A 56,830-nucleotide genomic window follows, 5' to 3' on the forward strand; every position below is an offset into this window, starting at 1 on the left:
GGTAACGCCACTGTCGCAGACGCTCTAATGGATCGGCTGGTACACAATAGTCATCGAATAGAACTAGGAGGTGAGTCGATGAGAAAACTGGCGCAATCCGATCACTTAGAGTAAAAATAGGAAGAGAGAAAAACGGCAGGATCAAGTGATCGGAATAAACCGAAACGAGCGATCGCAATCACCGAAATACGCACTAAATCTAGGGGGTGTATTAAGTTTGTCGCATTACAATAAATTAGGCAAAGATGATATCGTAAAAATGTTAGGAAAAGCTGCGCTGAATTGAAATGGGGCAGATCTGAGCCAGCTGGCACTTTTTGAGAAAAGTGCCACGAGTAAAACTTCAGGCCTATGAAACCTCTGGACAGAACCTTGCCAGTTACATTACTAAATTAGGATATAACGGATTAGTTGAAGTATAGGAAGTTAACGCCGCAAACAACAGCGCTTAGGTTTGGCGGTGTTTTTGCTGCCTTTTTTTAGCAAAAACAATGACAAGCCGTAATGCGTCTGATTGATTTGCCTTGTTATGTGTCAAGGGCAGCGAACAGCCCATCGCTGACTAGCGGACAAAACTCCTGAGGTAGTACCACAATTCGCCAGTTTATCGTCACATGCTTTCTCAAAAGGTTGAATCGTATCTGAATGATGGAAAAGTGCGCAATTGTATACAATGTTTCTAGTGTTCCCTGAAAATACGGTTTTTGACTCCGCGTAAGATGCTATACATTCAGGGTCATTTTCGCAAAGGTCCAAGCAGCTATTACTGGGGTTCCCTATATCGGCACCAAGCTCGTCCTCAAGAGCTATGACGGTTGCGCTAGCGACAAAGCCTCCTTCCAACTTCCAGTAATAAACCTGATCCAATTGATTTTTTTCGAGAGTCAACAGTCCGTTGTTCGGGGGGAAACCACAACTAAATGCAGTGTTTCCACTACCATCATCCAACATGAACGAAATCTGTCTGAAGTCTCCTGTTGCATTGGGGGTTATGTGCGTTACTGACGGGCAGCCTTGCGGATATTGGCCCAGGTTCGCTAATGCCTCGCATATGTGTTGATGATTCAAATCGACAGAAAGATTCTGACTAACGCTGGTTGCAGCAACAGAAGCGCAGTCATTCACATCCCATAAGCCATCAGCGTTTATGTCCTCATTGGCGTCATCCACCCGGTTTTCATTGGTATCCCAACAATTTATTCCATCTAAGCCTGTTGCGCCTTGTGGTCCAGTCGCTCCTATTGAGCCCTGTTCTCCAGTCGCTCCATCGATTGGACAGCCAGTTAACATCATGCTACCTAAGATCACCCCCCTAGTTTTATTAGTGTGTTTTGATAATTCATACTCATACTCCTTTCAATTAGCCCCAGATCTAAACTTAGTAAAGTTTCTACTAAACGTGGGGGATTCTGGTCACATAACGAGGCTGTAGAATTTCTCCTCGCCCGTCTCAATTCTGATCCTACCGCCATTTCATCATGATATGAACTTGAACGCACTAATTCCTTGTGATCTAATCTAAATTATTCGCCACGAGACACGGTTATGCCCAACTTCAAAACCGATTACTCGAACCAAAACATGTTCGTCCCTATCATCATCGATGAACAACTCATCCCCGGAACTATCGAGTATGCGATTTCTCACATTGTCGATAACCACCTCGACCTCTCGCCCTTTGATGTGCACTACCACAACGACAAAAACGGGGCGGCGGCTTACCCACCTTCCATCATGCTTAAGGTTATTTTTTACGCCTATTCCCTCGGCATGTTATCTAGCCGTAGCATAGAAAGGGCTTGCATCAACAACGTCACCTTCATGTGCTTATCGGGCGATGAACGACCGCACTTTACCACGATCGCGGCTTTCATCGCACAAATGAAGGACACCATCGAGCCACTGTTCACTCAGGTTCTCATGATATGCGATGAACAAGGCCTAATTGGCCGTAACATGTTTGCTATTGATGGCTGTAAAATTTCATCCAATGCCAGTAAGGAGTGGAGTGGCACACACGAAGAGCTTCGCCGTAAAAAAGAAAAACTACAGATAAGGCAAACGTACAGTCTAAGATTTTGAGTAGATATTCGCGCTGAGAAGGAATGGGGCAGAATTTTCTTAGCTCTTTCGCATCATAGTTTGTGATCACCAAGCGATTCTGTCGTATTTTGAATGAGTTCATAGGCGTTTTTTGCAAAATATGTTGGCCTCTATGGTTGCAATGCATGAAATATCTCCGATACTAAAACTTAGAAACTCTAAGTTTTAGGTGGCATGTGAATACAGACATTCAACTTTATTCTGACGAATCGCTTGAAAGCTTCTTGTTGCGTTTATCGCAAGAGCAAGGTTACGAGCGATTTTCTCATTTCGCCGAAGACATCTGGTTCGACACCATGGATCAGCATGAAGCGATGGCTGGTTCTTTCCCCTTAGAGCTCGAACGAGTTAATATCTACCACGCTCAAACCACAAGCCAAATGCGAGTGCGGGTTCTCATTCATCTTGAGAACCAACTAAAGCTCAATAACTTTGGTGTACTGCGCCTAGCGCTATCACATTCAAAAGCTCAATTCTCTCCGCAATACAAAGCTGTACATAGATTCGGGGTTGATTACCCTTATGCTTTTCTTCGCAAACGCTTCACGCCTATTTGCCCGCTGTGTATTGACGAAGCTCCCTACATTCGCCAGCAGTGGCAATTTATCTCTCACCAAGCTTGTGAACATCATGGCTGTAAGCTGATTCATCACTGCCCTGAGTGTAAGTCGAGGCTTGAATACCAAAGTACCGAGATTATTAGCCAATGTGAATGTGGTTTCGAACTCCGAAATTCGCCAGTAGAAGATGCGCCAGAGGTGGAGGTATTAGTTGCTCAATGGTTGTCAGGGAATGATTCAAAATCCTTGGGATTACTAAAAGGAGAAATGACGTTATCTGAGCGCTATGGCTTTTTACTTTGGTATGTAAATCGTTATGGCGATATCGATGACCTCAGTTTTGAGTCATTCATTGAATATTGTGGCTCTTGGCCAACGGCATTGTGGCAAGACCTCGATGCCTTGAAAGAGAAGGCAGAACTTGTGCGAGTAAAAGATTGGAAGAAGATGTTTTTCAATGAAGCTTTTGGTGCTCTGCTTAAAGATTGCCGTCAGTTACCCAGTCGGCAGTTGAGTCACAATATAGTGCTTGCACAGATGTTAGCTTACTTTACAAAGCTAATGGCAACAGTGCCCTCAAGCGGCAAAGGAAATATCGGTGATGTACTGCTCAGCCCCTTAGAAGCTTCTACATTGCTTTCTTGCACCACCGATGAAGTGTATCGGCTGTATGAGTTTGGTGAGATTAAAGCCGCGATCAGGCCGCGAATGCATACAAAGATAGCGAGTCATGAGTCGGCGTTTACTTTAAGAAGTGTCATCGAAACAAAGCTGACTCGAATGAGCTCTGAAAGTGATGGTTTAAGTGTATATCTACCTGAGTGGTAATTATGACGAAATTAAGTGGCTTATTAGCAATTGAAGACGAGGCAGTAAAGCAGTCTGCTTTAAAGAAGATGTTCATGCCCTATACGGAAGATGTCTGTGTTGATGGGTGTGAAAAAGAAGCGCTAACGATCTTACTCAATCTCAGTTCAAGCCATCAATCAGATAGATGCTTGGATTGGTTGGATATTGCCCGCGCTAAAAGGCATTTAAAAGCCGCAGAGAACCTAGAGGCATCCCTTGATGAGATCAAATGGTTCCACACTCATAATCTCAAGTTTCCAGACTGCCGAGTTAAAAATCAGCGGATAGTTGCACAGGCTCTTACGACAACCGAGTCGTTTATTTCAAGCTCAGTACTAGAGCAACGATTGGGATGGTCGCATAGCCCTGCGCAGTATCGTCATGTATTGTGGTTACTAAGCTCATTCAGTTGGCAATCAGAGCCTGTGTGTATTATTTCTCTAATTAAGCAAGAAAACTCAGTTTGGCTAGAGCTGCTTAAAGAGTTCGGATTGGAGGCTGAGTCACTTTCTCGATTACAACTTACGCTGGCAAAAGACCTTCCTGATAGCTCCTTTCCCAACAGTGTTAGTACTTACAGTAAGCAACTACAATTTCCATGGAATGGTGATTACGTTTCGGTCACACCTGTGGTTAGTCATACCACTCAATGTGAGTTAGAAATAAAAGCGAGAAGTCGTGAAAGTAAACTCAAATTTGTGTCTTCTTCACAGCCAAATCCACAAAATAATGGGAATCTGTGTGGCAGTTTAGGTGGGCATATGAAAGTCCTAAACTATCCGCTAGACGTTAAACCAGCGCAGGGTGGGACGTTACCTGAAAGTCGCAAAAAGAGTGGCCACTACTTTGATGACTATCAGGTAACTAACGCTAAAATCTGTCAGGTGTTAAATCATCTAATTGGTTCAGAGCCATCAAAAACACAGAAGCAAAGGGAGAGCGCTCGTAAGGTTAGAAGTAAGATATTGCGAAAGCAGATAGCCTTGTGGATGCTTCCATTAATTGAGTTAAGAGATATCGTTGATGCTGACCCCAACCAACAGCAATTGGAACATGATGACACTTTAGCTCAAGCCTTTTTGACCCAACCAGAATCGGATCTGGGCTCTTTAGCTAGTGAGTTTAACCGTTGCTTACATCTCGCGTTTCAGAATAACAAGTATGCCGCCAAGTTTGCCTATCATCCTAAGCTAATGCAGGTCGTCAAAGCCCAAATTGTATGGGTACTTGAACAACTTAGTAAACCAAATAGCAATGAAGATAAGGTAGCGGGTGAGCAGTATATCTATTTGTCATCAATGAGAGTGCAAGACGCGGTCGCAATGAGTAGCCCATATCTGTGTGGTGCTCCTTCTTTGGCGGCTATTTGGGGGTTCATGCACCATTACCAAAGAGAGTTTAATAAGCTAGTTAATTGTGATTCCCCGTTTGAGTTTTCGAGTTTCTCTTTTTATGTTCGAAGTGAGAACATTCAACCGACGGCCAAGCTTACCGAACCCAACTCAGTCGCTAAAGCACGAACGGTTTCTAACGCGAAGCGACCAACTATTCGTAGTGAACGATTGGCAGACCTAGAAATAGACCTAGTTATCAGAGTCCATAGTGACAGCCGAATTTCAGATTTTAAGTCCGCACTTAAAACGGCACTTCCCGTCGCTTTCGCCGGAGGGGCATTATACCAACCACAGCTCTCGACGCAGGTTGAGTGGCTTAAGACGTTTACCAGCAGGAGTGAGCTTTTCCATGTCATAAAAGGGTTACCAGCATACGGGCAATGGTTGTACCCAAGAGAAAATCAGCCGAGTGATTTTGATGAGCTAGAACGTTTAATTACTAAAGACGCTGATAACTTGCCAGTTTCCATCGGCTACCATTTGTTAGAACGTCCAACTAAACGGGGCAACTCAATCACCAGTTGTCACGCTTATGCAGAGAACGCGATAGGGCTTGCTCAGCGAGTCAACCCGATAGAAGTGCGTTTTAGTGGAAGAGATCACTTTTTAAACCACGCCTTTTGGTCGATAGAATGCAGTAGCGAAACTATTCTTATAAAAAATTATAGGGATTAATTGCTTATGGAACTTTGCACTCAGCTGAATTACGTTCGATCACTCTCTGCTGGCAAAGCATATTTCTACCATCTTTCTAAAAGTGGTGAGATGTGTCCCCTTGAAGTTGATAGAACTAGGTTGCGCGCACCAAAAGGGGGTTATGCAGAAGCCTATAAAGGGGGCAAGTTTGTAAAAAAGAATGTTGCTCCACAAGACTTAGCTTACTCCAATCCTCAGTTCATTGAAGAGTGTTACGTAAAGCCGGGTGTAGATGATATCTACTGTGCATTCCCCCTTCGAATTCGAGCAAATTCTCTAACCCCTGATATCTGTAGTGACGGTGAAGTACGCGGTAAACTTTCATTACTGGCTAAAACTTACAAAGAGCTCAATGGGTATCAGGAGCTAGCTCATCGATACGCAAAGAACATCCTGCTTGGCACTTGGCTTTGGAGAAACAGAGAGTGTCGACAATTGTCGATAGAAGTGACCACCAGTGATTCACAAACCTTGATTATAGAAAACGCAACAAGGCTTTCTTGGTATGGTCATTGGGACGAAGATTCAGCAGGATGTCTAGAAAAGCTCACAGCCTATTTGATGCGAGCCCTGTCTGACCCGACCGAATATTTCTATATGGATGTCAAAGCTAAAATTGGAGTTGGTTGGGGAGATGAGGTTTACCCAAGCCAAGAGTTTTTAGAGAGCCGAGAAGATGGTGTTCCTACTAAGCAGTTAGCTACTGTCGAACTATTGGACGGAAAAGAAACCGTTGCTTTTCATGGTCAGAAAATTGGTGCAGCGTTGCAATCGATTGACGATTGGTGGCATGAAGATGCAGATAAGCCATTAAGAGTGAATGAATACGGGGCAGACCGAGAATACGTGATAGCAAGGCGACATGTGTCCCATGGAAATGATTTTTACCAATTAGTCAGAAATACAGAGAATTGGATTGAGACAATGACAGCTTCTCAGACCATCCCAAATGACGTGCACTTTATTATGTCGGTCTTGATCAAGGGTGGTCTCTTCAATTGTTCCAAAGCGAAGTAAGGATGACTATGACGAAGCGTTACTACTTCTTAATACGTTACATACCTGCACAAGCCGACCATGAATTATTGGCAGGCCGGTGTATATTCCAAATGCACTTGTTTATGGTCAATAACCGACAAGCCATGAATAAAATAGGTGTGAGTTTTCCGGACTGGAACGAATCTACAGTTGGCCAAACCATTGCCTTTGTTGCTGAAGATAAAGAGATGATGATTGGACTCGCTTTTCAGCCCTATTTCTCTGTGATGGTAAATGAAGGTTTATTTGAGATCTCCAGTGTTTGTGAGGTGCCTGACATTGCGGTTGAGGTGAGGTTTACCCGTAATCAAACGATTGGGAAAAGTTTTCTGGGCTCCAAGAAACGTCGAATCAAACGTAGCATGGCGAGAGCCGATTTCTCTGGTGATGGACAATCATTACCAGCCACTAATGAAGAGCGAATCATCGATAGTTTTCATCGAATCCCAATCTCCAGCGGTTCATCTGGGGAAGATTATATTTTGTTTGTACAAAAGGAGCTTGTTAGTGAGCGCGATGCAGCAAACTTTAATAGTTATGGTTTAGCCACCAATCAAGAGAGAAAAGGCACGGTTCCAGAGTTACGTGTTTGACCCTTTTTTGACAGCCCGTTTTTAGAGATTTAAAAACAAGGACTTACAGAAGTAAGAAGAAAAAGGGTATTTTATGGATTTGCGATGTAAAACCCGTGGAATTAACAGCTTAGCGACTATAGTTAACAGTGTCCTGCCGCATAGGCAGCTAAGAAAATGTCGCGCACATAAGGTTGAAACCCGGTTAAGTGTCCTGCCGCATAGGCAGCTAAGAATAGGCCAGGAAGAAAGCAACCAGCCTGCTGAGCAAGCAGTTAAGAATCAAAACCATCATGTTTAGGCTTGATGGTTTTTTATTAGTTGGTCGATTTTATCCGAGGTGTTTTTTAACACGGAAGTTTCCAGAATCTTCATAGGTTGAATTAGCCAGGCTTATCATTTTACCAACATATCCCTATAATACTTTTGAGGTTGTAGTAAACAAGAGACACGGTATGAGTAAAATTATCAAGGCAGCTTTTGATGGCAGTGCTAATGATAGTATAAGCGATATCATTGCTAAAGTTATGGCACTTCGTCTGGAAGAATCAGAGTATAAAAATGACGAATTTTATCTATCAGATGAAAACTATGAATTAGCGAATATTATTATTGGTCAACTAGATGATCAAGCCCAAAAGCTAAGGGAGGCTTATCGCGAGATAGAACGATCAGCGCATGTTGAGAGCTACTTTGACAGCTTAACTATTGATGAGCTGCTTGTTGCTAATAGTTGTATCCGAGAGTTTGAAATGATTCTCAATGCAAAGTATTACACCATGAGTGGTTGCGTTATCGTTTCAGGGGCGTCAGTGATGCAAATAATGAAACAGATTCGTATGTCAGCAGCTAAGTTACGTAGAGTTATTGGTGATCTGATGTCTGTCGAGCGCCAACTTCGAGTTGCTTCAACGAACAAATATGACAGTAGCTTTGAGATGACTAGTGATAAAATCACAAAGCTCAAATTAGCAACAGAAGCAGCGATCACCAGTCATAGCTGAGGTAGGTTTTAGTTGGAAAGCCTCTATTAATTATAATTTACGGCTTGTTGTTAGCTTTTCTCATAGTAATGATCTTGTTTGGGGAGCACAAAAGGACTATCTGATCCGCCCCACTATCATTGGATATCAGTTAGGCCACTCCATACCTAAAGCTATCCGAGGTTTTATAATTTGGCACAAAACTAAACTCGATTTTGTCCACAAGCTTCTCTGGTTGAATTTTTACCCGTGGCACTTTCTAACTCGAAAGTGCCCCATTCCAATTCGGGATGCATGTCTGTCACACTTCAAGGCTAGCCATTTGGTCTACATTTTCTAACCAGTGCAGTGTCTAGTGAAGTGCGGGCTAACCAAATGGCTCTTTCCTTAGTTGTTCACTACCAGATCATTGGTTTGGGTCACCCGCAGCCCTATAGAGTCTCTAGTTTTACTAGATCACACTTTGTTATATATCTCTAAGCTCGCACCTTCAATGGAATAGCCTGACTCGACCCCTATGTCATCAGAAATTACTGTTTCTGTTTTCAAGGTTCCTGTGATGTAAACGATATCCCAAAGGTCTTTAGTTGGAGTCCCTTCTTCAAACTTGACGTAAATAATCTGGTTTGGAGGTGGTGGTGGAACGTGAATACACGCACCATAAAAGGGAACCAAAAGAAACTCAGAGATTGACTCTGAGTCCCCTTCTAATGGAATCACGAAACCCGGTATTTTGACGTTGCTGCCATTCAGTTCTGGACGAACACTTCCCACTAGAGCCTGCTGAGCAACATTCGCACTATGGTCAAGGGCAGCAAGGGTTTCATCGCTGACGCGTGCACGTTCGCTTTCTGGGATCAGATCAAGCCACTCAATTTCTACCGTATTTTCATCGCGCACTTGGTTTGCTGCAAAAGAGGCAGAGCTGAATGTCACCATGATCAAAGAAGCGATGAACAATATGTGTTTCATATATTAACCTTTGTATTGTACATAACCCTTGTGCTGCACAGATTTGCGCGTCGATGGAAATTGCCACCGGTTTAAGGGGGATTAAGCCGATGGCGAGGGACAAAGCGAGCTAGGGCTTATTTCACTTGGTACTTGCTGTTAGTACGGATGTAGATTGTTGCCTCAGAGTCCCCCGTGTTGGTGATGTTATGAGAGAACTTGCCCTCAGATTCCACGTAGCTTCCCGGGTTTAAAGTAAGATTGCTGCTTTGTTCTTTTGAGTTGTACTCAATCGAGCCTGCAATCACAACGGCGCGGAACTCACTTGCGTCCGTGGTGATTTTTCCTTCAAAGCCGGCAGGCAGTTTGATCATTGAACCACCCATGTCAGAAGTGCTACCCCAAACATACGTTGATTGAACACCGTCTACTTTGATATCGTGAAGATCACTGCTGTTTAGCCACACGATATTGTCTTTATGCAAGTTTAGAGGACGTTCGCCATTATCGAACTTCTCTTCAGATGGTTGAACTAGATATGGACCCGCATCAATCTCAAGGTAGATTAGGTTTGTTTCACCGTTTGCGGCAGTGGTGTGGTCTTCACCTGCTGGTTGCGTCCAGAACGAGCCTGTTGGCATCCACATCTTTTCTGATGTTGGATCGTCATTATGCATTTGACCTTCAATGACCACACCGCGGTACGTGATGTTATGAATGTGCGGTGGTGACTCAAAACCCTTGTTAAAGCGTACCAACATACCTGTTGCGGTATCCGTTGTACGGTCACCCCAAAGGTCCGCAGCTCCCGGGCTAAGTACGCCGCGCAAAGGGTTTAGATAACCCCACTCAATATCGTTTACCGCGACAACTTTTGAAGAACCTTCATCGGCAAAAGAAGGTGTAGTAAGTAGCGTTGCGGCTAGTGCTAATGTCGATGCTTTAAATAATGATTTCATAGTAATGTCTCTGCTGTATTTGCTTGAGATTAATAATATTCAAAATTATTCATTCGATAAACGGGCTAATCTTTAATACACTTTCCTTAAATCGTGGATAATAAAACTGACCATTCGAGTAGTGAAGAGTATAGTGATGAAAATTTCAGATTTACAGGTTTTGTTGAAAGTTGCTGAGCTTCAATCGATTACAGCCGCGGCGAATCAACTTGATATGAGCTCTTCTGCTGCAAGTGTGTCATTAAAACGGATAGAGCAAGAGTTAGGAGCCGAGTTATTTGTTCGAACGACGCGAAAGATGCGCATGACCCCAGAGGGTGAGCGGTATCTACCTTTGTGCCAACAAGCATTGGATTTGTTGCAACAAGGGCAGGTGTTGGTCAATGAAGAGCAGCAATCCATCAGTGGGGAAGTTCGTATCGCGGTGTCTTCTGAGATGGGGCGCAACCTGATGCGCGTTTTGCTTAATGATGTAATGGACAAGCATCAAGACCTGTCATTGAGGCTCCATGTGAGTGATAGCCGAACCGATTTTTACCGCGATGGGGTCGATGTGGCGTTACGAGCTATGACTAAAGGTGCCGCGCAAGAATCCAACTTGTATGGATTTAAGATCTGCGATATCCCTCATGTTCTATGCGCTTCTCCTGATTATATTGAAAATCATGGTCGACCTTTGGTTCCTGATGATTTATATCAACATAAAGCCTTGCTCTACAAACTGTACGAAGTCGTGCACGACGGTTGGGATCTTTATCATGGTGATCAAAAATACAGAATAAAAATGAACAGTGATCGAGCTGTGAATGATGGTGATATTGTTCGTCGGTGGTGTATTGATGGGGTGGGGATAGCGAAGAAATCCGCTATTGATGTCGGTGAAGATTTACTCGCGGGCCGATTAGAGAGGATATTAGTTAATAGCGATATACCACTGACCGAAATGTGGCTGATATTACCGAGTCGTCAGTTGATCTCTCCAGCGATTCGATTAATACGTGATGAGCTAAAAGTCAGGATTCACCAGCTTCGCGACAACTTGCTTGAGCAAGGGTTGATTGAAACTCGTGAATGGCCGTTGGATAACTAGCTATGGTCGCCAATAATTGTTCTAGAGACAAGCTAAACCAGCGTTTGCCATACTTCAGTTAATTCGTCTTTCCCTAATTTAGCAAAAGTGCTAACTCAGAAATGTCCGTGCGACCTGAAGTCGTATGAAGCGTTGTTCACCACGAAGAGTGAACCATCTGTACCACCAGATGCCCCTAAGAGCCTGAATAAAGCAGCGGCTCTGACAATGTAACGAAGCTTGGTCGTTAAACTGAGCGGGAACGGAATCGTGAGAGGACGTTTCTCCTGACAACCACAAGTTGGGTGAGTGCTAGGGGGGCAATATGATGAATGTAATGTGAATCCATTTAAGGCGCGTTATATGATGAAGCAGCGGAAGTGGTTAATACGCTGTAGCCAAAAGGCAACGAGAGTCGGAAAGAGATTGGACATTACTCTTTCGTGGTCATTGCACTCTCCGCACCATTGTGGGCATCTAAGTTGACATTTTACGCGACATACGGAACAGGGTAAGCCTGTATATCTCCCTATGGGAAAGCAGCCTGTGAAGGTTGCCGATAGGTATGCAGGTAAAGGAGGTTAGAAAAAGCGAATGCTACTTTGTAATGAAGTAGATACAGGTTTATATCTGGCGCGAAAGCGAGCTGACTTCTAACTGGTCTCCCGTTGCGAGATAGCTTGAAGAACTTTATTAAAGAAGAAAAGCAAATGATGATTTCGAATGAAATTAGTGCGTCTTCTGACAACGAACCGTGGTTTCTTATTCATCAAGTGGTCATTGGGTCAGTTTTAAAGCTTTGAGTGTGTATCGCAAAGGTAATTTTGTTACTGGGTGCTTAACGGTGCCTTTGTGGAGGCTTGAGCCGTATGCAGTGAAAGTTGCACGTACGGTTCTGAGGAGGGAGGCACCTGGTAACAGGTGCCGCCTATCCGACAGAAGCTTCTTAGCGCATTAACTCATCTCTTGTGATCACCAAGCGATTCTGTCTAGAGGATTAATTGGAGCGTAGTAAATTTACTACGTTGAATCTTAGTCGTTGTTCAAATTTGCAGACTTTCGATGCAATGTTATGCGAACTTATGTTGCAAATTGTACTTTAACTCTTTGATAATTGGTTTGCGTTATGAAGACTTATGTTGCAAGCATCACCTTAAAAAAGCCGCTCTTTATGAGCGGCTTTTTGCTATCTGATGCTTTCTAAAGTGAACACAGTTCGCAATTAGTTTAGTCCACACTGCATACCAAACTATTCGTAAATGCTGTATGAAAAATACTTACTTGCGATTTTTTGATGCTGGCCATTGTCGATCAAGCGCTGGATACCGTCATCAATAAGATCTTTGAGTTCATTATCTTGTTTTCGTACCGCGACACCAATACCACGCCCGAACCATTTTTCTTCTGTAAATTTAGGACCCGTAAAGTGGTAGTCCTTACCTTGCTCCGTTTCAAGAAAGCCCGTATTGAGTCCCATAGAACCACCAAACACGCTATCTAGGCGCCCGTTGAGTAAATCGGTAAAGGCTTCGTCGAATGATCCATAACGCTTGATATCTACATTTGGGTAGATCTCGGAAAGGTATTTGTCACCAATGGTAGCGCGCTGAACTCCAATTGTTAGTTCATTTAAGCTGCCGTCATCCATATTGATTTCACGCCCTTTTTCCATGACAAAACGAGTGGGAACTTTAGCGTAAGGCATCGTGAAGTTAACTTTCTTTTCACGTTCTTCGGTAATTGTCATAGCCGCTATAATTGCATCGTTTTTACGGCTTAAAAGCGAAGGGATAATCCCGTCCCAGTCAGTTTTTGAGATGATACATTTTACTTCTAATTCGACACACAAGGCGTTGGCTAAATCGACTTCAAACCCCTCTAATTCACCATCTTGCGTTGTCCAGCTGAATGGTGGGTATGCTCCTTCCACCGTAAATCGGATTTGCTTCCAATCTTTTGCGTAAGTAAATACTGAGAAAACACTGACGAATACAACAAATATCCACTTCATTTTTATTTCCTTATAGTTTTAATGGATAAGTTGGTTAATCAAATGTTAAAGAATATCAATGTTAATGCATATCATTGTGAGCAAAGGCATTAGATAACTTCTGGAACTCTTGCTTCCCAAACTAACTACACGACTTTTTCGTATCTAAATTTCTATTTATATCTTTCATAAACAGTAGCTTGCTGTACTTCTCGCAAGATCTTTAAGATACTCACCTTTGATTTATGTTGCATCTGAAACAAAAATCAATACAATGAGCGCATTATTTTGTTGTAGGTGAAACATTATGGCTAATAAAGCATATCAATGGATGCTCTATCTAACACTTGGCACCAGTGCCTTGTTTGCTCTTTTCTTGGTGGCAAGTGACAACCTTGCGCCGTTCACAACTCAAGCTCAATTGCACATTCCAACCAGCCGTATTGCTGCAGAAGTGTCGGCGCCAGTGGTGGAGTTGGCTGTTAAGAATGGTCAGGATGTAAAAAAAGGGGAACTGCTAGTTCGCTTAGATCCAACTCGTTTTGAATTGGCGTTAACTCAGGCTGAAGCGGCTTTGGTTGAAGCAGAGCAAAGCTATGAAGCAAACAAGCAGCACTTGCATGGCGCGGAAGCGACGTTACGTCAGCGCCAACACGAAGCTCTGAATGCCGAGAGAAAATTGAAGCGTAACCAGCAATTGATTTCGAGAAAACTTGTTAGCCAAGAAACGCTAGACGATAGCCGATCGGACACGATTGTAAGACAGCAAGCCGTCGAAGCTGCGCAAGCCGATATTGAGCAGATAAAAGCTGAGCTTGAGAAAAGCAGCGACAACGGTGCTTTGGCTGTTGCTCGAACTCGCGTTGAACTGGCGCAATTGGATTTGGACAAAACGACAATCGTCGCGCCTGTTGATGGCGTAATCAGCAATCTCAACCTTAACTCAGGAACCTATGTTGGCGCTGGCAGCCCCGTTTTGTTTTTGGTTGATCGCCAGCATGCTTGGATTAACGCAGACTTCAACGAAAAGGGCAGTGCAAATCTGACTGCGGGAACAACCGTTCGTTTGGTGTTTGATGCAATGCCTGGTGAGGTGTTTGAGGGAAATATTCAAGGTCGTGAACTGGCTATCTATGATGCGAGCAGCGACAACAGCGGCCTCGCGAAAGTCGTGAATGATGATCGCTGGATTCGAGACCAACAAAAAGTGCGTACACAAGTAACGTTGCCGTCACTTGATCACTCATTGTTCTCAGGCTCTAAAGTGAGCGTGATGGTGGTGCCTGAAGCGACGTTTTGGGATGTGATCGGAAGTGCATGGATGGAAGTGCTAGCTCGCATTCGTTACCTAGTTTAACTGTGCTCTTCAATCATCGACTAACTGACTACCCACTGACGAAATAACGATTTACGACCTAAGAGGCAGATTATGAATAACGAAGTTCGAGGCCCGATTAACTGGTCTGAAGTAGCTTGGATCAGCGCTATCGTGTCTTTGGGTATGTTGGCTCAACTTTGGCTACAGCTAGGTGTTGCGGCGTACCTCGCTCTTTATCCGGTAATGGCGGCGACCAAGATTAACGACTACTCAGTGAGAGGTATGCTCAAAGCGTTTCTCCCTATCTTGGGTGTCGCTTGTGTGGCTCTGCTTGTCGATCAGTTATTTGCCTCACACCCGGCAGTGGTTTGGGGGATCAGTTTATGGGTATTTGATTTAGCAAGAAGGTGGGCCGACACGCCTGCCAAACTTGGGAAAATCTACATCCCATTGCTCAATTGGTTTTTGGTGATTGTGTTTGCACAACATGGCCCAATGCCGATGACGGACTGGGTTCGCGATATAGCAGTGAGCATGGTGACGACCATGGTTGTGGTGAGATTTGTGATGCTGTTCTTAAAGCCGCCCAAAGCGATGTCGCCGCTGCCAATGCAAAGTGTTCCTGTGACGTACCAGCAGCGAGTGATATATGTGGTCATGCTTGGAGTTGGTTTAGCATTTTTGATGATGGTCGATTTGATTGCCGCGACGTTCTGTATGATGCCTGTGATTATTGCGGCTGCGCAAAGTGAACGCATGAACTATCAAATGGTGGTGAAAAACTGTTTACAAGCCCACGTTGGTGGTTGTGCATTGGCGTTGGTCTTCGTAACCTTGTTAGCGGGGCAACACTCCTATAATTGGGTGTATATCATTGGACTAACAAGCTTGGTGACCATGATAGCAATTTGGATCAGCGGCAGTCGTGGTGGCGTGCGAGGTATGCATACTGAAGCGATGTTAGGAACTATGCTACCATTGCAACTCTATGTTTCAGCAACCGATCTTGGTTTGCAAGATACCTACTTTCGTGCAGAGTTAATGTCCATCGTGTTGGTATTATTAGTGGTCTGCCAAGGAATTATATATGGAAAATCAACCAGCATTATCCATCACCGGAATTGATGCACTCGACAGCAATCCTATGTTCTTAATGGGCTTTGCTTACAAACAGTTTCGAGCTCAAGTCACCGCTGAGATGGGCACCACTTCGGGCATTTCTCTAGAGATGTTTGGTGCGCTTCGAGTGTTAGATAAGCATGGCAAAATCACTCAGCAAGAGTTAACCAATTACTTGCTTCGAAATCGCTCTGTGACCAAGCGTTTGGTTGATAACGCGATTAAGCTGAACCTTATTGAGGCCAGCAAGAGTGAAACGAACAAAAAGGTAAAACTTCTTTCTTTAACGGAAGAGGGCAAGAAGCTTGCCGAATATTGTGAGCCTATGGTCGATAGTATCAGCGAGCAGTTTCAGAGTGCGTTGAGTGAAGACGAATCCAAGCAGTTACAGACCTTGTTGGCTAAGCTTGTAAAAACAGACCAATTCGTCGACTGATTATGCGATCGAAGGTGTGGGTCTAATAACAATCGAATAAAGAGTAAGTGACATGACATACAAAATATTAGCGATGCTAATGATTAAGCTGTTGTTTACGTTTCGTGGCAGTAAACCTACGTCTAAAATCCCCGCCTCTGACTTTGATGCCGAACGCTTCGCTGGTACATGGTATTCCGCTTGTTTTATCCCGCATCCATTGCAATCAAAGCTCGGTTCTTTGTCGTTTAGCTTTTTATTTGAATCTGACGGTAATCTTAAGCTGACAACTCGAGGCTACAACGCGAAAAAGAATGAGTGGAAGACCAAAGAACAAGCCGCAACATTTAAGGGCTCTCAAACCGAAGCGTGGTTTTCAGTCGAAGCGAATAGCCCTTATGAGAAGCAGAGAAAGGTAATTTTCTTGAATGAAGATTACACTCAGGCTTTGTTGGTGGGTCCTACCAAAAATACCTTACAGATCTTGTATCGCACTGCAGAGTTCACCAAACAAGACTTAGACTCGCTGATTGAACGGGCGCAGAGCATGGGTTTTAAAACCAGTAAGCTAGTTCGTGTGTCACAACATATCAATGATGTGCCTGAACAATAAAGTAAGTTCGGCTAGTCCTGACTAGGTAGCTCGGCTAACAAGCAAACAACATTGCTAACCCGTTCTAATTCGCTGGCAGCACAACAGCCGACGCATCTTCCTCTGAATCTTCTTTGTCTTCTACTTGGTCAGTTACCCAATCAATTGTCTTTGTTAGATAAAGCTTGTTGGTTTCGGTATCGCACCAACTCTTGGATAATCCTCTTCGATTGAATTCACTGCCAATTGCTGCGAGTGTCTGGTTACTTGAGCGCCCGTAATACAAGGTGTCGCACAGTTGCAGGTTCGACATCGATTGTGGGTATGTGTTAACCGACGAGGAGTTCATGCTCAGTGCTTTTGATTGGTTATGAGTACATCCTGTTAGGCTCAGGAAAAAGAAAAGGATTAGCGTATTTTTCATGGTGTATCAGGTCTATTGCCGATGATTTGAAGACAGTATTGGCGTGTATGATTAGATTATTGTCAATTTTTTGCCAACTAGTTATAGACCAAGACTTTCCTCCCAGTTAGAAAACGTTATTAAGCCAACGACAAAAACGGTATTAACAAACAAAAGCGCAATTTTGTACAAAAGCTGAAAGAGACTATAGAGTAGACTGATAAGTCGCTCGATAATCAACAGGCTTGGGAATTGTTATGGAGAACAAGAAACGCTCTAAAGAGAAGGCCGAATATAAGATAACCGAAGAGCTCGGCGGCCTTGAAATTCTTAATGCTGAATACGAAAAGCAGAACTTCTCGCGCCACAGCCACGAAGGTTACACGCTGGGAGTCATCGAGCAGGGCGCTCAGCGTTTCTATCGAACGGGCGGGCATCATATAGCACCACAAGATGCGATCATTCTGGTCAATGCCGACGAAGTTCATAGCGGTCACTCTGCCACTGAAGGTGGTTGGGCATATCGAGCCATGTATCCTCTCCCAGAGCAACTTGCCAAGATCACTCAAGAGCTTAACCTACCGAACTACGGCGCGCCTTACTTCCCAAGAGCGGTTGTTGAAGACCCTGAACTCGCCAATCAATTGAGATTAGTCTTTAACACGATTGATGAATCTGACAATCGCTTGTTAAGAGAAACCTTGATGTACGGGATGTTGGTTAAACTGATTAGCCGACACGGAAAATCGCCGCTTAACCCTCAACTCGATGGGAAAACTCAGCGTCAGCTCGTTCTGGTTAAAGAGTTCTTAGATGATTTTCCACAAGCCGATGTTTCCCTGGACGAACTATCTAAATTAGCGGCATTGAGCCCGTTTCACTTAGTGCGTTCTTTTCAAAAAGAGTTTGGTCTTCCGCCACATGCGTATCAAATCCAATCTCGGTTAAGGCTTTCGCGTAAGTTATTGAAACAGGGACATACCATTTCTGATACCGCGCAAGAGTGTGGTTTTCATGATCAAAGCCATTTTCATCGACACTTCAAAAAGGCCAATGGATACACGCCGGGGCAATACATCAAAATGCTCTAAACTTGCGTGGCTAAGGCATGGCTAACTTGTGTTAAGTGCGGTTAAGTGCTGTTAAGTGTGGCAAACAGAGGGGCATGAAATCGAGCAAGTTTGTACAATCGAACCGACTCAACTCCTCTTACATTGAATAGCCAATGTGAAGAGAGAAAAGAACTATATGGATAGTGAAACAATGGATAGACGAACGCAGTTATGGAAGGGCGTTTTAGCGGGAATGCCCTTGAGCATTGCGGTAATCCCTTGGGGAATTCTAGCTGGCTCATATGCGATAGATGCTGGATTGAATCAGCTTCAAGCGCAAGCGATGTCGGCTATTCTATTTGCTGGCTCTGCACAACTTGTCGCTGCAGGTATGTTTAAAGCGGGTATTGGTTTAGGCACCATGTTGTTGACTACCTTATTCATCACGTCTAGACACTTTCTGTATAGCGTATCGATGCGTGACAAAATCAGCCATCTTCCTGCGCGTTGGCGTCTATTACTCGGATTTTGGCTCACCGATGAGCTGTTCGCGATTTGTAGTGGGCAGTCTCAGAAAGAATTTAATCGCTGGTATGCTGCGGGTGTAGGCGGCGGTTTTTATCTCGTTTGGAATATTGCGAGCTTTGTCGGCATTGTCGCGGGAAGCCAAATTCCTTCACTCAATGAAATTGGGCTCGATTTCGCGGTCGCAGCAACCTTTATCGCCTTGGTGTTCCCATTAATCCGAACTCTACCCGTCGTAGTGTGTGTGGTGGTTTCATTGGTCACTTCGGTTGCCATGTCGGTTAACAATATTGAGGGCGGGCTAATGATTGCAGCGATTGCCGGTATGTTAGCGGGCTTTATCAGCGAATCGTTCCAAGAGCGAAACAACGGTAACAAGACAATCGTGGAGGGGAAATAGAGATGATTTGGTTAACGATATTCCTCATGACTGCGATTGTTTTCTTTAGTCGGTATCTGTTTCTTGAGCCTGCAATCCCGCTTCGACTCAATCAAACCGCAAGGCGCCTATTGCGCTATTCAAGCCCAGCGGTGCTGACTGCGATTTGGGGGCCAATTGTATTTGCTCCTGAACAAACATTTTGGCCAAGCTTTGAAAACCCATACTTGATAGGCGCGCTGGTCACAGGTCTGTTGATTTGGAAAACAGGCAATGTGCTACTTACTATCGGCGTCAGCATGGCGGTGTTTTTGTTCTATAACCTTGTTGCGGTTGATTACCTTTTCTCGTGAGCTTCAACTTCAATGTCAACTTAGGCTTTGTGTTTCTCCTATTATTTAAGGGCTGTATAAATATGATTACTTGTTATGTTCGATATGTGATTGATCCTAAAAAGGTAAATGAGTTCGAGACATACGCAAAAATGTGGATTCCTCTGGTTGCTAAATTCGGGGGCCAACACAATGGTTATTTCTTACCGTCGGAAGGGGCGAACAATATTGCCTTGGCGCTGTTTACCTTTGAAAGTTTGGCTGCCTATGAAGAGTATCGGATTAAATCGTTGAACGATGCTGAGTGTATTAAAGCGTTTGAATTTGCAGACGAAGTTGATTGCATCGTGAGTTATGAACGCAGCTTTTTTAGACCTGTTTTAGAGTGATAGACCTTGCAACGTATAGCGTGGTGGCATCTAATGTACTGATTCACTGTTTGTGTGTTTAGGTTTTGGTAAGGAGTTAGTTTGGCTAAGAAATATTATGTGGTTTGGAAAGGTCGCACACCGGGTATTTTTACCACTTGGAACGAGTGTAAATCCCAAGTCGATGGTTTCGCTGGTGCGAGATATAAATCGTTTCCAACACTAGACGAGGCTGAGTCTGCTTTCGGTGGTAAAACGTCGTCTGCGTCAGGTTCTACTGCGACAAAGCCAAGCTCTGCGGGTAAGTCGACGAAAGCTAAGGTGCCGCCTCTTTCGGAGCAGCAAATCACAGATATGCCTTTTGATATCAAGATCTTTACCGATGGTGCGTGTGAACCAAACCCTGGTGAAGCAGGGACGGGGTTAGCGGTATACCAAAACAACCAATTAACCGAATTGTGGTATGGCTTGTATCAACCTGTTGGTACCAATAATACCGCTGAGTTGCATGGCCTTAAACAGGCGTTTTTGCTCGCAAAAGAGAAGCTAAACGCGGGTCTGTCTGTAGCGATCTATTGTGACTCTAAGTACTCGATAGATTGTATTACTAAGTGGGCAACGGGTTGGGAGAAAAAGGGCTGGACTAAGTCGGGCGGCGAGATCAAAAACCTCGATATTATTAAGCCTGCGTATGCGCTCTACCAAGAGCTGGCTTCAAAAATTACCATCTACCATGTGAACGGACACGTTGGTATTGAAGGTAACGAATTGGCCGATAGAATGTCGATTGTGGCTATTTCATCGAAAGAGCAGGAGCTAGCTCAATATCGTGACATCGAAGATCTTGAGTCTATTTTGGCGCTTCGAGCCGGCTAGCTAGGCTTCTTAATGAAAAGCTAATAAAAGTTACTGAAAGCCTAAGGCGCCACCAATGGGCAGTGCTAAGACGAGCGTTACATTTCAAATTGATGTAGCGCTCTTTTGTTTTTGTGGTGCTCCGTTTTCTTATGGTGCATAGTCGTTCTTGTGAGACGCAGCAGCCCTTGCGATGCTTACTGCCTGAGTTCATCCTTATTGAGCAGGGTTCTCTATCCAACGAGATAATTGCTGAGCTTGTTTGATCGAATTAAAACTGTCTTTCACTCTCTCACGTGCCTTTAAACCCATCGATGCTTTATCGTTGCTGCTTAGCTGCGCGAAACGCTCAATCGCTTCTCTTAATTCTTCCACGTTTTTTTCGCTAACCACAAAGCCTGTCTCTGGTGAGACGATCTCTTTGCATCCCATGATGTTGGTGGTAATGACTGGTGTTCCCACAGCCATCGCTTCTTTTAAAACCAGAGGCCCTGTATCCACACATCCGGTTTCGGAAAAACAGAAGGGCGCGATTAGGCTGTCATAGTTCGATAGTTTTTCTTTTACCCATTCGTGAGGTTTCGCTCCAAGAAAGGTCACGTTTCGAGTGAGCCCTTGCTCTTTGACCTGTAACTTTAATTGTTGCTCTAAATCGCCAGTACCGATGATATCGAGATGAATGTCGAGAGGTTCGGCAATCGGCGCCAATGCATCAATAAGATGGTGGATACCTTTTTGCTCCACTAATCGGCCAAGGAAAATAAAGCGAAGTTGCTTCGTTTCGGTTTTTGGGTTGAGTTGGAACTGTTTGGTATTAACTCCGCAATGCAGGAGCTTAATGTTTCCTTTCGCCATGGTATTGAAGTCAGCAAGCATGTCTTTACACACTGCAACCACAAAATCACTCGATGAGATTTTATGTTCAATGTCATAAGCGAACTCGTAAACATCATGACCATGAGCAACGAACGAGCAGGTGATATTCAGCAGTTTTGCCGCGACGATGGCGTGTGCTGTAGTGTGCTGACAAAAATGCGCATGAACGTGTTCGACGTCGCTTTCCGCAAGTTGTAGCGCTAATTTAAAACCATAAGCGAACAGTGACTTTTTGGGCATACTGGTTTGCTTAGAAATAAATGAGACAGCCTTGATGAACCCTATCCAGTTAATGCTGGCGACTTTACCCATCCGAACATTTTTACCTATTTCGACAATGTCGTAGTCGAACTGTTTTTCGCTGTTTTCAATTTTGAACGTCATTACACAAACATCGTGCCCACACGCTTTCACAGAGTCGACTTCTGTTTGAATGAAGGTCTCACTGAGTACTGGGTAGGTTGGCGCCACAAATGCTACTTTCTTCATTCCTTACTCCTCAAATCCATATGACTAAAGCTATCAAGCCAAGGTAATAACCAATAAAGCAAGATACGAACCAAGATCGAATCGTAGCTTTGGAGGGCTTTCGATGGTTTTCCAAAGGTTATCCCCCCAGAAGTCGCTCATTTTCTCAAATTGATAATCAAATTGGAGTTTTGACGCTTATGTCTGATCACCCTGTTCGTCATTTTGAGAGTGTCTGCGTAGGCGACTGATCTAAAAGTGATTTCATAGCAATACACTCTCGGCATAGAACCTGCAACGTCAGCCATATAACGTATAATTCTGAGGGCGTCATTATGGCTAAAGTAAGTGTTGTTATCCCTACCTACAACTGTTTGGATTACCTGCCGAAGGCAATTGGCAGTGTACTCAAGCAGACTCATCAAGATGTTGAGCTGATTGTCATTGACGATAACAGTAACGATGGAACGTCGACGTATCTTGCTTCTATAGACGATGAACGCATTATTACGTTGTCCACATTGGGTGTTGGTGCGCCTCAAGCGAGAAACCTAGGGATTGAAAAGGCGACCGGTGAATACATCGCTTTTTTAGACGCAGACGATTTCTGGTTTCCTGAAAAAATTGAGCGCCAACTCGAATTTCATCAACGTTACCCTGATCTCGCGATGAGCTTTACTAACTACGAGCATCTTACTGAAGATTACCAAGTAATAGTCGACTGCTTTAGTTACTGGTCGCAGTTTCAAGATCAAGATGAGCTGTTCATCAATATCGAGAACCCGTTGGAGTTCATCATAGAAAATAACGTGATTGGAACATCAACGGTCATGGTGAAAGCGGATGTGTTTTCTCAAACAGACAGTTTCAATGCTGACATCAAGTATGGGGAAGATTGGGAACTGTGGCTTCGAATGAGTGAAAACCATCAGATCGGTGTGTTGAACTCGGTGCAGGTTGGCTACTTGATGAGAGCGAGCTCTGTTACCCAAACTGAAAGTCTTAAATTGAGAAATTTGCAGTCTATAGAGACTATTCTTCAACATTACCAAAATGACAGTCAACGATGGAATCTACCCACTTCTAGCTTCAAAATCGCAAAGGCGAGAATACTGGAAGGTTATGCTGACTATTATCGAGGTTTACAACAGAATAGACAGGCTATTGCCTACAGTTTCCGTTCTTTGGTCATGTCACCTCAAAAACGCACATTGCGACACCTAATTGGAGACTGTAAAAGTTTCCTAAAGCCAGCTTGGTAAGGAAAAGGTGACGACTATGGGTTCTTTAAAGCAGTCGGTTTACTACGCCATCGGTATATTAATGATGAAAGGGATTTCATTGGTGATGATCCCGTACATTACGCACAATATGACGTTGGCAGAGTATGGTTCCTTAGAAGCCATTGTCTTGCTGGCAGACATTGGGACGATATTGTTCAGCTTCGGTATTGTCGATGCCATGTATCGTTATGTGGGTGTCGCCGAAGGTGATGAAAAGCAAAAGCTCGTCTCGAACTGCTTCACATTGAGCGTGCTGGTGTGCGTGCTTGGGGGCGCCTTGATTGCCCTCAGTATGCCGTTGTTAATCTTAATGTTGCCAGTTGAATTCCAGCCTTACCAGATACTGCTTCTGCTTATTCCTACCATGCTCGATGGGGCGATTTCTATCCCGCTAACGCTGATGCGTATGAACGCGATGGCGAAACGTTTTTGCATGCTCAATGTGTTGAAAGCCGGTGTTCAAGCCATCATGACTTTTGTTTTGCTTGAGGCTGGATACGGTATAGATGGCGTGTTGATTTCAGCTGCGGTATCCAGTGTGTTGCTAATGGTTTGTTTAGTGCGTTATCAATGGCAAGAGATGGGATCTTTTGGTTGCTTCAAATACTCGGCGAAGATCTTAAAATTCGGACTGCCCGTTCTGGTTGGCGGTGCATCAATGTATATGATCATGGGGCTCGACCGCTGGGTAATGGCAAGCTTCGTCGGTGTCGAAGAACTCGCGATTTATGCGGTTAGCGGAAAGTTCGCGTTGATTCTTGGTTTGCTTCTGCAGCCTTATGCTCTGTGGTGGTTTCCAAACCGAGTGGCCATGTTGCAACAACCTGATGGTAAGAAAGAGTGTGCGGACAGAGCGCTAGTCGGTGTTAATCTGGCCATTGTATTCGGTTGTTTGATGATCCTTACTGTACCTGGTTTTATTACTTTGATTTTGCCAAGCAGTTATCAATATGCAGGCACGATTGTCGTGGCACTCTTGGCGATTGGTGTGATTAAGAACGCTGGGGATTACCTTAACCTTGGCTGTTTCAGCGGTCACTCAAGCCAATCGCAAATGTGGATACAAGGCGGGTGTGCGATTCTAGCTGCGATTGGTTATTTTGTTGTGACACCGATTTATGGAGTGTGGGGCGTTGTGGTGGTGCTTTGTGGCACTTATGCCGTGAGACTGTCACTGCTCTATATCGTGAGCCAAAAAATGGAGTACTTGCCTTACGAGCATCGTAAATGGATGACAGCGCTGAGTATCGCCATACTTGCCATCATTAGTGATCGAGTTCTTGCCTTGGTGCTGGTTGATGTTCATGATTTTGTTTTAGGCAGTTTTGTGGCGATAGTGACGTTAGTGGCCTTCATTCGATACTCTGTTATCCCAGTTCCACAGGCGCTGCTTGATAAGTTTACGTTAGGCAAGCATTCACATGTGAGTTGAATTCATGTCATCCAAGCTTTGGGCTTTCTAATCGGCATTCTTAGATATCATAATTCCTGTCAATAAAACACTGTTCATAATACTTCTGATTAGATAGTATTTATAAATTCAGTGAATATTAACGATGGAAAGATATATGAATAAGTGGATGCTGCTCCTTTCTCTGTTTTCAGCTGCCTCATACAGCGCCTCTGAGTTTTCAAGTGAGGGTATTACTGCTCCCGACTTCAATTCACCGGATTTCAAGCCGCCTGAAGTTTCCCAACAGGAGCAACACAATATCGTTTGTGAAAGTGTCGTTTGTAATTCAATCTCGCGATCGCAGCCAGTTCCTGAATTGGGCGAAGTACCGGATAGAGAGCCGAATAAAACATTAGAAACGATAGCGAGTGCGATTTTCATCGCGGGCGAAATTGGTATTGCAGAGAATTTGATTGAACCAGACGAAGAGCATTATATTGTAGAGTAATGGTTAATTAAAATGGCGGCATGTGAAGCGGTAAATACAGAGCTTTCTGCATTCGTTCATTGATTAAATATTTACGAAGTTTTTAACAAGGACGAAAAATGGAAATCTGGAAGTTAATGCTATTCATCCCCGCTTGTTTTGCGCTCAACATGACTCCGGGCCCAAACAATTTGTTATCAATGAACAACGCCCGTTGTTACGGATTTCAGGCCGCCTTTGTCGCAGGCCTAGGAAGAATCCTCGCTTTTTCTGGCATGATTGCTTTGGCTGAATCTGGCTTAGCGGTTGTGCTTTATACTTCTGAAACGCTGTTTTTCCTGATCAAACTATTTGGCGCGATGTATCTGTTGTGGATCGCGTTCAACCTATGGCGCTCACACGCCAGTCCGGTCGTGGATATCGAACGAAATAAGAATTGGTTTGGTCTGTTTAAACAAGAATTTGCACTCGCTGCTGGCAATCCAAAAGCGATACTCATTTTCACTGCATTCCTTCCTCAATTTGTCGATGTTTCAGCGAACGTAAATACTCAATTCTTTGTTTTAGGTAGCACCTTTCTAGTGTTAGAAATGCTCGCGATATCGATCTACGCGGCATTTGGCTTATACCTCAGAAACTGGTTCTCTAAGCCACAAATGGCAAAACGTTTCAACAAAGCGTGCTCGGTTTTTCTTGCGTTATCTGGCGCAAATTTGTTGGTTATTCGACAGTAAAACATAAGTAACCTAATCTACTCCTCAGGCGTTAGTTAAGTGGCATCTTCGTTAAGGTAGTTCGTAAGCCTTTAGGCTGTTGATATATTATTAATAGCACCTTTGAGTTTGCATGTTTAAACTTGAGGTTCGGTTTAAATGAGGTCTATCTATGAATGTTGTTTGTGCGGAAAAACAAGAACTGGCTGATATCTACCAGCTTGAACATGCTTTGTTTGGCGCTCACGCCTATCCGCTGTTTTTCTTTCGTCAGGCCTTTGATTGCTGGGGAAAAGGTTTATTGGTTGCTAAGCAAGACTCAAAGATTGCTGGCTATGCCTTAACGACAACCACAGACAAGCAGAATGAGTTTTGGGTCCTCTCATTGGCTGTAGACCAGAATTATCGTGGCATGGGAGTTGGCCGGAAACTGATGCAACAGGCGGTTGAGCAGTTGCCTCGAGATGCTAGGCTTTTGCTCACTGTAGACCCAAATAACACATCGGCTCGTGCGCTTTATGCATCGATGGGGTTCGTTACCATCAAGCAAGAAGACAACTACTTTGGTGATGATGAGCCGAGGTTAGTGATGAAGCTCATCATCTAGATTGTTGCTAACGGTTTTTAACAAAGGCGCTTAACTAAATCAAAGGCTCACACTTCAAAGACAATCTCGTAGCTCTAGGTTAGCATCACGATACCGTGCATTAACACGACACTAGAGGTCAGCCGAGTCCTCATATCAAAGTAGCCATCAGGACCTTGGCTCTGGTTCTCTTCTCTCATCGTCCTTTCAGCTCGCCAAACCGCAATATAACCAAAGATGAGAATCAGAGTTGTCACTAGCTCTTTTTGTTCGCCAAGCAATACTGCCAGCCAAGCGATGAGCACAATCGCGTTGCTTATTAGCAGTGCTTTGTTACTTGATTGGCTTTCAAAGTTTTCGATGCCATTTGCCCACAAGATCCCTGAAAGAAAACTCAAAATTGCCACGCTGTAGGTGATGAACAGCGTTTCACCGCTTATCCCCATAAATTGGCTGTCGGTGAGCGAAAGGAGAAGACCGAATAAAAACGGAATTAACCCCATGTACCCCAGTTTGGCCATGGTGTTACGGGTTTGAGTTGTTGCCATGTAATCCGCCTTCATAACTGCTGCTCAATCGCGTTTTTGAGCGTGGCACTCACTGGAGATGTGGAGCTAGGGAAGGTGGCGACGACTTTACCTTCTTTACTGATCAAGAATTTGTAAAAGTTCCATTTAGGCGTTACGCCCGCTTGCTGTTGTATCTCTGTAAACACGGGGTTGGCGTTGCTACCAGACAGTGAAGCTCGCGCCATCATTGGGAAGGTCACGCCATAGTCTAGGTAACAAACCTTTGCCGTCTTCTCTTCGCTTCCCTTGTCTTGGCGAAAATCATTACTTGGGAAACCGATAACCGTGAAGCCTTGGTCTTTGTAGGTTTGATGAAGTTGCTCGAGTTGCTCAAACTGCGGAGTGAAGCCACATTGGCTCGCTGTATTTACCACCAATAGAGTTTTGCCTTGAAACTCATCGCACAAGGCGATTTCTTCGGTTGAGTTTAACAAGCGCTGTTTGCCATTAAGTATTTCGGGACAGCTCGCTGCAAAGGCGATGGAACTCGTGAGGCTTGTAATCAGTGCGGTTGAGCAAAGTAGTGAACATTTCATAGGGTTGGCTCATTTTAGTTGGCGTAATGGTTATTACTCTTGAGCACGATGAAATGATCACTTTGCGTATTATTTACTGTCTCATTAACTCGCGCTTTTAGTTGTGATTTTGCTCTCTGAGATAAGATATGGAGCGACCAAGCGACTGATATTCACTTTTGCACCAAGGCGAGCCGCTAATAGATACATGCCACCAATTTTTCGGTGTAGGAACAGCGCATCGGCGGGCGGCGTATGCCAATACTCTTGTTCCATGCTCAAAATGGTGCCTGCTTCACGAAGCCTTTGTGCCAATCCACTGGCTTTGAAGTCGTACTCTTCGTCAACTAACATCGGCTCACAGGCCATCTTCACTAGATTTAGAATCGCTTGGCGTTGTTCGGGAAGAATTGTCTCGCTAAAGAATCCTATTTGCTCTAAAGCTCGGTTGAGCACTTGCTCATCGTTGTTAATGACAGAGGAAAAGGCCAAGCGATAACCCTCGCTGAAGCGGTCACTGTACTCACGGGTTGCTCCGAAATCTAATAAGCCAATTTGTCGGGTGTTTTCAACATAAAGGTAGTTGGCGAAATTGGGATCGGTTTGCACCATCTTAAAATCGAACAACTCTCTGAACAGAAGCTCCAGTAAGCTGTGCATTACAAAGTCACGTGTGCTTTGGTCGTAACTTTCGATTTGCTCTATCGAGACGCCTTCGATGAAGTCCATGGCGAGCACCGATTCTGAAGAGACTTGCGGATGAATCTTAGGTACGACGAAGTGAGAGTATTCTTTCAATGCATCATGGTAACGAGTTGCGTAATCAGCTTCGCGAGCATAGTCTGCTTCATCGTGGAGCTGTTTCTTTGCCTCTTCTAACAAGCCTTTGTAGTCGACCGACTTTGGTATCAAGCCAACAATATTGAGCAGCGTGCCCACGTTATCTACATCACTGTCGATACTTTTTCTAATGCCGGGGTATTGGACTTTGACTGCGAGTTTGTCCCCAGCATCACTATAGGCTTGGTGAACTTGTCCGATAGATGCACTGGCGATCGGTTTAAAATTGAAGGACAGGAATTCGGTTTTCCAATGGTTCCCGAGCGAGCTTTCTAACACTTGATTGAGCTGTTTTGTTGGCAGTGGATCGGCATCGGAGCGCAGGCGAGAGAGAATGTCGGCTAACTCTGGTTCTAAGACATCACCCGCATCCATTGATAGCATCTGTCCTAACTTCATAGCCGCACCGCGCAGGTGTGCGAGTTGATCGGTCAGGCGAGCAATGTTTTGTGGCGTTAACAGTAAGTCTTTTGCTTTGGGCCTGTTGCCTTGTGCAATTTGTTTGGTGCCTTCCGTTAGCACGTTACCCGCGACTCTTGTCGCCAACGAAGCGAACTTACTGAATCTAGAAATTCGATGTGTGGGAAGGTTTCTCTCTTTTGCCGACATAAAGGTTCTCTCTGGGAATCAGGGTTGATACCAATCGTAGTAAATAACTGTTCACCCTAGCTTGTTAAAAATCTCGATAAAGTCGTTAGATTTTTTGATTGTAGAATAACTACTTATCGAAACTTCTTGTCGAAAAGAGCCGCCTTGTTCTCAAGCTTTTTTCCTGCGCTATTTCTTGACACTTACCTACTGTGATTGGTATGACTACAAAGCTCTATCAATCATTACACAACCGCATGTTTTGTTGTGCTAACTTGTCGCGTGGAACAGTAAACAGAATTAAAAGGACAAAGCATGAAATTTATTTGGTTGAAAGTGGCCGTTACGGTATTGGTGTTCGCAGCCCTATTTGGCATCGTTTACTACAAAGTCGCCAGCGGCATGTCTTAACTCAACACTATTTTGTGCAGCTGTTACCGTTGCAACGTGATTTTCCGGTTAGCCAAAACGAAATCTTATATCGATTTTTGGCAAACCGTAGATAACACCAATCTGCCATTGGCTTAAAAATCGCCCAACGTAACGGGGCATACAGCCAACCCTTTCCTACTAGCTTCCACGCTTGGTAAGTCACGTCTAAACCGAGCAGCAGCTTTCCGTTTTCGTCCAGTGCATGCAAGATTGTATTGGCTGCCTCGGCATCTATTTGCGGGTAGTTTGAAAACGCTTCACTGTAGATATCGACGGTCTGAATCTGATCTTTGGAATCAGACTTAGTCAGTGCTGCCATCTCTTTTGCACAAAGTGGACAGGTTCCATCGTAAAATATCGTTAATGCAGTCATTGTTTTCCTTACTATTTTCGTCAATTCTCATTGATACGACATCACCATTTAGGTGGATCATTCTGCCCAGTTATCCGACACTGTTATTGTGACAACCAATTTACAGTATCATCTCGAGGTAACATCCGTTCCATGCATTTAAAAAATAAGAGCCTATCTCCAATGACAACAAAGTTAATGAACCGTTTGATTATAGCTGTGACAGCCCTGATGCTCAGTGGTTGTGTTAGCTACAGTATTACCGAGCAAGAAATGACGAAGTACCTTGAAGACTCAGTGATGCTAGAACAAGAGGTTGGTGTACAAAGTGTGATGTACGCACAAGTGGCTGTGGATGATCTAGAAGTGCAAATTGGTCGAGCCGATGCACAACGCGTGTCCGTGTTGGCGAATACCAATGCAAAAGTTCAAGTGTTCAATATGCCTAATATGGGGTTGGATTTAGACTTAGAGTTCAGCGCGATTCCCGAATACGACAAGGAGAGTGGCGAGGTGTATCTAAAGTCGCTGCGACTAGAGCGCTTTGAAGAAAAAGGCAAACAGCTTTCGCCTGAAATAGAGACACTACTCAAACCAGCTGTATCGATGATAGGTTTTGCTTTGTCCCAGTCTCCGGTTTACAAACTCGACAGCAACAAGGTTCAAGAGTCGTTGATTAAGTCATCGGAACCCAATCTAGTGATTAAAGACAATAAATTGGTTATCGAATTGTTTGATTAGAGGCTTGTTGTATTAAAGGTTGACTAGTTTTTGCCTGAGTACGGAGTAACTTGTTATTGTGTACTCGGGCTGAGGTTAATTCACTCTTCTGATTGTTGTTCGATAAAAGCCATTAACCAGCAACTTATTTGGTGCTAGGGCATTCAGTCGAGATGTCTCCAAACTTTTGTTTATGAACATTGATTGTCAGATCACTCGGTTTACTCCAATCGATGATTAACTTAAAAACATGTCGTAATCAGAATTTGGCCATTCTGGGATTGGGTAAACGTTATCAAAGCGATGCTTAATCAAAGTAACAAGCACTTCAATGCTGATGTGTTCCCACGCCAGTAAAAGATCTGCATTACGGTATTTATCTAAGAATAACTTCAAAGTCATTCCAACCATATTGTGTGTTGATGGGCATGCCATATTGGATCGCAGTTGGAGCAATGGTTACCAAGGCCGTCATCTGGCTTTTCGGCATGTCGAACAAGAATAATTCGTTGTACTTGATCGTTACTTGTTTTTTCTGCTTCCGCAGTCGCAGTATTACAAGCCATACCTAAGAGTATCGCCAAGAATATTTTTACTTTCATTTTTTACTCGAAATTTATTTAGCACTCCTGCAAGGTTAATAACGATATTTTCCTTAATATCATTTGTACGTGTGTTTAATTTAGAACTCGAATTTTGCTTTTAGGGCAAATACCACATCGGTTTTATTCTGGATTAAATTGATGTTGTCGAAGCCATTGGTCAGATCAACCGCGGTGTGATTCAGAACTTGCACACTTGGAGAAATTTGCAGCCATGGTGTGATTTGAGCTCGGTAATACGCTTCAGTTGTATATTGGTCGTCTAAGTCCAACCCTTGCGTTGTGCTCTCCATTGGGCTTGCCCAGTTAACTGCCAGTCCAAACATGTCTTGGTTTCTCTGTGCAGGAATGTAACCAAAGCCGGCGCTTACTGAGGCGTCATACATGGCTCCGCCATCTTGAGCCCATCCAGCCCTAATGAAAGGCAACCAACGTTCAGCCACTAAACCTGATAGAGACAGGTTGATACCGTAACCTTCATCATCGTTTCCAACTGCGTCACGCTGCCATAGGCTGATATGAGCATTGCTGATGAACAGCATATCTTTACTTGGTGTCCAACCGAGTTCTAAGCTTTTCCAAGTGGCCCCTGTGTCAAAGAGCTCTTTGGCTCCTTCAACTAAGTCAGAAGCGTTGCCTTTAGCATCAAGAATACTGGCCGAGCCATAAATGCTATCTGAGAAAAAACCGCCGGCCATAACACCCAGTGCACCATCAGGCAATCCACCAATCGTTCCACTTCCGGAAGTAAACACACCACTGTTGAAGTCATTCCATGGGCTAGCTAACGCATAAAAATCGGTGTAATCCGTCATGTCTAAGAAACCGGCGTAAACCACCATCTGTTCTTGCAGTAGAGATTGACGCCAAAATAAATGAGTGGTTCTAAAGCCTTGATCACCATATAAGGAGTGAGCAAAACCTAAGTAACCGAGATCGGCCAAACCGTATTCTTTCGGGGAGTTTTCTGTGTATTTATGTCGATGTTCAAACTTGAATACAATTCCGCCTTTGTCTCCATCTTCTGTCTCTATAAGATCCCATTGACCAAAGACTCTTAATGCTCCTGCCGCAGCAGATGCATCCCCAAGAGGATCAATCGCTCCCATACTCAGCATGTTGTAATCCATGCCCAACTGTAAGCCATGCTCTTTTTGAAGGTTTTGCTTGGTTTCATTCCATGAATCGTAATGTGAACGCGAAGTCGAGGACTCTACTGACATTACTTCAGCGGTTGTTGCCCCTGATGCCAATATCAGAGCAATCGTTGACATATTCAAAAGATGTTTCATTTTAACCTCTTAGTAATTACGACTCAGCTTGGTTAATCAAATACGCTGAGTGCAAAAATAATGATGTATCTACTTTAGGATTGGATGACTGAACTTGATTGTTACTTCGCCATAAGTGTTCTCAACTCTAAGCTCTCCCCAGCGAGATTTATCTTGTGATAAAGGTGTTGCTAGACGGAGTGTTGTTTTCAAGGTGCTGCTTTCAAGATCGCCGTCGAAATATGTGTATTCCGGATTGAAGGTGAAAAAAGTGCCATCGTCGCCAGTTTTTAACGTTCAGGAATGCCGCAGCAGTACCACCAATCGCGGTTTGGTTGTTGATGCCAAATCCACCGCTTTGGATAAAGTCTTCTTTGTATTCGTATCGGTATTTCACATAGGTTGTTTAGATAAGCCGGAATGATATAAACGTTTAATGGAAACTCAGAATTGCTATTGTCTGACGTGATCAGACAAACTATTTGAACCTTGTTGGTTTTTTTTGAGGTGGAAGTCGTAACCTATGCATGTTCTGTCTATACTCATCACGTCAAAGTGATTGATTTGAAAGTAATAAAGCATTATTTGAATATTGGAGTCATCTATGAATTTCAGCCTCGAGCAACTCTCCACCTTTGTGACGGTTTACGAGCAAAAATCTTTTAGCAAGGCTGCCGCTAAGCTAGATAAACACCGTAGTACCATCGGGCAAGTTGTTGTCAATTTAGAGGATATTCTTGATGTCGCACTCTTTGAGCGCAAAGGTCGCAGTGTTGAAGCAACACAAGAAGGTAAATTACTTTACCGCTATGCCAAGCAAGCCGTTGAGCAGCTAAAAGCCTTTGATAAAATAGCGCTCAACATCTCCCAAGGCGAACCAGAAACCATAAATATCGGTTATCTAAGCTTTATGCCACAGCTCATTTTGGCTGATATCAGAATGCAATTACAAAAAGACTTTCCAGGTTGTCGAGTCAATATGCTGGTCATGAATAAAAAGGAGATTGAGCAGGGGATTGAAGATGGGACACTGCACTTCGGTTTTTTGAATGCTCATGAGAGTAGGGCGATGAATAGCTTTCACGCGGTTTACCTAGAAACCCTTACGCTGCTCCCATTCGCAAGTAAAGGCAGTGAACTGAGTAAAACGCCACCAAACGAACTGTTCTCTAAGTTAAAAATATCTAAGCAGTTAATCTTGAAATCATTAATCGATGAAGGGATGGCAGATAAAGTCACCCTTTCTGCTAACTATGAGCTTGTTGACCAACTTGCGCTTGTGATCCAATTGGTTCGGCTAGACTTAGGTTGGGCGTTACTTCCTCGCTCTGTTATTTACTCTGAATTCGTGCAGCAAAATTTAATTGAGCTCAAGCCTACTGAGATTAAAAAAGGGTTAGAGATTCCCATTTCATTATGGAGCCCACACTCTTTGCACATTGAAGGGATAAGGGAATCTATCGTTACTGCTGCTAATGAATACATCCAACACGTTTATGATGAATACTTCTAACTTGGGTTTATTAGATGAAAAAAAAGCCAGTAAAAATCACTGGCTGTTATGAGGGCATATTAGTGCGCGTTAGGTAGATCGTCTCCAATCGCTTGTCGTAACTTCATCAGTTTCGTTCTTTGCCAGATATTCGTACTTGATATCTGAATCTCGAACTCTTGGTGTTCATCACAAAATATCGCTGATGGCAATTGGTCATAACTTCCGATCAAATCATCAAGTTGCACCTGAGACAAATTGGCGACATCTACGCCGACTTCGCTTACATATGAGGCCAGTTTACTCTCCTGAACTAACGTTGGCGCTTTCGGTTCTTTGACAGATATTTGTTGTCCTGTTTGTTTAAAACTAGACACATCAAATCCCATATCATCGATGCTAGTTGCACTTGTCGTTCCTGAAAACGAACCCGTGAGTAGCAATGCACATATAGCCTTTTTGATCATGATTACCTCACTTTTTTCTATAGTTGCGGATTGCCAGAGGCACCCGAGTCATCGATAGAAATCGTTGGTACTGTTAGGTTTTCCAAGAACTTTTCTTTGCTCAATCCTTCAAATCGCGATTCATCCGATGGTGTGTTACGAATGGGTTGGCCTGCCCATACTTTTTGGAACTCAGCTTCTTTAACCACTTGCTTACCATTTACGATGACATAAGAAATACCGGTTGTTGGATTGCCTTGTTCTTTGGCTTTGTAAGTCGCATTATCGGTTACGTTTTCTGGGTCGAAAATGGTGATATCCGCAACCATGCCTTCTTGCATACGACCACGAACTTTCATTGATTCAACACCCGCATCACCTAGATGCTTTGCTGCCCAGTAAGACGTTTGAGCAAGTGTGAATAACAATGGTACGCCTTCTTCACGTGCCATACGTAATACTTTGCCTCGAGTACCCGCAGTTCGAGGGTGACCTTGATATTCTGTTGGATCGGCATCCCAAGAATCAGTACCTAAACCTGAATAGATAGAATCTGCTGCAACGGTCATGTTTGGAATTTGTAGCCAGTATTTCATCCAATCTTTACGTGCAGGGCTAAACAGAACCACCAAGTGACCCGGTTCTTCAGCGGCAATGACCAGATACTCTTCTTTGGTCAGAAATTTATCGCGTGTTGGGTCGTACATCATTTCTTCATACTTCGCGTTGTACATCCCTTCCACAGACTCCGGTACAAGGAAAGATGAACCAATCGCAGTGGATGCCGCATCATATGGATAGTATTCAGACCACATCACTAAGCCTTTCTCTCGTGCAAGCTTTAGCTTTTCTTCTACTTCCCACCAACCGAAGTCGTTGTTGTGGAGCATCAAAAATGGTAAGTCGAGAAGCATCGCATTGGTAAAGATTTCGTCAAAACCCAGCTGTGCTTCTGGATTTGAAGGGTTAGCGTGAAAACGGGTATGTGATGATACAAATCGGTCCCAGTTTGCTGCGACTTTCATGGACTCGTACATCTCAAATGCCGTCAAACCATCTTTCATATAAGCGGTTGTTGAAGCTAGGTTCAATGCACCTTCTGCAAAGCCTTGATCAAGAACAGAAAGGATTTGGTTCATCTGCTCGATATCAGCTTTGGTCTCAGACCAGCCACTCACACCGTCTTTAGCCGCTTCAGTTCGAAGCGAGCCAAGAATCGTAGTTGCATCATGTGGGCCTGTAATTTTCACTTCAGGATCTAGGATTTGAAGACGAGCTCCTTCGTGGCTGACACCAGTACCGTAGTTCAGTGGCCATTTACCCGCTTTTTCTTCATACCACTCACCGACGCGAATCGCACCGACTTCCAGATCCATACCCGTTGTTACACCATCTAGGGCTGCAAGCTTGATAGATAAACCATCTAGCGAGTGAAAGTGGGTATCAATGAAACCTGGGGCAACCACTTGATTTGTTGCATCGATTGTCTCATCACCGTCGAGTTTTTCTGCCGTGATTTTGATGATTTGACCATCTTTGATCCCGACGTTTAATACAGCATCCAGCATGCTTTCAGGGTCCATCACTCGTCCATTCTCGATAACTAGGTCGTAATCTGCGGCAAAAGCACCTGACGCACCTAGGCACAATGCGATACTAACAAGTCCGCTTATGCGGCCTTTCTTGAATGATTTTTTCATGATTTCTCTCTTTGTTGCTGGAAAGGTTAAAGTGTTTACCTATTTCAGCTGAAATTAATTGTCGTACTGCCGTTTGTATTTCTGGCTTACCTTTGGAAGCTGAGATAATTCTAGCTCAATTTTTATATAACAAAATTTCAGTTTGTCTGATCTAACCCTACAAACTTAAAACTTGAGTTAATGATGAGAGCCTTGGTGTTGGTCTTTAAAAGTGGTTTTCCATTATTTAGACAGAATAGATATTGTTGAGGCATAAAACCAAGATATGAATATCAGCACGATGGCTATCGGTTTGATGGTGATTCAGGCTTTCGACTGGAGTCGCTTTACTTCATCCGTTTATTGAATTAGCCGCGTATCTCACCTTTACTTTATTCTTGCGAGCAAGTCATCGCTTCAGTCATCAAATCATAAAAAAGAAAAGGTGAACGAACTATGAAGAGTCCAGTAATCGCGGATAACAAACCCGTCAAAATCGAGCTGACAGAGGGAGAAGAGTATTACTTCTGTACCTGCGGGAAGTCGAAAAACCAACCGTTTTGTGACGGTTCTCATGCCGGTACGGGGTTCAAACCGAAAAGCTTTGTCGCCGAAGAGAGCGGAGACGCCTACCTTTGTCGCTGTAAGTATTCCAACAACCTTCCTTTCTGCGATGGCACTCATAAACAGTTCACAGCGGAACAAGTTGGGCAAGAAGGCCCGGAGGTTCACATTCAAGCGGCTGCGCCAGATTTGTCGCCAGCTGCGAGCGCAACCAAAGAAGAACCTACCGTCGAGTTTATTCATCAACTGGCGCGTGATGGTTTATCCAAGGTTGGACATCATGGGCCAATGACCTCCATGGGCGTTCCAAGACATCTATTGCCTCACTGGGACGATATTCAAGTGATGGTCGCGCAAATGGCCACCAAGCCTTTGCTGGAGAATATGCCCGTTGGAACTGAACTGATTATTGGCCCCAAAGCGAAGAAGCCACTCAAATTGGACATCTCTTTGTTTGTGTCTGATATGAGTTTTGGCTCGCTATCTGAAGAAGCAAAAGTCTCATTGGCGAAAGGTGCCGAACTCGCAGGGACGGGTATCTGCTCCGGTGAGGGCGGTATGTTACCCGAAGAGCAAGCGGCGAACTCTCGCTACTTTTATGAATTAGCCAGTGCTCAGTTTGGTTACGATGAAGCTAAGCTCAAAAACGTTCAAGCCTTCCACTTTAAAGGCGGGCAGGGTGCCAAAACCGGAACGGGCGGGCACTTACCGGGCGCGAAGAACATAGGCAAGATCGCGGAGGTGCGTGGCATTGAAGCGGGCACGGCAGCGATTTCTCCACCCACCTTTGTCGACCTTAACACGGTCGAGGATTTTAAAAAGTTCGCCGACCGTGTTCGAGAGGTGACAGGCGGTATCCCGATTGGCTTTAAGTTAAGTGCCAATCACATCGAAGAAGACATTCAGTTCGCGCTTGATGCCAGTGCCGATTACATCATCTTAGATGGGCGTGGTGGCGGTACAGGGGCGGCGCCAGAAATGTTCCGTGACCATATCAGTGTTCCCACTATTCCAGCACTCGCTCGCGCTAGAGCGTATCTCGATAAACAAGGGGTCAGTGACAGAGTCACATTGATCATCACGGGCGGCTTGCGCGTGCCGATGGATTTCGTAAAAGCGATGGCGCTTGGTGCTGATGGTGTCGCTATCTCAAACAGTGCCATGCAGTCGATAGGTTGTGTGGCGGCGAGAATGTGTAACACCAATAATTGCCCTGCTGGTATTGCAACTCAAAAAGCCGATTTACGTCAGCGTTTGAATGTCGAGAAAGCATCGAACCAGCTTAAGAACTTCTTTGAAGCCTCGACAGAATTAATGCAAGTGATGGCGAGGGCATGTGGGCATGATCATTTGAATCAATTTAACCCTCATGATTTGGCAACATGGAATCGCGAAATGGCCGAGCTATCCGGTGTCGCTTACTCTGGTGTCTGTCCATTAAATCACTTTAAGTAAATAATACTTCGATAGAGCACACTCAATGTATTTTGGGTGTGCTGACTTTTTCCTGTGTAATGCCAACCTATGTTAAACCTTTCATAATCAACTGCTTTATAAGTGTTTTTAAACTATTTCCTATATTTTGAAAATATCGCTTTACCTCAAGTTAACTTGAGGTTTTATCATCATCCCCAATCTAAAAACACAATCTATCACCTTGTCGCCTAGTGCAGGTTTTGATGTTATCAAACAGACGTTACGAATCTTCAGTTATGAATTTTGAGCTCCGTAATTGAAGTCATGAGTGCAAAAAGGTGAGAAAAATGAACAAGGATCAACAATGAAAGTATTAGCGATTGGCGCGACCAACAGTACAACATCAATTAATCAACAACTTGCAGCGTACACCGCAGGTTTAGTCGAAGGCGCGCAAGTCGAGGTGCTCGACCTTAATGATTTCGAGATGCCAATTTACAGCGAGAAAAGAGAGCAAGATTCAGGTGTTCATCAACACGCTCAACGCTTTTTTAGCAAGATTGGCGAAGCAGATGCTGTGGTCATCTCTTTTGCAGAGTATAACGGCTCATACACCGCAGCCTTTAAGAATTTGTTTGATTGGACATCACGAATCGACATGAAAGTGTACCAAGGCAAACCTGTTGTGATGCTCTCCACATCACCAGGCCCAGGCGGCGCAAACTCTGTGTTGTCGTCTGCGGTAAATTCGGCACCTTACTTTGATGCAGATGTGAAGGGGTCGATGTCGGTGCCAAGTTTCTACGACAACTTTAATGTAGAAACGGGTGAGATCATCAATGCCGAAATGGCCGAGAGCCTGAAATCGATCATGAGTCAGATTTAGAGAGCGAGAACACCACAATAAAACAAAGCAGCCATGTTCACGATTGCTTTTCATTGCGCCCGTTGTCAAAGTTTAAGGACATTAATTGGTTAAGGTAACAATAGGTCGCTACTCTAAAGTTAAAGTAAGCTTTAAATATTTATGATCTCAAGGATAGTGTCGTAATGAGAAACATCGTATACCTCACCATAGGCCAGTTGGCTGAGCGCAGTGGCGTGGCTCCTTCGGCGTTACGTTTTTACGAAACCAAGGGGTTGATTGCTTCGATTCGTACTAACGGAAATCAGCGCCGTTATCAGTCGGCGATGTTGAGACGAATTGCGTTGATCCAAGTCGCGCAGTCGATAGGCTTCACGCTGGAAGAGATCACCGAAGAATTATCGACACTGCCGATGAACCATACCGCGACTAAGCGAGATTGGGAGCGCGTTGCTAAGAAGTGGCAGGGGCAACTCGACAGTAAAATGGCGCAGATTAAATCGCTACAAGAGAACTTAACCGGCTGTATCGGTTGCGGATGCTTGAGTATGCAAAAGTGCAACTTGCTAAATCCTGATGATATCTTGCATGACCAAGGGCAGGGCGCACAACGAATTGTTGAACAGACTAACTGAGTTTCCGAAAGGCATGGAACAGCGAACTAAGTTTCAGGTGTTTGCTCAATGGGTTAAGCAACAGTTGTGACCGAATAGCGTGCCTAGACAAACACGAATTATAGGTCTAGTTTAGATGGTTCTTTCAATAAAAGAAGAGGTTAGTTATGTTCAGCCATGTTTTTCTCGGTACCGATGATATTGAACGCGCGAAGGCTTTTTATGACCCAATCATGAAAGTGCTTGGTTATAGCGAAGGCTCTGTTGATCCCAAAGGGCGCTGTGTTTACGTTAGCCAAACGGGTGTGTTGGGCTTAACGAAGCCGATTGATGGTCAGCCTGCGACTCACGGCAACGGTATGACGGTGGGTTTTCTTGCGTCTTCTCCTGAAGTTGTAGATGAGTGGCATCGAGTTGGCGTCAAAAATGGCGGTACCAGCATTGAAAATGGCCCCGGAGCGAGAGGTTCTGACGAGCGTCGCTTGTACATGGCTTATTTGCGAGATCCTGATGGAAACAAGATTTGTGCAACGCACTTTATGCCGTAGTTTACGTTATGCCATCGTTCATTTTATGCCACAGTGGCGTATACTTAGATCATATTGATGGTTCGGAGTTGGCTAAGTTGCGGCTCTGGACTTGTTAGCTTCCCGATAACTCAAAATTTTGCAAAGGACTGGCTAGATGAAACCGAACGAACTGTTTTATGAAAGTTTTGAGCGCTGCCGGATTGACCAAGAATTTCTCGAAACGTTTTTGGCGGATTTTTGCGAGCATAATCCAAGATTTTCAGAACGTTTTGAAAATATAGGGTTAGAGCAACAAACCAAGATGCTTAAAGCCTCGATCATTCTTATCTATAACTCTGCGGGTCTGCCGAGCGTACGAAACTCGGTAAAAAAGCTTGGGAAGCGACATAAAGATTTAGGAATGGATATCTCTGAGCAAGAACTCAACGAGTGGTTCAATTCGTTACTCAATACAGTTAAAAAATATGACCCTCACTACGATGAAAGCGTCGAACAAGCTTGGACAGAAACTCTCGAGGCCGGCTTAACTATCATGAAGAAAGAGTGCGTAGTTCCAAACACTGTGAATAACTAGGTCGTTGGTGGGTAGTTTTGCTTGTTCGTTAGTTAAAACCGGCATTAACTCTTGAAAGATTGACATTGTCAGGTAAGCCTAACGATATCAGGCTTACCTCTTATTGTTTGACTAGAAATGAGCAGCCCAACCAATCAGGAACCCTTGCGATGCGGTATCGTATTCAAAGGTGCCCTTGTTCTCGTAATCAACCCAAGTTGATTTGTAGGCAACATTTAAGTCAGACCAACTGTTTATCTGGTATCGCACGCCAGTTAAGAGAGATGAGGTAAAGTTGGTGTCACTACCAAGCCCTGCATCAATGGTTGCGTGAAACTTCCAATCCTTATTGATCTGCGTAATCCATCTCACACCTACTTGGTACTGTCCATCACGCGGTCACGTTTGGACGCACCTGTCACCTGAATACGAAGCGATGCTCGGTCAAAACGGTTGGGGACTCCAAGAAGTGGTCATGAAAGATCTTGATGATCACGTCGGTGAGATGATGGCGAAGATGGAAGAACTCGGTATTGCTGACAACACCATCATCATTTTCACTGCCGATAACGGCCCAGAGATCATGACTTGGCCAGATGGCGGTATGACACCATACCACGGTGAGAAAGGCACAACTTGGGAAGGTGGCGTAAGAGCCCCTGCATTGGTTAGCTGGCCGGGTAAAATCCCTGCGGGTACTGTAGGCAATGGCATCTTTGATGGTATGGACTGGTTACCCACTCTGGTCGCTGCGGCTGGTGGTCCAACGGATCTAAAAGAAAAACTGCTGAAAGGTCACGATGGCTTTAAAGCGCACCTTGATGGTTACAACCAAGTGGATATGCTGACTGAGAAAGGCGAGTCAAACCGTAAAGAGATCTACTACTACGAACGAGACAAGCTGCAAGCGGTTCGTGTTGGTGATTGGAAGGCGCATTTCGTGGTTCAGAATCACGGTTGGAGTGGCCCGAAAGAAGAGCTAAACGCGCCATTGCTGTTCAACCTGCGTCGTGATCCTTACGAGCGAGCAGCTGAAGAGTCGGGCATGTACCTAAAATGGATGGGACAAAAAATGTGGGCATTTGGCCCGGCACAAGCGGCTGTCCAACAACATCTAGCAACCTTCCAAGAGTGGCCTCCAGTGACGCCTGACTCTCCGGCAGAGAAGACCGGTGGTGTAGGTAACTAGTTAAATATCATAAAAAATCCCGCTCACACTGAGCGGGATTTTTGTTTGAAAGCGTCTTAACGTCGGTTCTGTTTTAGCGTCGTGTTTCGTTCAATGAACTTCACTGGCACCATCAGCTTAACCAAGCTTGTGTCTTGCTCTTGAATCTGGCTAACGACAATTTTCACTGATTCACGTGCAAGGCGTCTGAAATCTTGCTTGAAGGTAGTGAGTTGGTAGTTCAACCATTGAGTCTGTGGGATATCGTCAAAACCAATCACTTGAAGATCTTCTGGAATACGCAGGTTAAATTCTAAGCGCGCCACATCCATTACTGCCATCGCGAGGTTATCTGTCGCACAGAAAATCGCTTGAGGATGTGTGGGTTCTGAAAACAGAGTCCGAATGGTATCTAGAGCATCAAGGTAGTCATAGTCAGCTTCAATAACACGAGCTTGCTTGCCTGTTAGATCTTCGAATTCTGAGCAAAAGCCCGATTCACGCTCGCCGTTGGTGTAGGTTGGCACGTTACCTGTCAGGTAAACCGCTGACTTTGTTCCTACGCTATGTAAATGCTGAGCGGCGACTTGGCCAGCGGCGTAGTTGTCACTTATTACATGGCTACTCTTAGTCCCCTCAACTACACGAGCATACTGAACAATGGGGATGTTGAACTCTTCACACTCTTCATAAAGCGACTTATTAAAGGTCGCCGAAGCAGCAATTACGCCATCAACTCGGTATTGGAAGATATTAGGAATCGAGTGGTTGTCGTTTCCATCCACTTGCCAAGGAATCAATACCGCAGAGTAACCCTGTTTTTGTAGCTCAGTAGAGATAAGCTGCAGAGTTTTCATGTGGATAGGGTAGTCGGCATCTGGGAAAACTAAGCCAATCAATTTGGACTCATTTGTCGTCAGACTGCGGGCAAAGGCATTGGGACGATAGTTCAACGATTTTGCTGCATCGAACACTTTTTGCTTGGTCTTTTCAGACACTGAACTGCCCGGGACAAATACACGAGATACAGTTGATTGAGAAACGCCAGCAAGTTTAGCGACATCTTTAGAGGTGACGGCTGGCTTTGACGCCGTGGAGTGTTTTGGAGAGCTCATAGACCATATTTTTGAACCAAATTGATTGTGCATAGAGTAACATAATTAGGTACGTACTCAAAAATACAATATGCCATGATTGGATGAAAAATAAGGGTTAATAGAGAGTGTTGAATATTATTCTGGGTATGACCCAAAAAAGCTCTACGATAAATAGCAGAGCTTTGTTTAAAGAATTTATGAATCGACTAACTGGGCGTTAGAAGTAGTAACGAATACCTGCAGCGAATTGGTCGTCTCTGTTTTCGAATTTACCGCCAACGAACTGATCTTTACCTAGGTCGAATTGGTACTCAGTCCAAACTAGGAATTTGTTCTTCTGGAAGTGGTATTCAACACCAGGAATAAGCAGGTTACGCTCATAGCCATCTGTTTGGTCATCACGATCTTCCATGTAGTTGTAGTTCAACGTAGGGCGTAGGCCATTGTCGAAGTGGTAGTAAGTGTAGATTTCACCACCTAGGGTATCGAACATTACATCCGTACCGCCTTGGCTTACAGCTTCCCAGTTTTCGCCCACGTGGAAAGTGGCACCTGCGTAGAAGCCACCGTTGCTGTAGTTCGCACCCAATAGCATGATGCGCATGTCGTCGCCATTTTCTACGCCAACCACACCTGAGTCTAGGTCTGCAATTTCATTTTGGTGGTAAGCTGCACCAAGTGTTACACCATCAACCGGTTTGTAAGTGATTGACGCACCCATACCGTTTTTCAATGAAGCTGTCGCATTACTCGCTAGTGCCACTTCTTCACGTGTCGTTTGGTAAGTGAAGCCGTAGCTTACTTGGTCGTTGATCGAGTTACGGTAAGTAATGGAGTTTTCTGCTCGACCTGTACCAGATGCAATACCCCAGTCAGAAAGGTTGTAAACACCTGAGCCGCGAGTACCGAAGACACGACCTAAGTCGGTGTACCATGCGACGTCATAAAAAGTAGACCACTGCTTAGTACCTGCTGCGATCTTGCCGTATTTGTCGTGCTCTACGCCTGCGTATAGAAGTCGGTCGTAAATATTGTCGCCGTTAGCACCTGAGTTGTAACCCCATTCAGCATGGCCAAAGCCAGTCCAGCCGTTATCGAGTCCCATTTGACCTTTAAGGCCGAAACGAGAGCTACCGCTGTTCCACTCACCGTTGTGGTCGCCACCCTTATCTTGGTAACGAACGTCGAAACGACCGTCTAAAGTAAGGCTATCGCCCGCGTCATTGGTAAAAGTGTGTGCAGCAAAAGCAGAACCTGAGGTAAGTGCTGTCAGGATCACTGCTGAAAGAATCGACTTTTTCATTGTAATTCTCTTTATTCAGGCTGTAGAAAGCCACCGTGCTTTCAAGCCCGTTATATTGGTAATGGTTTGGCAGGGTGTACCCCATCCATGAGGCACTAGTAGATTCAGTTATTAGTGGAGCAATAATGAATTGGTTGGAGCACTTACTAGGAGCGAGAAGGGTCCCCCAGTAAGCGTGGCAACCTAAATCAGATGTCTATTTAGGTTGCCACTATTTCGTTTCAATCTTTTGGATTAAAGCGTATCGATTACAGCGTTGGGTTCATGATGCTTGAAGTGCGTTCGAACACATCTAGACCTTGCTGTTGTAGCCAGTAAGGAAGGTCGATAAGAACCCAGTTCTCAGACAGTTTGTCACCGTCACGGTAGTAAACGTCAACTACTTGCATGTTTGCACGTACTTCACCGCCAGTCATACCTAGGAAGCCACCTGTTGGTGTGTTTGATAGGTTTGGCCAACCGAAGAAACAAGAGAAGTTACCTTCAGCGAAACGACAAACGTGGCCGTTGAACTTCTTGTCTTTCAGGTTGTTACGGAAAGGAAGTTGGTGCTGTTGTTGGTAGCGAGGAATTGTGTAAGACGCGCCTATACCACATGGGCCGTACCAAATCATGTCTTTTGACCAGCTCTTCGCTAGTACTTCTGGTGGGCAACCCATCGCGCCGCTGTCGTTAAGAGCAGACAGGTCATCAACCATTTTGTTTACTAGAGCAAGTGTCGCAACACCTTCTTCTGGAGCCGCGTCTTCGAATAGCAGACCGTCGTGGTTACGTGGGCCAGGGTATACGAAGTGCTTACCCGTTGATGGTGGAAGTGGGTAGCAACCCGCTTGATCCATCATGCCTAGTAGGTCTAGAAACAGGCCTGTCTTAGTGATTTTGCCATCAACAACACAGTTAAATTCTGCGTAGCGAACGTTCATGATCTTGCCAGTTGGGCGCATACCTAGGTATTCAGCGTCGAATAGACCCATGAAGTGACCCATGCTCATTACCCAAATCTCATCTGGGTTAACTTCGTTGTTACCACCGATGAAGATGTCTTGACGACGCTGCATGCGAGTCATTGACTTCATCATTGGTGCCCAGAATACGTCAGCTGCTGCTTGTGCGCCTTCTTGCTCACGGAATGGGTAAACACCGCGCCACAAGTAATCTTCAGAAGTGTGTGCTTTTAAAACTTCAGCAACGTTCTCGTGAGTTGCGTTTTCCATTGCATCGAAGTATTCACGAACAATGCGTTTCGCTTCTTGATATTTAGACATAATAATTTCTCTTTGTGTTGTCGAGTCAACATTCGGAACAGGACTCGATTTGGATTTTGTTACCGGCTGATTTATCAGCCGGCTTTAAACTTTTCGTATTTGAACTTCAGCGTATGAGTGTCGAATTAAGCTTTTGCTGCTTCAGCTTTTTTGCTCTTATCGAAGACGCCACCTTTTAGAGTTTCAGGCAGTGTTAGCCATAGTAGGCCGGCGATAATCCATACGATTGGTGAGCCCCACATTGCTGTTTGTAGGTCGGTACGCTCTTGGATGAAGATAAGAACCATTGGTGCCCACATGCCGATAATACGACCGCCATGGAATAAAGCTGCACCATAGCTACGCAAGCGTGCTGGGAACAATTCAGAGAAGTAACCGCCCCATACTGCAGAAGCAGACAGGCCGAAGTTGTAGATAAGACCTAGAAGAGCCAGCATGTTTAGGCCGCCAATCATCATGTCGCCAGGTGCGACAAAGAAGATAGAAACCATGATACCTGCGAGGATGAAGCCGAACGCGTTGATCTTACGACCGTACTTATCTGCTGCCCATCCCCAGAACCAAGCACCGAAGAGTGAACCAAATGCTGAGATAGAGAAGATCAAACCGATGGTTGCACCATCAAACATACGAACATCTTTCAGGTAGGTAGTTACAAAGCCACCGAAGAATTGGAATCCGTAGAAGTTAAGACCAGAAAGAAGTAAACAAGTAATCGTAATTTTGCGGTAAGGCTTGCTTAACATCTCACCCCAAGAACCTTTTTTAGCTTCGGTTACTTCCCCAGCTGTATTGGTTGTTGTTTGTTGATCTTCTTCACCGTAGGCGATCACAGTTTTGTCGCTTGGTAATACAAAGATCATTAACGCTGCTGCTACAAGCGGTGGAATACCACCTACCCACATTAGGCTCTGCCAAGGTGCATCAACACTTGTAATGAAGGCTGCGTAAGCGCCCATTGCCACTAAAGCAACAGAGAACATTGAAGAAGCAAAAGCAGTCAACTTACCGCGAACCGTTGGTGTAAATAGGCCAATCATCAAAGATACAGCTACAGTGAAGTAACCACCTAAAGATAGTCCAATGATGAAACGCATTGCAGCCCAAGTGGCGTAGTCGGTAAACATCATGTTGATGATGGTTGCACCACCGTTTAATGCCGTAATTGCTATTAGTGTGGACTTCTTGCCGAACTTGGTTGCGAACCATGCACAGCTCAGAGCACCAATCAGAGCACCAACCGACTGCCAAGTGTAGAACTGAGCGGTATCAGAAAGGCTAATACCAGCATATTCTTCCACAATGTATGGGCGTACGTAGTCAATAATTACAAAGTTATAACAATAAAAAAAGTAACCTACTAGAATTGCTAGATATGCGGCTACCCTTTGAATCATAGGAACTTCGCTCATGTGTTTTTTAATGGTCATGACCGATAAACCTTTATTTTATATAGGGTGGTTTTGGTTTTAATTATTGTGTGTTGATTATTTAGCTTCATCACACCGTCTTCATTTCGGGAGAGATAATAGAATTTTTGTGGTTATTAGATCCGTGATCAAAGTCAATTTTAAAATGAGTGCGTACCCACTTTGTGCATTTTAGTGATCTTGATCTCATTTTACTGGGTTTTTGTGCTTTGTGGGGTGGTTTGAGTGTTTAATCGTCTATCTTAGTGATAATAGTCACACTTATTGTGGGTTTTTGAGGGAAAACATCCATTTTTGAGTACTATTGGCAGCGAATTAATTGCGACATACAATAAACGGAATCTAAAAATGGTTACGTACTCAAGTTTTGTGGTTATTGCTCTTTATGTGCTAACTACTTTGTTTATCAGCTACTTAGTTAATAGGCGCTATAGCGTCGGTGGCGACTTTTCGACTGGTGGAAAACAGTTTGGTTGGTTTACGGCAGGTGTGTCGATTCTTGCAACCTACATCAGCGCAATGACGTTCGTTGGCATGCCGGGCTGGGTTTATAGCTCAGGCATGGAAGCGATGAGCGTACATTTGAACTATCCAATAGTGATCTTTTTCACTGTGCTTTTCTTTGTTCCGGTGTTTTACAAGCTCGGCCTAACCTCGATTTACGAATACCTAGAGCACCGCTTTGGCGTTGTTGCTCGCACGATCAATTCCATCGTGTTCATTGTGGTTCAGTGTATTTCGGCAGGGGTTATTCTGTATGCGGTAGCCCTGATCTTAGTGCAAGTGCTGCCAGTGAGTATCTCTGAGGCGATCATCTACATCAGCGTATTTACTGCGTTGTATACCTATGCGGGTGGTATCTCGACTGTAATCTGGACTGACATGCTTCAGTCAGCAGTGTTGATTATCGGCAGCATTGCGATCTTTGTTTTATTGCTGATGAAAATCGATGCGGGCGAGATGTTGTCTCCTGAACATTTGAATATCATCAATCTCGATTTTGACTTAGGCGTCGATACCACATTGTGGGCCGGCGTAGTGGCTGTGAGCTTCTTGCACCTGAGTGTGTATGGCACTAACCAACTGATTATTCAAAGAACATTGGCGACTAAGTGTGTTAAAACAGCGCAAAAATCGATGTTGCTTTGTGGCTACGGCGCATTTTTTGTTTATCTGTTCTTTGCTGTGATGGGGGTGCTGTTAAGTGTCTTTTATCAAGACAGCAGTTTTGAAAACAGCAACGAAGTGATTCTCGATTTTGTGTTTAACCATACCAACCCAATCATTGTTGGTTTGGTGATCTCAGCACTTTCGGCAGCGGCAATGTCGACATTGGATTCCACTTATAACTCTATGGCGACGGTCGCAACGTTCGATTTTTATAAGCGCTTCTTCCGTAAGCAAGCCTCTGACGCGCACTATGAATCAGTGGCTAGAAAAATGAGCCTGGTTGCTGCAGCGTCGGTTGTTGTGCCTGCGTTACTGGCTGTTTCTAATGAATCAGTGCTTAAAACGATTGCGAGCTTAACCTCTATTTTTGTTGGTATTCGCCTTGGCTCTTTCATCTTGGGTTTGTTCTTCAAACAAGCAAACGAGAAAGGCGTAATTGCGGGCAGTATTGGCAGTGTGGCCGTCGTATTCATCGCCAAATACAGCGGAATAGCTTGGCCTTGGTTTGCCTTGATTGGCACTGTGGTTTTCTTAGTGTTAGGTGTTGTTGTGAGCCGCTTCTGGGGAGAGGTAACCGAGCAACAAAATGAATTTATAGAAAAGCAAAAGCATTTGTTTGCAAAGCCTACCGCGAGTCATTATGGCTTGTTGGTGTTCGCTGTTGTGACGATTGCTGCTTGTACTGTTATCCCTGATTGGCTTTATGCCGCTCTTTCTTAATTGACCGATTTTTTACTGGTATATCTATGTTATCGATCTTTGATATCTACAAAATTGGTGTTGGGCCATCGAGCTCTCACACCAACGGCCCAATGATTGCGGGTTTCCATTTCACACAATTAATCGCTGATAAAATCGCAGAAGTGACGCGTATTCAGGTGGATTTATACGGTTCTTTGTCATTGACTGGCATAGGTCACCACACCGACAGAGCTACAATATTGGGGCTACTCGGCAATAAACCAGACACCATCAAAATCACCAGCGCAAACCAAGCAATGCGTCATGCCGTAGACAGTGGTGAGATGGATTTAGCGGGCACCAAGCACATTGCCTTCAACTACGAAACCGACATGTTGTTCCACAAAGACAATCTGCCTCTGCATGAAAATGGCATGATGATTACTGCGTTTGACCAGAGTGGCAACGTGATTGTCGATGAAACTTATTATTCGATTGGCGGCGGTTTTATCGCAACTGCTGATGAACTGCAAAATGGTACTCAAACCCAAGCGGTAGAAGTTCCTTTCCCGTTCAAAAACGCCGATGAAATGCTTCAACAAGCTGACAATAGTGGGATGAGCCTCGGTGGTATGATTCTAAAAAATGAAGCGGAGTTCGAAGGCGCTGACATTATTTCAGAGAAAGCGGATCAAATCTGGCGAGTGATGAGTCGTTGTATGGAGCGTGGCTTTGAAACCGAAGGCATTCTTGATGGTGGTTTGAACGTAACTCGTCGTGCGCCTAACCTACTGAAAAAGTTAGAAGCGAATGCGGCGGTTGAAAACGACCCAATGGAAATCATGGATTGGATTAACTTGTTTGCGTTTGCGGTTAGCGAAGAAAATGCGGCTGGTGGCCAAGTGGTAACATCACCAACCAATGGTGCGGCGGGCGTTATTCCTGCTGTGTTGATGTACTACCATCGCTTCATTAAAGAGTTGGATACTAAGCAGTTAAAAGATTTCTTAGCGGTATCGGGCGCGATTGGTATTCTGTACAAAACTAACGCTTCGATCTCTGGTGCGGAAGTAGGATGCCAAGGTGAGGTAGGCGTATCATCCTCTATGGCGGCTGCGGGATTAACGGCACTACGCGGTGGCAGCAATGAGCAGATCTGTATTGCGGCGGAAATCGCGATGGAACACTCATTGGGTATGACTTGTGACCCAATTGGCGGCTTGGTTCAAGTGCCGTGTATCGAGCGAAATGCGATGGGTGCGATGAAGGCAATTAATGCATCTCGCATGGCATTGAAGCGAAACAGCAAGTCTTTGATCTCACTCGATAAGGTCATCGCAACCATGTACCAAACCGGTAAAGACATGAACAAGAAATATCGTGAAACATCACTCGGTGGTTTAGCCTTGATCCATCTAGCTCATCCTTGTGAATAGCTAAGCCAGTTAACCCAGTAAATAATAACGTTAAGCCCAGAGCCTTAGACTTTAGAAATCTATCGCGGCTGGGCTTTTTGTTTTATGTGTTTTAGGGAGCTAATCTGAAAGCGGTAATCGATAGCTGTTTTTCAACTCTTTTACTGAGATGTTCGACTGAATCGCGCTCACGCCTTTGACTCTTCTGATCGAGCTAATACGCTCAAAGTACTCTTCTAAATCTTTCGCCAACACTTGCACCATGTAATCGGCGCCGCCTGCAATGCAGTGACACATTGGAATCCAATCGGTTACCGCGACAAACTCTTCGAACGGTTCTGTGTTTTCAACTTCATGATTGCCTAGTGTTACAAGGGTAAAACCAGCCACATGAAAGCCTAATTTCTTACGATTCAGCTTAGCGGCGTAACCATCGATATAGCCAGTTTCTTCCATGCGTTTCCAACGACGCCAGCATGGGGTTTCGCTGAGGTTGACCTTCTCTGCGAGCTTGCTGTTGCTCATGCGTCCGTCTTGTTGGATATGTTCTAAGATGGCGATATCTGTGTCATCTAACACTTCTTTGGTGGATTCTTTCTGTTTCATGGATATTTTAGAAAAGTCTTGCTCAGATTTGGATTAATATTAGCCTATATAGCAATTTAATTCCTAGTCGAATCTGTAAACTCTCTCCCTATAAATACTTTACTTATTAGGAGTGAGAGGAAATGAGCTCTCAATTAATGCTGGCGTTCTTGCTATTTTCAACATCAATTGCAATTACCCCTGGGGCAGGCAATATCGCATTACTTGGGATTTCAAGTCATTATGGATTTGCTGCGACTTTACCTTTTATCTCTGGGAACGCTGTTGGCATCATCATCGTACTGGCGGGTTCTAGTGTCGGTTTGGTGAGCCTATTTACCCTTTACCCAGAGCTATACAGCATTTTGAAATACGCGGGTGCGGCTTATTTGCTGTTCATGGCGTGGTCGATTGCGAATATGCAAATCGAAGAAAGCACCACCGACAATCGTTCAGGCTTTGTGTCGGGTGTGTTGGTGCAGGTGTTAAATCCTAAAGGTTGGATAGCGTCATTAACCGTGTTTTCGCAGTTCATCACTCCGAATGCAGATTACTTGATTCAAGTCGTGACCATTATCGCGGGTATGGTGATTACCGGTGTACCGTGCATGTTGGTGTGGGCGTATTGCGGCACCATGCTTAAAAAGCTACTGCAATCACCAAAACAGATGATGTTTGTGAACCGTTGCTTGGGCGGAAGCTTAGCGATGGTGGTTGCCTTTATGCTTTATCAACCGGCGTAAATCACAAAGAAAAAAACCACTCCTAAATCCATAGGAGTGGCGTCTAAATGTCGACTAAGTCGTTAACAGTAAAGAATTAAGTTAACAAAATATTTAAGGAACTTGAGTTAAAAGCTTTAAGCTTTTCAGTGTAAAGGTTAAGCGGTTTCAGCCTCTTTAACTGGAGCTGAGTTACGGATTAGGTGGTCAAATGCACCTAAGCTTGCTTTCGCACCTTCACCCATCGCAATGATGATCTGTTTGTAAGGTACGGTTGTTACGTCACCCGCTGCGAACACACCTTTCATTGATGTTGCGCCATGAGCGTTAATTTCAATTTCACCGCGTGGTGAGAGCTCAACTTTCGAACCCTTCAACCATTCGCTGTTTGGCATTAGGCCGATTTGAACAAAGATACCTGCGAGTTCAATCTGTTTAAGTTCATCGGTGTTGCGGTCTTTGTATTCCAGACCAGTTACGCGAGTTCCATCACCCAATACCTGTGTGGTTTGAGCCATCTTGATGATTTCGATGTTTGGCGTTGCGTTCGCTTTGTCGATAAGTACTTGGTCAGCGCGCAGTGTGTCCGCAAACTCAAGCACAGTTACGTGTTCAACGATACCCGCTAAATCAATTGCCGCTTCGATGCCTGAGTTACCACCACCAATAACCGCTGTTTTCTTACCTTTGAATAAAGGACCGTCACAGTGTGGGCAGTAAGCGACGCCTTTATTGCGGTACTCTTGCTCACCCGGAACGTTCATTTCACGCCAGCGAGCACCGGTACTTGTGATAACCGTGCGAGCTCGTAGTGTTGCGCCGCTCTCTAGCTCAACGTGGATGTAACCGTCTTCAGTGTCTTCTGCCGCAATGATGTTTGCAGCGCGCTGCTCAGTCATTACTTCAACACCGTACTCTTTTACGTGCTCTTCAAGGCTTGCCACTAATTTAGGGCCGGTGGTTGCTTTCACTGAGATAAAGTTCTCAATCGCCATGGTGTCCATCACTTGACCGCCGAATCGGTCAGCAACCACACCAGTACGAATGCCTTTACGTGCAGCATAAATTGCCGCTGAAGAACCTGCAGGGCCGCCGCCGACAACCAATACATCAAACGGTGCTTGTTGGTTTAGGTTTGCTGCTTTCTTTTCCGCTGCGCCTGAATCAACCTTGTTAAGGATTTCAGCCAGTGACATACGGCCTTGACCAAATAGCTCACCATTAACGAATACACTTGGTACTGCCATGATGTCGCGAGACTTCACTTCATCTTGGAATGCTGCGCCGTCGATCATCGTTGTCTTAACCAGAGGATTAATCGCCGACATCATATTGAAGGCTTGAACCACTTCTGGACAGTTTTGGCATGAGAGCGAGATAAAAATCTCTACATTAAGCTCTTGATCGAGTTCTTTAATTTGCTCGATTACGTCCGCTTCAAGCTTGATAGGGTGACCACCACTATGAAGCAGTGCTAGAACCAGTGACGTAAATTCGTGACCCATTGGCAAACCGGCAAAACCGATCGCGGTGCCTTTCTCTTGGTTCACGACCTGCATGATAGGGCTGCGAGTGCTTGCGCTGTCATCGCGAGTCACTTCAATTTTATCGGTTAAAGACGAGATGTCATTCGCCAGATCTTGAAGTTTGTTCGCGGTGTCGCTGCCATCCAGGCTAAGCACTAACTGAACATTGGTTTTTAGGTTTTCTAGGTATGCTTTTAGCTGCTGCTTCATTGCTTGATCTAACATAATCGTGCCTGCTCTTAAATTCTGTGTCTTGGTATTGACCAATACCTTCTTGCTGAAAAAGGAAAATAAAAAGGGGGCGCAAGTCGGCAAATATTGTGGTGTTGATGTTTTGAAAGGGTGGCGCGCGACTGCCCTTTAGGAGGGGGGCCGAAGCGCGCCTGTAGAACCGTTTAGCTATTCTTGTTAGCTAGGCTTAGATTAAATCTTGCCTACTAGGTCTAGAGATGGCGCTAGAGTCTCTTCGCCTTCTTTCCATTTAGCTGGGCAAACTTCACCTGGGTTAGCGGCTACGTATTGTGCTGCTTTAACCTTGCGTAGTAGGTCTTCTGCGTCACGGCCGATGCCTTCAGCTGTGATTTCCATTGCTTGGATAACGCCTTCAGGGTCGATTAGGAACGTTGCACGGTCTGCAAGGCCTTGACCTTCACGCATAACGTTGAAGTTATTTGTGATGTTGCCAGTTTGGTCGCCTACCATGAAGTATTCGATAGTGCCGATTTTGTCAGAAGTATCGTGCCATGCTTTGTGAGAGAAGTGAGTGTCAGTTGATACTGAGTAAACTTCTACGCCGCGAGATTGAAGCTCTGCGTATTTGTCTTGTAGGTCAACTAGCTCAGTTGGACATACAAACGTAAAGTCTGCTGGGTAGAAGAAGAATACAGCCCACTTGCCTTTAACGTCTTGCTCAGTGATTTCTACGAATTCGCCGTTTTTGAATGCTGTTGCGTTGAATGGTTTGATTTCTGTGTTGATCATGATTTGACTCTCTTTCTAATTTATAGTGTTTAACGCTATCCCGCGTCGATGTAGATATATTGCATTGCCACCGAAAATTAGTGAAATCGGACATTTCTATAGATTCAATAGGCGAATCCTATCTTCGAAAGGAGAAAGCTATCGACAAAAGCTATCAAAGGTCGGCAATACCTAATTTCAGTAGCTATGCTCTTTAGGTTGTTCTCTATATTAGGTTTGTCTCTATTACCGTAGAGCGCCTATTTACAGTTTGAGCATCTATGTATAGCGAGAACATTTATGTATAGCGTGAACATTGATGTAGACAGTGTTTCTTTAAGTGAGCTGAGATCTCCTACTAATTTGCAGATAACGAAAAATTATCATTAATATAATTTATGATAATTTAAGTTAATCATAGTTTCTCCCTATACTCTCTTCATCGAAACGAAATACCGAAGTTAGACTTCGAAAAGCACAGAATAAAAAACGAATTGGAGAAAGTTATGAAAATGAATCACGTAGGCATCATGGTAGGCGACATGGACCAAGCAGTAGAGTTTTACACGAAAGCGCTAGGTCTAAGAATCGTAATGAACAACACTAAAGTGATGGAAGAGCGTGAATCAGCAATCGGCCGTATGTGTATTGCTGTATTTGGTGAAGGCTTCAAAGGTTTCAACATCGCACACCTAGTAACATCTGATGGTATCGGTGTTGAACTGTTCGAAATGGTTGACCGTGAAGAGCGTCATAATGTTGATTTCTCTCGCTTAGGCATTTTCCACTTCTGTCTACAGCTTCCAAAAGAGCAGTTTCATTCAGCTATTAAGCGCGTTGAAGAGTTTGGCGGTAAGGTACGTATGGACATTCACCGTTACCACCCAGAAGACGAACTAAAACAAGCACAAATGGTTTATCTAGAAGACCCGTTTGGCAACCTATTCGAGTTCTACTCTCACTCATACGAAGATACGTACGCGACTGATTACGAGTAATAGACGCCATCTACCTGTCGTAAGGTAGAAAAACCGAAACACCCCCTAAAGAGGATTGGTAGAGATACCAATCCTTTTTTTGTGTCTGCGGTATTTGGTTAGAGGTAACGAGTAAACTAGAGCAAACGAGTGCTTTGTGTGTTCTTCGTTGCACTAAAACAAGCCGACTGTGTTGCTCTATAGTGCAGCATTGGCTAGAGATGAAACTTAACTGATTGATAAGTATGATGTTAAACCATTGGCATATATGTTGCACTATTGTCTTTATGTAAATTGTATACAATAAAAAATACATAAAGGAAGTCACATGGAACAGAACAGTGAATTGATCTACGGATTAGACGATCGACCATCAGTCAGAGCTGCCAGTTACGCAGCGTTGCAGCATGTATTAGCCAGTTTCGTTGGTATTATCACGCCCACACTCATTATTGGCGGTGTGCTTGGGTTGGGTGAGCACATTCCTTATCTGATCAGCATGGCACTCATGGTGTCTGGGGTCGGTACCTTCATTCAAGCGAGAAAAATAGGGCCAGTTGGCGCAGGGATGATCTGTGTCCAAGGAACCAGCTTTGCGTTCTTGGGATCTGTATTAGGTGCAGGTTTTCTGGTTAAAGCGAATGGAGGTGGGCCAGATGAAATGCTCGCTACCATTTTCGGTGTCTGCTTCTTTGGTGCATTTGTTGAAATCGTACTATCGCGCTTTATCGAAAAGCTCAAAGTCGTTATCACGCCCGTTGTGACTGGAATCGTTATCACGACGATAGGTATCTCTTTGATTAAAGTCGGTGTTACTGATATTGCGGGTGGCGTTGGCGCCGAAGATTTTGGCTCTGGAAGCAATCTGATGTTGGGTGCCATCGTCCTCGGAACCATAGTCGTGCTTAACCTGAGTAACAATAATATGGTTAGGCTGTCGTCGATTTTAGTTGGGTTGGTAGTTGGCTGGGGCGTTGCCATTTTGATGGGTAAAGCGTCTATGGTTTCTTTTGCTTCTCAACCGCTATTGAGTATTCCTATCCCATTTAAATATGGCTTCGCTTTTGATTGGCAAGCCTTCCTGCCTATCGCTTTTATTTACTTGATTACCGTTATTGAAACCACGGGTGACCTTACCGCCAACAGTATGTTCTCAGGGCAGCCAGTTAAGGGGCCAAAATACATCAATCGACTCAAGGCTGGCGTGCTAGGTGACGGTGTGAACTCGCTCATCGCAGCGGTATTCAATACTTTTCCGAACACGACTTTCAGCCAGAACAACGGTGTGATCCATTTTACGGGGATCGCGAGTCGCTACATCGGCTACTTCATTGCCGCGATTCTTTTTCTGTTAGGGTTATTTCCCATCTTAGGTGCGGTTTTAATGACGATTCCAAAGCCAGTATTGGGCGGGGGGACATTAGTGATGTTCGGTACGGTTGCTGCGGCGGGCATCAAAATCATCGCCAATGAAAAACTGGATCGCCGCAGAATTATGACGATTGCCATCTCACTAGGCTTAGGGCTTGGGGTGATGCTAGTGCCGGATTTATTGAAAGAAGCACCCAAGCTAGTGCAAAGCATATTTGGGTCACCTGTAACCATGTCTGGTATTGCCGCGCTTGTGACTACCGGGTTGATGTCTTTGGTGCCTGAAACAAAAGCCAAGCAGATTTCGAACGTCGTACAGACCAGTAAAGCGTAACGGGCTTCTTCGTGCTGAACTAAGGATGTTTAACTAGAGCCACATGACATATGTGGCTCTCAACTTTAACTTATTGTGTGACGTGTTGGCATCTCACTTAACTTGGTAAATAACATAAAATTATCATTAATATAAATTATGATAATTTCAGTTAATCGTCGTATCTCCATATACTCTCTCCATCGAAACGAAACACCGAAGCGAGTCTTCGAAAAATACAGAATTAAAGAGAATTTGGAGAAAGTTATGAAAATGAATCACGTAGGCATCATGGTTGGCGACATGGACAAAGCAGTCGAGTTTTACACAAAAGCGCTAGGTCTAAGAATCGTAATGAACAACACTAAAGTGATGGAAGAGCGCGAATCAGCAATCGGCCGCATGTGTATTGCAGTATTTGGTGAAGGCTTTAAAGGTTTCAACATTGCTCACCTAGTAACATCTGATGGT

The 56,830-nt window shown here is 44.4% G+C and carries 57 protein-coding genes and 2 pseudogenes (1 of these 59 cut by a window edge); 37 read left to right on the top strand and 22 right to left on the bottom strand.

The annotated features are described in order from the left end of the window. Positions 1–114 (top strand): ATP-binding protein (locus AB4583_RS12900; RefSeq protein ID WP_065675938.1); only part of this gene is annotated, 114 nt, incomplete at its 5' end. 420 nt (positions 115–534) lie between these two features. On the opposite strand, the gene AB4583_RS12905 is transcribed toward AB4583_RS12900, so the two are convergent. Continuing rightward, positions 535–1,293, bottom strand: a complete 759-nt coding sequence (locus AB4583_RS12905) for a hypothetical protein (protein WP_372117587.1) — start codon at positions 1,291–1,293, stop codon at positions 535–537. A gap of 252 nt (positions 1,294–1,545) precedes the next feature. Here AB4583_RS12905 and AB4583_RS12910 point away from each other — a divergent pair, with 252 nt between their 5' ends. The 6 genes from AB4583_RS12910 to AB4583_RS12935 all read left to right on the top strand — a co-directional run bounded on the left by AB4583_RS12910 (position 1,546) and on the right by AB4583_RS12935 (position 8,216). After that, positions 1,546–2,082: a transposase gene (locus AB4583_RS12910; RefSeq protein WP_372117590.1), complete on the top strand. Its 537-nt coding sequence runs from the start codon at positions 1,546–1,548 to the stop codon at positions 2,080–2,082. A 197-nt stretch (positions 2,083–2,279) separates the two neighbouring features. After that, complete coding sequence (locus AB4583_RS12915; RefSeq protein WP_372117592.1) at positions 2,280–3,491, top strand: TniQ family protein; 1,212 nt, start codon at positions 2,280–2,282, stop codon at positions 3,489–3,491. Positions 3,492–3,493: 2 nt separating this feature from the next. Continuing rightward, positions 3,494–5,581 (top strand): type I-F CRISPR-associated protein Csy2, encoded by a 2,088-nt coding sequence (locus AB4583_RS12920; RefSeq protein WP_372117595.1) that lies wholly within the window; start codon positions 3,494–3,496, stop codon positions 5,579–5,581. A 6-nt stretch (positions 5,582–5,587) separates the two neighbouring features. Then, complete coding sequence (gene csy3, locus AB4583_RS12925) at positions 5,588–6,619, top strand: type I-F CRISPR-associated protein Csy3 (RefSeq protein WP_372117598.1); 1,032 nt, start codon at positions 5,588–5,590, stop codon at positions 6,617–6,619. An 8-nt stretch (positions 6,620–6,627) separates the two neighbouring features. Then, positions 6,628–7,233, top strand: coding sequence for a type I-F CRISPR-associated endoribonuclease Cas6/Csy4 (cas6f, locus tag AB4583_RS12930; protein ID WP_372117601.1), 606 nt, complete (start codon positions 6,628–6,630; stop codon positions 7,231–7,233). A gap of 434 nt (positions 7,234–7,667) precedes the next feature. Next, positions 7,668–8,216: a hypothetical protein gene (locus tag AB4583_RS12935; protein ID WP_151416712.1), complete on the top strand. Its 549-nt coding sequence runs from the start codon at positions 7,668–7,670 to the stop codon at positions 8,214–8,216. 435 nt (positions 8,217–8,651) lie between these two features. On the opposite strand, the gene AB4583_RS12940 is transcribed toward AB4583_RS12935, so the two are convergent. After that, complete coding sequence (locus tag AB4583_RS12940) at positions 8,652–9,167, bottom strand: DUF3299 domain-containing protein (protein ID WP_102320869.1); 516 nt, start codon at positions 9,165–9,167, stop codon at positions 8,652–8,654. A 116-nt stretch (positions 9,168–9,283) separates the two neighbouring features. After that, a complete protein-coding gene (locus tag AB4583_RS12945) occupies positions 9,284–10,105 on the bottom strand; it encodes a DUF4437 domain-containing protein (protein ID WP_102320870.1) in 822 nt (273 codons plus the stop codon). 136 nt (positions 10,106–10,241) lie between these two features. On the opposite strand from AB4583_RS12945, the gene AB4583_RS12950 reads away from it, so the two are divergent. Continuing rightward, the gene (locus tag AB4583_RS12950; protein WP_102320871.1) at positions 10,242–11,195 is read left to right on the top strand and encodes a LysR family transcriptional regulator; all 954 of its coding nucleotides are present in this window, start codon (positions 10,242–10,244) and stop codon (positions 11,193–11,195) included. A gap of 1,228 nt (positions 11,196–12,423) precedes the next feature. Here AB4583_RS12950 and AB4583_RS12955 read toward each other — a convergent pair. Beyond that, positions 12,424–13,185 carry a transporter substrate-binding domain-containing protein gene (locus AB4583_RS12955; RefSeq protein WP_017070266.1) on the bottom strand — a complete coding sequence of 254 codons (762 nt, stop codon included), beginning with the start codon at positions 13,183–13,185 and terminating at the stop codon, positions 12,424–12,426. Positions 13,186–13,471: 286 nt separating this feature from the next. Here AB4583_RS12955 and AB4583_RS12960 point away from each other — a divergent pair, with 286 nt between their 5' ends. The 4 genes from AB4583_RS12960 (at position 13,472) to AB4583_RS12975 (ending at position 16,629) form a co-directional block, all read left to right on the top strand. Then, complete coding sequence (locus AB4583_RS12960; protein WP_017062229.1) at positions 13,472–14,521, top strand: HlyD family secretion protein; 1,050 nt, start codon at positions 13,472–13,474, stop codon at positions 14,519–14,521. A 72-nt stretch (positions 14,522–14,593) separates the two neighbouring features. Further along, positions 14,594–15,607 (top strand): DUF2955 domain-containing protein, encoded by a 1,014-nt coding sequence (locus AB4583_RS12965; RefSeq protein WP_017070267.1) that lies wholly within the window; start codon positions 14,594–14,596, stop codon positions 15,605–15,607. Beyond that, the gene (locus tag AB4583_RS12970) at positions 15,570–16,037 is read left to right on the top strand and encodes a MarR family winged helix-turn-helix transcriptional regulator (RefSeq protein ID WP_017062227.1); all 468 of its coding nucleotides are present in this window, start codon (positions 15,570–15,572) and stop codon (positions 16,035–16,037) included. The genes AB4583_RS12965 and AB4583_RS12970 overlap by 38 nt, the downstream gene beginning before the upstream one ends. Positions 16,038–16,089: 52 nt before the next feature. Next, positions 16,090–16,629, top strand: coding sequence for a lipocalin family protein (locus tag AB4583_RS12975; RefSeq protein WP_017062226.1), 540 nt, complete (start codon positions 16,090–16,092; stop codon positions 16,627–16,629). A gap of 64 nt (positions 16,630–16,693) precedes the next feature. On the opposite strand, the gene AB4583_RS12980 is transcribed toward AB4583_RS12975, so the two are convergent. Then, on the bottom strand, positions 16,694–17,032 hold the full coding sequence (locus AB4583_RS12980) for a hypothetical protein (RefSeq protein ID WP_029235694.1): 339 nt from the start codon (positions 17,030–17,032) through the stop codon (positions 16,694–16,696). Between the two features lie 236 nt (positions 17,033–17,268). Here AB4583_RS12980 and AB4583_RS12985 point away from each other — a divergent pair, with 236 nt between their 5' ends. From AB4583_RS12985 to AB4583_RS13005, 5 genes are all read left to right on the top strand, one after another. Continuing rightward, on the top strand, positions 17,269–18,102 hold the full coding sequence (locus AB4583_RS12985) for an AraC family transcriptional regulator (RefSeq protein ID WP_017070269.1): 834 nt from the start codon (positions 17,269–17,271) through the stop codon (positions 18,100–18,102). 157 nt (positions 18,103–18,259) lie between these two features. Beyond that, the gene (locus AB4583_RS12990; RefSeq protein WP_102556266.1) at positions 18,260–18,988 is read left to right on the top strand and encodes an AzlC family ABC transporter permease; all 729 of its coding nucleotides are present in this window, start codon (positions 18,260–18,262) and stop codon (positions 18,986–18,988) included. 2 nt (positions 18,989–18,990) lie between these two features. Continuing rightward, positions 18,991–19,320 carry an AzlD domain-containing protein gene (locus tag AB4583_RS12995; protein ID WP_372117612.1) on the top strand — a complete coding sequence of 110 codons (330 nt, stop codon included), beginning with the start codon at positions 18,991–18,993 and terminating at the stop codon, positions 19,318–19,320. A gap of 62 nt (positions 19,321–19,382) precedes the next feature. Beyond that, on the top strand, positions 19,383–19,688 hold the full coding sequence (locus tag AB4583_RS13000) for an NIPSNAP family protein (RefSeq protein WP_050634768.1): 306 nt from the start codon (positions 19,383–19,385) through the stop codon (positions 19,686–19,688). Between the two features lie 81 nt (positions 19,689–19,769). After that, the gene (locus tag AB4583_RS13005; protein WP_372117615.1) at positions 19,770–20,543 is read left to right on the top strand and encodes a viroplasmin family protein; all 774 of its coding nucleotides are present in this window, start codon (positions 19,770–19,772) and stop codon (positions 20,541–20,543) included. A 195-nt stretch (positions 20,544–20,738) separates the two neighbouring features. Here the strand turns inward: AB4583_RS13005 and AB4583_RS13010 are convergent, their stop codons facing one another. After that, the gene (locus tag AB4583_RS13010; protein ID WP_017070272.1) at positions 20,739–21,887 is read right to left on the bottom strand and encodes a glycosyltransferase family 4 protein; all 1,149 of its coding nucleotides are present in this window, start codon (positions 21,885–21,887) and stop codon (positions 20,739–20,741) included. Between the two features lie 314 nt (positions 21,888–22,201). On the opposite strand from AB4583_RS13010, the gene AB4583_RS13015 reads away from it, so the two are divergent. The 5 genes from AB4583_RS13015 to AB4583_RS13035 all read left to right on the top strand — a co-directional run bounded on the left by AB4583_RS13015 (position 22,202) and on the right by AB4583_RS13035 (position 26,349). Next, positions 22,202–23,128, top strand: coding sequence for a glycosyltransferase (locus tag AB4583_RS13015; protein WP_017062218.1), 927 nt, complete (start codon positions 22,202–22,204; stop codon positions 23,126–23,128). Positions 23,129–23,144: 16 nt separating this feature from the next. Continuing rightward, complete coding sequence (locus AB4583_RS13020) at positions 23,145–24,581, top strand: lipopolysaccharide biosynthesis protein (RefSeq protein ID WP_372117618.1); 1,437 nt, start codon at positions 23,145–23,147, stop codon at positions 24,579–24,581. A 136-nt stretch (positions 24,582–24,717) separates the two neighbouring features. Continuing rightward, entirely contained in the window at positions 24,718–25,050 is a 333-nt protein-coding gene (locus tag AB4583_RS13025; RefSeq protein ID WP_017062216.1) for a hypothetical protein, read from the top strand. 98 nt (positions 25,051–25,148) lie between these two features. Further along, a complete protein-coding gene (locus AB4583_RS13030) occupies positions 25,149–25,763 on the top strand; it encodes a LysE family translocator (RefSeq protein ID WP_372117621.1) in 615 nt (204 codons plus the stop codon). 151 nt (positions 25,764–25,914) lie between these two features. Further along, a complete protein-coding gene (locus AB4583_RS13035; RefSeq protein ID WP_017062214.1) occupies positions 25,915–26,349 on the top strand; it encodes an N-acetyltransferase in 435 nt (144 codons plus the stop codon). A 74-nt stretch (positions 26,350–26,423) separates the two neighbouring features. Here the strand turns inward: AB4583_RS13035 and AB4583_RS13040 are convergent, their stop codons facing one another. The 4 genes from AB4583_RS13040 to AB4583_RS13055 form a co-directional block, all read right to left on the bottom strand. Next, positions 26,424–26,891: a DUF3429 domain-containing protein gene (locus AB4583_RS13040; RefSeq protein WP_017062213.1), complete on the bottom strand. Its 468-nt coding sequence runs from the start codon at positions 26,889–26,891 to the stop codon at positions 26,424–26,426. After that, on the bottom strand, positions 26,888–27,433 hold the full coding sequence (locus AB4583_RS13045; protein ID WP_017062212.1) for a glutathione peroxidase: 546 nt from the start codon (positions 27,431–27,433) through the stop codon (positions 26,888–26,890). The genes AB4583_RS13040 and AB4583_RS13045 overlap by 4 nt, the downstream gene beginning before the upstream one ends. 84 nt (positions 27,434–27,517) lie before the next feature. Next, positions 27,518–28,861 (bottom strand): AarF/ABC1/UbiB kinase family protein, encoded by a 1,344-nt coding sequence (locus tag AB4583_RS13050; protein ID WP_017070278.1) that lies wholly within the window; start codon positions 28,859–28,861, stop codon positions 27,518–27,520. 397 nt (positions 28,862–29,258) lie between these two features. Then, on the bottom strand, positions 29,259–29,645 hold the full coding sequence (locus AB4583_RS13055; protein ID WP_017062190.1) for a thiol-disulfide oxidoreductase DCC family protein: 387 nt from the start codon (positions 29,643–29,645) through the stop codon (positions 29,259–29,261). Positions 29,646–29,807: 162 nt separating this feature from the next. Here AB4583_RS13055 and AB4583_RS13060 point away from each other — a divergent pair, with 162 nt between their 5' ends. After that, positions 29,808–30,365, top strand: coding sequence for a DUF1439 domain-containing protein (locus tag AB4583_RS13060; RefSeq protein ID WP_017065247.1), 558 nt, complete (start codon positions 29,808–29,810; stop codon positions 30,363–30,365). A gap of 216 nt (positions 30,366–30,581) precedes the next feature. Here the strand turns inward: AB4583_RS13060 and AB4583_RS13065 are convergent, their stop codons facing one another. Next, the gene (locus AB4583_RS13065; RefSeq protein ID WP_198926809.1) at positions 30,582–30,740 is read right to left on the bottom strand and encodes a hypothetical protein; all 159 of its coding nucleotides are present in this window, start codon (positions 30,738–30,740) and stop codon (positions 30,582–30,584) included. A 286-nt stretch (positions 30,741–31,026) separates the two neighbouring features. Then, the gene (locus tag AB4583_RS13070) at positions 31,027–32,238 is read right to left on the bottom strand and encodes a carbohydrate porin (RefSeq protein ID WP_017039122.1); all 1,212 of its coding nucleotides are present in this window, start codon (positions 32,236–32,238) and stop codon (positions 31,027–31,029) included. A 250-nt stretch (positions 32,239–32,488) separates the two neighbouring features. On the opposite strand from AB4583_RS13070, the gene AB4583_RS13075 reads away from it, so the two are divergent. Beyond that, a complete protein-coding gene (locus AB4583_RS13075) occupies positions 32,489–32,641 on the top strand; it encodes a hypothetical protein (RefSeq protein WP_158008372.1) in 153 nt (50 codons plus the stop codon). A gap of 180 nt (positions 32,642–32,821) precedes the next feature. Then, the gene (locus AB4583_RS13080) at positions 32,822–33,730 is read left to right on the top strand and encodes a LysR family transcriptional regulator (protein ID WP_372117626.1); all 909 of its coding nucleotides are present in this window, start codon (positions 32,822–32,824) and stop codon (positions 33,728–33,730) included. 59 nt (positions 33,731–33,789) lie between these two features. Here the strand turns inward: AB4583_RS13080 and AB4583_RS13085 are convergent, their stop codons facing one another. Next, a complete protein-coding gene (locus AB4583_RS13085; protein ID WP_017069637.1) occupies positions 33,790–34,176 on the bottom strand; it encodes a hypothetical protein in 387 nt (128 codons plus the stop codon). Positions 34,177–34,193: 17 nt separating this feature from the next. After that, a complete protein-coding gene (locus tag AB4583_RS13090; protein ID WP_017069636.1) occupies positions 34,194–35,855 on the bottom strand; it encodes an amidohydrolase family protein in 1,662 nt (553 codons plus the stop codon). 435 nt (positions 35,856–36,290) lie between these two features. On the opposite strand from AB4583_RS13090, the gene AB4583_RS13095 reads away from it, so the two are divergent. From AB4583_RS13095 to AB4583_RS13115, 5 genes are all read left to right on the top strand, one after another. Then, the gene (locus tag AB4583_RS13095) at positions 36,291–37,853 is read left to right on the top strand and encodes a glutamate synthase-related protein (protein ID WP_372050954.1); all 1,563 of its coding nucleotides are present in this window, start codon (positions 36,291–36,293) and stop codon (positions 37,851–37,853) included. Between the two features lie 325 nt (positions 37,854–38,178). Continuing rightward, a complete protein-coding gene (locus AB4583_RS13100; RefSeq protein WP_017069634.1) occupies positions 38,179–38,700 on the top strand; it encodes an NADPH-dependent FMN reductase in 522 nt (173 codons plus the stop codon). A gap of 164 nt (positions 38,701–38,864) precedes the next feature. After that, complete coding sequence (gene soxR, locus AB4583_RS13105) at positions 38,865–39,314, top strand: redox-sensitive transcriptional activator SoxR (RefSeq protein WP_017062186.1); 450 nt, start codon at positions 38,865–38,867, stop codon at positions 39,312–39,314. A gap of 146 nt (positions 39,315–39,460) precedes the next feature. Further along, the gene (locus AB4583_RS13110) at positions 39,461–39,841 is read left to right on the top strand and encodes a VOC family protein (protein ID WP_372117630.1); all 381 of its coding nucleotides are present in this window, start codon (positions 39,461–39,463) and stop codon (positions 39,839–39,841) included. Between the two features lie 136 nt (positions 39,842–39,977). After that, complete coding sequence (locus tag AB4583_RS13115) at positions 39,978–40,397, top strand: globin (RefSeq protein WP_017065249.1); 420 nt, start codon at positions 39,978–39,980, stop codon at positions 40,395–40,397. A 111-nt stretch (positions 40,398–40,508) separates the two neighbouring features. On the opposite strand, the pseudogene AB4583_RS13120 reads toward AB4583_RS13115, so the two are convergent. Beyond that, a pseudogene (locus tag AB4583_RS13120) lies at positions 40,509–40,760 on the bottom strand (DUF481 domain-containing protein); the annotation flags it as partial. Between AB4583_RS13120 and AB4583_RS13125 the strand changes: the two are divergent. Further along, positions 40,753–41,565, top strand: a pseudogene (locus AB4583_RS13125) (sulfatase-like hydrolase/transferase); the annotation flags it as partial. The pseudogenes AB4583_RS13120 and AB4583_RS13125 sit on opposite strands and share 8 nt — an antisense overlap. A 56-nt stretch (positions 41,566–41,621) precedes the next feature. Here AB4583_RS13125 and AB4583_RS13130 read toward each other — a convergent pair. The 4 genes from AB4583_RS13130 to AB4583_RS13145 form a co-directional block, all read right to left on the bottom strand. Next, positions 41,622–42,659 (bottom strand): LacI family DNA-binding transcriptional regulator, encoded by a 1,038-nt coding sequence (locus AB4583_RS13130; RefSeq protein WP_372117634.1) that lies wholly within the window; start codon positions 42,657–42,659, stop codon positions 41,622–41,624. Positions 42,660–42,858: 199 nt separating this feature from the next. Beyond that, positions 42,859–43,944, bottom strand: coding sequence for a porin (locus tag AB4583_RS13135; protein ID WP_372117637.1), 1,086 nt, complete (start codon positions 43,942–43,944; stop codon positions 42,859–42,861). A 248-nt stretch (positions 43,945–44,192) separates the two neighbouring features. Beyond that, positions 44,193–45,209: a nuclear transport factor 2 family protein gene (locus tag AB4583_RS13140; protein ID WP_017065254.1), complete on the bottom strand. Its 1,017-nt coding sequence runs from the start codon at positions 45,207–45,209 to the stop codon at positions 44,193–44,195. Between the two features lie 125 nt (positions 45,210–45,334). Continuing rightward, positions 45,335–46,639, bottom strand: a complete 1,305-nt coding sequence (locus AB4583_RS13145) for an MFS transporter (RefSeq protein WP_017065255.1) — start codon at positions 46,637–46,639, stop codon at positions 45,335–45,337. A 348-nt stretch (positions 46,640–46,987) separates the two neighbouring features. Between AB4583_RS13145 and AB4583_RS13150 the strand changes: the two genes are divergently transcribed. Both AB4583_RS13150 and AB4583_RS13155 read left to right on the top strand, forming a co-directional pair. Then, the gene (locus AB4583_RS13150; RefSeq protein ID WP_017065256.1) at positions 46,988–48,529 is read left to right on the top strand and encodes a sodium:solute symporter family transporter; all 1,542 of its coding nucleotides are present in this window, start codon (positions 46,988–46,990) and stop codon (positions 48,527–48,529) included. Positions 48,530–48,555: 26 nt separating this feature from the next. Continuing rightward, complete coding sequence (locus tag AB4583_RS13155) at positions 48,556–49,926, top strand: L-serine ammonia-lyase (RefSeq protein WP_017065257.1); 1,371 nt, start codon at positions 48,556–48,558, stop codon at positions 49,924–49,926. A gap of 99 nt (positions 49,927–50,025) precedes the next feature. Here the strand turns inward: AB4583_RS13155 and AB4583_RS13160 are convergent, their stop codons facing one another. Then, positions 50,026–50,511: an Lrp/AsnC family transcriptional regulator gene (locus tag AB4583_RS13160; RefSeq protein WP_017065258.1), complete on the bottom strand. Its 486-nt coding sequence runs from the start codon at positions 50,509–50,511 to the stop codon at positions 50,026–50,028. 122 nt (positions 50,512–50,633) lie between these two features. Between AB4583_RS13160 and AB4583_RS13165 the strand changes: the two genes are divergently transcribed. Then, positions 50,634–51,233, top strand: coding sequence for a LysE family translocator (locus AB4583_RS13165; RefSeq protein WP_372117641.1), 600 nt, complete (start codon positions 50,634–50,636; stop codon positions 51,231–51,233). A gap of 137 nt (positions 51,234–51,370) precedes the next feature. Here AB4583_RS13165 and ahpF read toward each other — a convergent pair whose 3' ends face one another. Continuing rightward, positions 51,371–52,963 carry an alkyl hydroperoxide reductase subunit F gene (ahpF, locus tag AB4583_RS13170; protein WP_372083950.1) on the bottom strand — a complete coding sequence of 531 codons (1,593 nt, stop codon included), beginning with the start codon at positions 52,961–52,963 and terminating at the stop codon, positions 51,371–51,373. 198 nt (positions 52,964–53,161) lie between these two features. Continuing rightward, on the bottom strand, positions 53,162–53,719 hold the full coding sequence (gene ahpC, locus AB4583_RS13175; RefSeq protein ID WP_016798107.1) for an alkyl hydroperoxide reductase subunit C: 558 nt from the start codon (positions 53,717–53,719) through the stop codon (positions 53,162–53,164). Between the two features lie 485 nt (positions 53,720–54,204). Here ahpC and AB4583_RS13180 point away from each other — a divergent pair, with 485 nt between their 5' ends. The 3 genes from AB4583_RS13180 to AB4583_RS13190 all read left to right on the top strand — a co-directional run. Next, positions 54,205–54,696: a VOC family protein gene (locus AB4583_RS13180; protein WP_008220945.1), complete on the top strand. Its 492-nt coding sequence runs from the start codon at positions 54,205–54,207 to the stop codon at positions 54,694–54,696. A 307-nt stretch (positions 54,697–55,003) separates the two neighbouring features. Next, positions 55,004–56,380 carry a uracil-xanthine permease family protein gene (locus tag AB4583_RS13185; RefSeq protein ID WP_017069628.1) on the top strand — a complete coding sequence of 459 codons (1,377 nt, stop codon included), beginning with the start codon at positions 55,004–55,006 and terminating at the stop codon, positions 56,378–56,380. 246 nt (positions 56,381–56,626) lie between these two features. Beyond that, on the top strand, positions 56,627–56,830 hold the 5' portion of the coding sequence (locus AB4583_RS13190) for a VOC family protein (RefSeq protein ID WP_017069627.1). Its footprint extends 288 nt past the window's final position; 204 of the gene's 492 nt are visible here — the first part of the coding sequence; it begins with the start codon at positions 56,627–56,629; its stop codon lies beyond the right edge, outside the window.

Source organism: Vibrio sp. 10N.222.49.C12 (assembly GCF_041475025.1).
Lineage (GTDB): Bacteria > Pseudomonadota > Gammaproteobacteria > Enterobacterales > Vibrionaceae > Vibrio > Vibrio crassostreae_C.

Bases quoted from the DNA above. Each gene is read 5' to 3' on its own strand.
- AB4583_RS13145 (WP_017065255.1), bottom strand. From the start codon at position 46,639: ATGACCATTAAAAAACACATGAGCGAAGTTCCTATGATTCAAAGGGTA.
- AB4583_RS12910 (WP_372117590.1), top strand. From the start codon at position 1,546: ATGCCCAACTTCAAAACCGATTACTCGAACCAAAACATGTTCGTCCCT.
- AB4583_RS13140 (WP_017065254.1), bottom strand. From the start codon at position 45,209: ATGTCTAAATATCAAGAAGCGAAACGCATTGTTCGTGAATACTTCGAT.
- AB4583_RS12935 (WP_151416712.1), top strand. From the start codon at position 7,668: ATGAGTAAAATTATCAAGGCAGCTTTTGATGGCAGTGCTAATGATAGT.
- AB4583_RS13180 (WP_008220945.1), top strand. From the start codon at position 54,205: ATGAAAATGAATCACGTAGGCATCATGGTAGGCGACATGGACCAAGCA.
- AB4583_RS12950 (WP_102320871.1), top strand. From the start codon at position 10,242: ATGAAAATTTCAGATTTACAGGTTTTGTTGAAAGTTGCTGAGCTTCAA.
- AB4583_RS13165 (WP_372117641.1), top strand. From the start codon at position 50,634: ATGAGCTCTCAATTAATGCTGGCGTTCTTGCTATTTTCAACATCAATT.
- AB4583_RS12940 (WP_102320869.1), bottom strand. From the start codon at position 9,167: ATGAAACACATATTGTTCATCGCTTCTTTGATCATGGTGACATTCAGC.
- csy3 (WP_372117598.1), top strand. From the start codon at position 5,588: ATGGAACTTTGCACTCAGCTGAATTACGTTCGATCACTCTCTGCTGGC.
- AB4583_RS12990 (WP_102556266.1), top strand. From the start codon at position 18,260: ATGGATAGTGAAACAATGGATAGACGAACGCAGTTATGGAAGGGCGTT.
- AB4583_RS13020 (WP_372117618.1), top strand. From the start codon at position 23,145: ATGGGTTCTTTAAAGCAGTCGGTTTACTACGCCATCGGTATATTAATG.
- AB4583_RS12970 (WP_017062227.1), top strand. From the start codon at position 15,570: ATGGAAAATCAACCAGCATTATCCATCACCGGAATTGATGCACTCGAC.
- AB4583_RS13015 (WP_017062218.1), top strand. From the start codon at position 22,202: ATGGCTAAAGTAAGTGTTGTTATCCCTACCTACAACTGTTTGGATTAC.
- AB4583_RS12955 (WP_017070266.1), bottom strand. From the start codon at position 13,185: ATGAAGTGGATATTTGTTGTATTCGTCAGTGTTTTCTCAGTATTTACT.
- ahpC (WP_016798107.1), bottom strand. From the start codon at position 53,719: ATGATCAACACAGAAATCAAACCATTCAACGCAACAGCATTCAAAAAC.
- AB4583_RS13030 (WP_372117621.1), top strand. From the start codon at position 25,149: ATGGAAATCTGGAAGTTAATGCTATTCATCCCCGCTTGTTTTGCGCTC.
- AB4583_RS13025 (WP_017062216.1), top strand. From the start codon at position 24,718: ATGAATAAGTGGATGCTGCTCCTTTCTCTGTTTTCAGCTGCCTCATAC.
- AB4583_RS13100 (WP_017069634.1), top strand. From the start codon at position 38,179: ATGAAAGTATTAGCGATTGGCGCGACCAACAGTACAACATCAATTAAT.
- ahpF (WP_372083950.1), bottom strand. From the start codon at position 52,963: ATGTTAGATCAAGCAATGAAGCAGCAGCTAAAAGCATACCTAGAAAAC.
- AB4583_RS13085 (WP_017069637.1), bottom strand. From the start codon at position 34,176: ATGATCAAAAAGGCTATATGTGCATTGCTACTCACGGGTTCGTTTTCA.
- AB4583_RS13115 (WP_017065249.1), top strand. From the start codon at position 39,978: ATGAAACCGAACGAACTGTTTTATGAAAGTTTTGAGCGCTGCCGGATT.
- AB4583_RS13150 (WP_017065256.1), top strand. From the start codon at position 46,988: ATGGTTACGTACTCAAGTTTTGTGGTTATTGCTCTTTATGTGCTAACT.
- AB4583_RS13045 (WP_017062212.1), bottom strand. From the start codon at position 27,433: ATGAAATGTTCACTACTTTGCTCAACCGCACTGATTACAAGCCTCACG.
- AB4583_RS13040 (WP_017062213.1), bottom strand. From the start codon at position 26,891: ATGAAGGCGGATTACATGGCAACAACTCAAACCCGTAACACCATGGCC.
- AB4583_RS13135 (WP_372117637.1), bottom strand. From the start codon at position 43,944: ATGAAAAAGTCGATTCTTTCAGCAGTGATCCTGACAGCACTTACCTCA.
- AB4583_RS13060 (WP_017065247.1), top strand. From the start codon at position 29,808: ATGACAACAAAGTTAATGAACCGTTTGATTATAGCTGTGACAGCCCTG.
- AB4583_RS12995 (WP_372117612.1), top strand. From the start codon at position 18,991: ATGATTTGGTTAACGATATTCCTCATGACTGCGATTGTTTTCTTTAGT.
- AB4583_RS12920 (WP_372117595.1), top strand. From the start codon at position 3,494: ATGACGAAATTAAGTGGCTTATTAGCAATTGAAGACGAGGCAGTAAAG.
- cas6f (WP_372117601.1), top strand. From the start codon at position 6,628: ATGACGAAGCGTTACTACTTCTTAATACGTTACATACCTGCACAAGCC.
- AB4583_RS12960 (WP_017062229.1), top strand. From the start codon at position 13,472: ATGGCTAATAAAGCATATCAATGGATGCTCTATCTAACACTTGGCACC.
- AB4583_RS13095 (WP_372050954.1), top strand. From the start codon at position 36,291: ATGAAGAGTCCAGTAATCGCGGATAACAAACCCGTCAAAATCGAGCTG.
- AB4583_RS12980 (WP_029235694.1), bottom strand. From the start codon at position 17,032: ATGAAAAATACGCTAATCCTTTTCTTTTTCCTGAGCCTAACAGGATGT.
- AB4583_RS13000 (WP_050634768.1), top strand. From the start codon at position 19,383: ATGATTACTTGTTATGTTCGATATGTGATTGATCCTAAAAAGGTAAAT.
- AB4583_RS13185 (WP_017069628.1), top strand. From the start codon at position 55,004: ATGGAACAGAACAGTGAATTGATCTACGGATTAGACGATCGACCATCA.
- AB4583_RS12985 (WP_017070269.1), top strand. From the start codon at position 17,269: ATGGAGAACAAGAAACGCTCTAAAGAGAAGGCCGAATATAAGATAACC.
- AB4583_RS13090 (WP_017069636.1), bottom strand. From the start codon at position 35,855: ATGAAAAAATCATTCAAGAAAGGCCGCATAAGCGGACTTGTTAGTATC.
- AB4583_RS13035 (WP_017062214.1), top strand. From the start codon at position 25,915: ATGAATGTTGTTTGTGCGGAAAAACAAGAACTGGCTGATATCTACCAG.
- AB4583_RS13070 (WP_017039122.1), bottom strand. From the start codon at position 32,238: ATGAAACATCTTTTGAATATGTCAACGATTGCTCTGATATTGGCATCA.
- AB4583_RS12975 (WP_017062226.1), top strand. From the start codon at position 16,090: ATGACATACAAAATATTAGCGATGCTAATGATTAAGCTGTTGTTTACG.
- AB4583_RS13055 (WP_017062190.1), bottom strand. From the start codon at position 29,645: ATGACTGCATTAACGATATTTTACGATGGAACCTGTCCACTTTGTGCA.
- AB4583_RS13080 (WP_372117626.1), top strand. From the start codon at position 32,822: ATGAATTTCAGCCTCGAGCAACTCTCCACCTTTGTGACGGTTTACGAG.
- AB4583_RS13160 (WP_017065258.1), bottom strand. From the start codon at position 50,511: ATGAAACAGAAAGAATCCACCAAAGAAGTGTTAGATGACACAGATATC.
- AB4583_RS13050 (WP_017070278.1), bottom strand. From the start codon at position 28,861: ATGTCGGCAAAAGAGAGAAACCTTCCCACACATCGAATTTCTAGATTC.
- AB4583_RS12945 (WP_102320870.1), bottom strand. From the start codon at position 10,105: ATGAAATCATTATTTAAAGCATCGACATTAGCACTAGCCGCAACGCTA.
- AB4583_RS13110 (WP_372117630.1), top strand. From the start codon at position 39,461: ATGTTCAGCCATGTTTTTCTCGGTACCGATGATATTGAACGCGCGAAG.
- AB4583_RS12965 (WP_017070267.1), top strand. From the start codon at position 14,594: ATGAATAACGAAGTTCGAGGCCCGATTAACTGGTCTGAAGTAGCTTGG.
- AB4583_RS13010 (WP_017070272.1), bottom strand. From the start codon at position 21,887: ATGAAGAAAGTAGCATTTGTGGCGCCAACCTACCCAGTACTCAGTGAG.
- soxR (WP_017062186.1), top strand. From the start codon at position 38,865: ATGAGAAACATCGTATACCTCACCATAGGCCAGTTGGCTGAGCGCAGT.
- AB4583_RS13130 (WP_372117634.1), bottom strand. From the start codon at position 42,659: ATGAGCTCTCCAAAACACTCCACGGCGTCAAAGCCAGCCGTCACCTCT.
- AB4583_RS13155 (WP_017065257.1), top strand. From the start codon at position 48,556: ATGTTATCGATCTTTGATATCTACAAAATTGGTGTTGGGCCATCGAGC.
- AB4583_RS12905 (WP_372117587.1), bottom strand. From the start codon at position 1,293: ATGATGTTAACTGGCTGTCCAATCGATGGAGCGACTGGAGAACAGGGC.